The following is a 51,642-nucleotide window of genomic DNA, read 5'->3' as shown; positions in this document are numbered from 1 at the left end:
GTTGCGGGAAACGGCGGGCTGCTTGGAGAACGAGGTGTAAGCCCCGTAGAGCAGCGTGTCATTGCCTGGCAGGTTGAGGCGCGCCGCCTGCACCTGCTTGCCTGCATCGGCGGCCAGAAGCACAGCGTTGAAAGGCTGGGCCGGATCATCTGCGATGGTCAGCACCATGCTCGCCGCGGACTTGTCGGTTGGGATCTGTTTGCCCTGGTCGTTCTCCAGAAACACCACGTCCAAATAGTTCTGATCACCACCCGCAAACGCCAGATCGGTTACCTGCGGGATCTGGACCCAGGTCAGCACCTTTCGCATGGTCCCCGCGCCGTTACCCGCTGGGAAGATCTGGGTGTCGGTGGTATCGATCGATTCCAGGGTGATAGCGGTGGCCGTGGCCACTTTCACGCGCACCACCTTGTTGTCGAGCTTACTCCAGCCAGAACTGAGCAGGACGATATCGCCGGCGGCCAGAGTAGCGCCAACAACTGTGGCTACGGCTTCGGACGCATTGGAAATCGCGGTGAACGCAAGCGCCGCTGCATAGGTCGCAGCATGCTGGAAGGTTCCGCCGTTGGGAATCTTGTAGCCCATGGGTTTTTCCTCTTTTCAGAAATGACAAAACCCGCTCAATGGCGGGTTCAGGGTTGCCCATCGGGCGAATTAGTTGGTGTCGGCGCGGTAAAGGATCGAGACCGGCACCGTGTAAGTGGTGTCGTCCGGAATGCCGGGGCCGGGGTCAACCGGGCTCATGGTGACCACGGTCAGCGCGCCCTTGGTATTCCGCTCGTACAGCGGGAACAGCGCGGCGATCTGGTCGGCCAGCGCGCCGGCCGCACCGCGGTACTCGCCCGAGGGCGTCACGATGCTGACCTGAAATACGCCGGTGTACAGCTTGTGGTCGCCGCCGAGCGTGTTGCTCGCGGTATCGGCCGGCAGCGTGAACGCCTTCAGGTACGTGGCGCCGTCGACTGGCGTGTAGGCCTCGTTCTCGACCACTACTTTGAGCGGCACAGGCAAAGCCTTCGCCCAGTTGATCAGCTTGGCCTCGTAGATCGAGGCGATGATGTTATGGCTCATGATTGGGATCTCGTCACCAGAGCCGGCGACTTGTCCTGCAACCATTGTTGCTGGGTGCAGGAAGCGCACTGATGCAGAAAGCGAGGAGGCATGCTCATTTGCATCGGTGCATCCTCCACTCCAACCAATCGCCCTCCGCAGTCACATAAGCCATATCGGAGGAACGTGTGAACCGGAATTTCTTCGTACTTCATACCTGGTTGTTCCTGATGGCCTTCAGCACGATCTGCTGGAAGCGGGCCACGGTGATGCGGACCATGCCGCCAGGTGCCTGGGTCGAGTGTCCGAACTCGAGCGGAATCGCGTACGGCAAGTTGTTGATGAGGTAGGCAGTTTGGCCGGCAGTGAAATCGCTTACGGCTGAGACCAGAGCCGCGATCGTCTCTTGGCCGCCAGGATCAACCTCGTCGAATGTGACGTTCTCGACGACATCTATTGAGAGGTGCCAGTTGGCCCGGAATCGCCCACCGACATAACCTTCCGGTGCAGCGATATCCATGCCGTCGTTCAACTTACGGCCCGGTTTGAGGCGGCCCGCTTTCGTCAGGTTGGCCGGATCGCTGCGCAGGTCACTGTTGTGATCGTCTACGGCCTTGTTGTACTGACGGGCCACGGTGTTCTGCGCCCAAATTTCTGGATTGCCCACGGGTGACATGCGGATAACGCTGCTGCCGACCTCGATGATGATCTCGCGCAGGCTGACGTCGATGGCTTCAGTGGCCTGAGCCGCGAATTCAGCCAGGCTCAGCGCGAAGCTGCCGGACTGTCCGGCGCCCGCCCGACTCACGATCGCACCTGCAGCTCATACAGGATCGGCGTACCGGCTGGGTTGACCTCTTTCAGCGGAGGAACGATTGACCAGGTTCGGCCTTGGGCTACCACCTTGTCGAGCAGGCCGGGCACCCAGGCCAATCCCTGCGCGGCGATCTTCAGCTTCTTGTCGCCCTGCTTTATGAGGCTGTTGTTCTGGAATTCCTGGCCGGTGAAGTCGAGCAGGATGCCTTGGGCGTTCTGCTCGGTGACGGTGTCTGGTGGTGCGGTGCCTGTTTCCGGATCGTACTCGCCGACAGTGGTCGCGCGGATGGTCACGGGCTGGCCGAACTCTGTGATCATCTCCAGAGCCATCACGGCCATTTCGTCGTAGAAGGTGGCCATGATGGTCTCCAGATTTTTATGCGTTGGGGTCTCTCAGCCTGCGTTGCAAGAGAAGAGCGTCTGCAGCTTCCGCTGCCTTCTTGGCTGCATTATTTGGACTGGCAGTAATCCCTCCAAGCGCTGCTGCCGCATATGAATCCCATGCAAGCAGCTCCTCTTCTGTGAGGGGGCTCAGCTCTTCATTTACCATGAATCAACTCCTGTTTATGAGGATCTGATTCAACACTAAGCACGAACAGCAAACAACCCACGCTTCTGAAGATAGTCAGCAAACTGCGTGGCGCTCGGCCGGTCCGGCGCCGCCGGCAACAGTCGGCCGCTTGTGTTAGGGATGGTCGCGTACTCGCGAGTTACCGCGCCTTCGACACGCTCAAGCGTTACAGCGCCTTTGCGCTTCTCGATCGGATCGACGTCATCGATGTGGATCTCGACGGCCAACGCCATCTGGCCGTACTGGATCCGCGCAGGCAGGTAGTTGTCGGGCTTGATCTCGTAATCCAACTCGACGCTACGGCGCGGCCAGGACAGGGCCTGCTCGCTGTTGGACTTTCGCCCTTTCCACTTCATGCCATCCATCGCCAAAGCGGCCCGGCGCAGCAGCGCTTCTTGCGCCGGCTCTTCCGCCGGGATGGCCACACCGAACTTGCCGGCGTAGAGGACCAGATCCTCTGCAGATGCATAGCTTTCGGCGTCAGGCTTGCCGGTGCCATCCTCAACAATGAGAGCCATGAATCATCTCGCTGTGTGTTTCAAAGATCGGGCGTCGGACAACCCGAAGCCCGAATTATTACGCCTTGGGCAGCTCGGCGACGAGCTTTTCCAGGGATTCTTTCGATGCATTGGCGCGGTAGGTCACGCCGGCCGCATCGAGCTGGGCCTTCAGCTCTTCAACTTCCGGCCCTTGGCCCGCTTTCAGTGCGTCGAGCTCCTCGCGCAACTTCCCGTTGTCCGCTGCGAGTTCATCACGCTTTCCGGCCAACTCGTTCATCTGGATGCGAATGTGATCAAGCGCATCGTACAGTCGGATTGCCAGTTCGCCGGCTTCTGGCTTCTGAATCTCGCCGGTTTCCAAACCATCGACCAATAAACGGATCGTATCGCTTTCAACGCGCAGCTTGCCGATCAACTCTTCCAGTTCAACTTGGCTGTTACCAGCACTAACGACCAGCACCTGGCGAGGCGCCGTCTCCTCCTGCGTCACTTCGACGCCGACATTCTCGTAGGCATCAACCACGTTCGGCCAGTCGCCAACCACCAGAACGCAGGTCACGCCGGCTTCTGGTCGTTCGAAGTGCTCTGGGTTTCGGTAGCGCTTTTGCGGATCGAAATCCGACTTCTGAGCGGAATAGATGAGTTCCATGAATATCTCCAGGGCGACCATTAAAGGCCGCCCGTTGCGAGTAAGCCGATTAAGGTGCAGACAGATCGATCAGGACGCCGGCAGTAACCTTGTCGCTGGTTGCGTATTTGGTCCAGTTTGCACCAGCACCGATTGCAGCCAGGTTCGGGTTCACGCCACCGGTGGAGTCCTTCCAGCTGTAGCCCAACAGGTCCAGGTTAAAGGTGCCCTCAGCTCGGAAGCCCATCGCCAAGTTTTCCTGGTTGTCGATGTTGTACGAACGGAAGCCAGGAGCCTGGGACTCGGTGATTTTGATCGCGCCCGCCTGGAGGCCGAAGATGGTTTCTGCGGGGATGGTGTCCGACACCAGGACAGGCTTGCCCATGGTGCCCGGCTGGCCGCCGTAGATGACCACGCCGGCTTCTTCGTAGACCTTCTCGGTGATGGCCTGATCGACCATGTCGAAGTAGGTCGCCGAGTCCATGGTCCACAGTGCAATGCGGCCGAAGCGGTCACCGAACTTGCGCATACCCTTGGTCAACGCCTTCTTGCCATCGGTGGCAAAGCTGGCGGTTGCAACCATGTTGGCGTTCGCGCCGATGGCGGCTTTCAGAGCAGCCATTGCGTACTGGATATAGCCTTCCAGCACTGCGTCGGCGTAATCCATACCGACCAGCTCGGAAAACTCTTCCGGTGAGCGTGCGCGGCGCTTGAACGCCTCTTCGGTGGTTTCGTAAGGGCCATACTTGAAGGGCACTTTCACACCGACCATTTCGCCGGAACCAATCTTCTGACCGGCAACGGCCGCGACAGAGTTGACATCACGGTGAGCAATGGCGCCGCCGAGCTTGTAGAAAGCACGCTTGCGCAGATCGCCCTCGATCAGCTCGTTGTCCAGAATCAACGCGCCGTTGGAGGATGCGTTGAAAACGTCGATAACGTCCTGGATACGCTCCAGATAGGCGGTTTGGGCAAGGTCGTTGTAAACGATCATGTCCGAGTTGACGGTTGTCGCCATGGGTTACTCCATTATTTGGGCAATTTCAGGTAAGCGTCCTGGCCGTTAGCGGTGATGAACTCACGCTTGGCCACAGACGTCATTTCAGAGCGTTTCAGAGCGGCCCCACCGCCATTTCCAGCACCTCCGGCCCCGCCGCCAGATGCCTTGCTACCCGCGATCAACGGCGCGAAGGCGGTGTTGTTTGCAAATTCTGCTTTCAGCTCGTCCAGTGAAGACGCCGAAAGCTTGCCCTGCTTATCGAGCACGACAACCACAGGCTTCCCGTCACGCTGCTCGACACTCAGACGGCGCTCAATGTGGGGCAGCAGGGCTTCTGCGCTGCCTGGGATTGCCAAGGCGGACGCGATGTCAGTAGCGGTACGGCCAACGGTCAGATCCCGGATCTGTCCGCTCAGCGTTCCACGCTCCTGCTCCAGCATGCCGTTCAGCTCAGCTTCGCGGCGGTTGTATTTTTCAGTCCAGGATCGTTCGAGCTCTTCGACATTGCCGGACTTGCGAGCAGCTTCCTCGCGATCGAGGCGGGCCTGCTCTTCAGCATCCTTGCGCGCCTTGTCGGCGGCTTTCTTCTCGTCCAGAAGTTCCTGGACCTTGGACTTCAGGCCAGAGACATCCTCAGGCTGGGGCAAGCCTTCAATACCGAGGACAAACTTTCCTTCCTTCTCGGTGTAGAGCGATTTAACGGAGTCATCGAGACCATCCAGAGTGTCCAGCTGATATTTCAAACCCATTTGCTTGTCTCCCAGAGACGATTTGCAGGCCCTGCCCGCAGATATGAAAAAGCCCCGTCATTGACGAGGCCTGTGTAAACCGTTGGCATAAAAAACCCCGGCGGCTGCCAGGGCTTGATTCAAAGCTTGTAGACCCGTGCGGATGGACGGGTTTTGGGGGTGTTAAGTATTTCTGTGTCAGTCGTCCTGATCTATCTGATCAAGAAAATCAACGTCATCATCTTCTTCGTCAACAATTGCCTGAGCGTCTTCTTCAACCCATGACTCGTCATCATGGAATTCATGATCGAGCAGGTGGTCGTGTTCGGGCTCGGGAATATCTCGTTCTTCGCTCATGACTTACCGAAACAAAATTGAAAGAACGGACTGTATATGCAGATCCGTTCCCTCCGTCAACGATCACAGAACAACGATGCGTTAACAGGACCGTTTGGCTGTTACCTCACAGTAACGAGGATGCAGGCCCTGCCTGTGGACATACAAAACCCCAGCGGAGGCCGGGGTCTGATAATAGTGACTCTTTTACAATGTTGGACCGTTGGAAGTTGATCCGAACTAAGTGTGAGCGGGAACGATGATTCTAACGTGGTCGCCTCGCTGCTTGAGCCACATCAGCGCTTCACCATTGATTGTCACCGGTCTGCTTTCAACCCAGTCACCAGTGAAGAAATTGCCGCTTCCTGCGACGAGTTTGTACACCTCATCAAACTGCGCGTCGCTCAATTCGTAAACGTTGTGTGTACCTTGGGCATAATTTCTTTCCAGCTGATGGTCTGTTTGCTTGTTAAGACATTCATCCACAGGCTCCTGCGGGAGAGAAAAATCATATGGGGCAGCCATAACCCAGATCCTTTGGTTGCGTCGCTCTAGAAATTGAGCGAAGGACCCGATCCTAACGTCTGGCTACAAAGACAATCCAGCCCGTTCGAACGCCAGCGGCTCAAGAACCTTCATCTGTTTGAGCGTCAAGGGTTTGAAGTTGCGATCAAGCTGCAGTTCGGAGAACCGTTCGATGCTCAGGCCGCCTTCGCGGAAAAGCTTGGCGCGAACCGGGCCAATGGCCTTGTCCTGGAACGCTGCCGGTTGCTGCTGGAGCCAGTCGTAGTACGAAAGTTCCGCCCTCACCTGCTGGGCTCCAGCATCACCGATGGATGCCCGAGTGGCGTCCTTGGCGAACAGGGCGCTGAAGCGGGTCACGGCAACAACGGTCGATCGGCAGTTGATGTGGATCGGTGGCCGCGGCCCTTCGCTCAGTTTGAACCGCCGCTTGTCGAGCGTCCGACATTGGCTGGTGGTTTTGGAATCCAGTGTGCTGACCCACTCCACCGACAGCACAACATCGGAGTTCTCTTTCAGCGTCTCCATGCGTGCCTGGGTGGCGACGTGTTGCACCGCCGTCCGCACGATTGCACCGGCATTCCGGTTGGTTGTGGCCAGGATGCCGTCGTTGTACTGGAGTGCCTTGGTCCCGCGAATGTTCTTGATGATCTGGAAGTTCGTCTGACCTTCGAAGAAGCCCTGCCGGATCGCGCCCGTGAGGCGTTGCCGCTCGGTAGTGGTGAAGCCATCAATGAACGACTTGAGCAGCTTGCCGCCGTCCGCACCGCGCACGCTGAGCGGGTTGGTGAGGATGGCCGCCCTGATCGCGGCAGCACCCGGCACTGCCGCATCAAACGAGACACCCACCGGCGCCGCTCGGGTCAGGCTCGTTGCTTCAAACTCGGCCTCGTAGTTGGCAATGTCGATCAGGTCGAGGTTCAGCTTTTCGCTATACCGGTCGAAGATGCCCAGCAGCAGGCTGTCGACTTCGCTCAGCAGGCGCTCTAGCCGAGCGACGGTGTAATCCGTCAGGTCGGCCCGGGTCAGCCGCTCGCGGATCGACCGATCAATTTCCTTGAGGAAGGGTCCGAACTTCGCCACCTCGCCGGATTTCAGTTGCTCGAGGAAAACCGCGTGCCTGATCGTGGCATCAAGGATCGCTTGGTTTACGGCCATTCGGGATTACCTCGTCGTCATCCAGATCAGGCCCGGGGTTCTCGCTTTCCAGTTCGTCGCGGATCTGGTCGTCAGTCTTCTCGGGATCAATCACGCCTCGATCGCGCAGGTACTGCCAGAAGTCGCCCGCCGGCAGCTTGCCGCCCTGCACTGCGTTGAACAGTGCGGACAGGATCGTTGCGTCCAGGGTGATCTGGCTGAAGTCCTGATTGAGCTTGTAGAGCGTTACACCCGTGGCATTCACGAACTCAGCCATCCAGACCAGACACTGGCTGTAGGCCTCGCTAACGTTGCTCACAACTAAAGACAACACACTGTGTTCGGCGGCGCTGTCGTTGTCGGCCTGGGTCGCGGTCTTCACCGCGCTGCCGCGTTCAATCAGTCGGGCGCCGAGCGACACCATGTCCTCTTTCTTGGCGTCCATGGCCTCTTTGACGAGCGTGTTCGGTTCAGGCTGAGCAAATCCGCACGAACCGTTGGCCGGGAGCGTCAGCGGAGCCCGCGAGCCGACATAAATGCCGTTGGCTTCCAAGTGATCGCGCCAGGCCTCATCAAGACCAGAAATCCAGAACTGTGGCTGACCAGAGAACCACACCGAATCCTCGTAGTCCGCGCTGTTGCAATAATGGCCGATATTGAGCACGGCCATGTCGTAGAGCGGCGAATCGTCGATGCTGGTGTCGTTGTTCTCGCTGCCCAAGAATTGAAACGGGATCAGATTCCACGGTTGACCAAGGCCATTCAGTGGCGTGAAAGGCGGAGTGATCATTGATGTTTCGCTGGCACCTTCTTGCCAGACTTCCTGCGTGTAGATACCTGTATCGTCCAGGCGCAGCACTCGATACTGCACAACCCGTTCACTGCCGAAACCGTCATCGGTATCGATGTCTACCTCTTCGCGCAGAACGACCAGGCTCAGCAGGTGCTGACCGCCGACCTTGCGAGTCTTCCAGTTCCTGATGGACTCGGCCGTATAGCTGGCAACGCTTGCACGGGCGCGACCTGCTTGCTCGTCGGCCTTGCTCACGGTGCCTGCCTTCACGGCCGCGTAGTCCACCAGCAGCCCGTGACGCCCAACTTCGAGCAGATGCCCGATGACTGATTGCGACTGCTGGTAGATGCTCACGCCCTGCCCGTCGATATCCTTCGACACGTAGTCGAGAGCGCCTGGAGCAGTCAGCGTTGGCCAGGTGCGGAACACCGCGCCTACCAGACTGTGTTTCGTCCGTCCGGTGGCGTTGTAGAACACGGCGCGTTGCTTGTACCCCTTGTACCGCTCGACGTTCTCCTGGCTGATATCGTGCGGATTCGGCTTCGGCAGATAGACATCGCCTCGGGATTTGACCGCTTCGGAGCCCTTGCACACGTCGCGCACCAGCCGCCAACGGGACTGTGCCGCGTCGTATTCCGGGCGGGTGTAGGTGACGTCTGCCATTAGCGTGCGAATCCCATTTTGATTGATTTGACCGGCTTCCTTGCGCTCTGGGCGACAGCGAAATACCGGAATGCATCGGCTGGGTGAGACGACCAATCGTGTAGGGGCTTGTCCTTCCAGCACCCACGTTTGTCGTCCCATTCCTTGCGGTAACTCTCCAAGGCGGTGATGCCCTCCTCGCACTTGGCTTCATCGAAAGCGCATTTAGGAAGGATTTCGCGAGCCTGCTCGATGCCCTCGTCGATACCGAGCTTCGGCACCACTTGAAAGGTCATCGAATAACGCTGTCCGTCGATCTCGTAGCCCTCTCGGGCGAGTTCTCGCCGAGTTTTGCCATCGCTGCCGAATTCCCGGTTGTCGATGTCGTGCGGACCCCAGTGCTCGCCGTAGGTGTAATCTCGATCCTTGAGCACCTTCATGTAGTGCCGCAGGCCTTCCCCACTGTTCTGGTAGAAGTCGATGACGTGGTATTCGTCGCCAACGATCCGAACGAACCAGATTGCCGTGGAGTCGCCAACACCGATGTCCCAGAAGGTGTGAACCGGCAAGTGGCTGTTGTCTGGTAGCTTGCCGATGCGCTGGGCCGCATACAACTTGGTGAACTGCTTGGCGTAGTAGGCACCCTCGATCGTCTGCTGGAATGCTTCGGCAGGTATCGATGGGTATTCGCGCTTCATGTCTTCGCCGAGGGTCTTTTCCTTGGCGCTGTACCAGGCGCGCTGGCCTGGGTTTGTGACGATGCCGTGCTTGGCGGCCAGGTCGTCGAAGTACTTGGTCAGCCGGTCCGGGATGACGACGTCGGTCGAGTCCAGCCAGTAGAGCGGGTTCCGCCACCAGCTGAAGAAAAAGAACTTCCAGTCCAGCAGGCCCAGTGGCACGCCGGCCATCTGCTGCTTCTCGGCAGACTGGCTGTAGTCGAAGAAGTATCCGGCCCGACCTTCTGCTGTCGACTCGATGGTGACGAAGCATTCAGCGGCCACGGCCTCGAAGGCACCGGTGACGATCTCCCGCGCCTTGTGCGGGAATTTAGCGCAGATCTTCCCGAACTCGGAAACGTGCAGGTAACGCAGCGTGCCGCCCCGGAATGAGGTCGAGACGTAGAGCGAGCCGCCCTTGCTGAACACCAACTCTCCGGCAGCGTCGTTGCGTGCCGGGTTGGCTGCCCTGATCTCCTTGGGCAAATTGTCGTAGGCGTACTTGACCTTCTCCCGGAACAGCCGCTTGGCGTCGTTCAAGGTGTGAGCGATCAGTGCGCACTTCGCAGCTTCGAACAACGCCGCATCCAGTTGCACGATGCAGACCAGAGTCGTAAAGCCCAGCTGCCGCGCCTTCAGGATAATGTTTCGGGTATGCATCCCCTGGAAGTAATCGACCTGCTCCTGCGTCATGCGGAAGCGGACCTTCTTCCCCTGCTTGTCGGTGATGAAGTAGAGGTTGTTCAGACGCCAGAATCGATCCCGGAGCAGCTTCATGTGCTCGGGCTTCATGTCAGGCATCCTTCGATAGCTCGTCCATCAATTGCGAAAGCTCGTCGGAGTCTTTCGACTGCTCCTTGTCATCAAGGCCGAATGCGGTGCGTTCGAGCACCTGCAGGTTCTTCATGGCCGAGGACAATTGGAAAAGGGTTTTGGCGTTGCTGGGCAGGGCGACAGCTGCGAGCATCGAGCCACGACGGAAGCCGCTCTCATCGTCGGCAGTTTCGTCAGCAATGGCGTCTTCGATTTCCTCGCGTCGCTTGATCGTGGTGAGCAGATCATCCATCAGCAGGTTCGCAAGGTTCGTGGCTTTGCGAATGTCCCGGCGATGACTGCGAACAACTGTCGCGCCCTCTTCCGCTGCCTCTTCGATGATCTCGGCGTCCCGCTCAGGGTTCGCACATTGATCGTCGCGAACCTCGCCGCGAACCAGCTTGTTGCGAACCTCTTTGCGGACTTGCTCGGAAAGATCTCTAGCCCAACCCAGCGCCTTGGCCTTCTTGCGAATCGCGGTGTCGCTGACGCCGTTACGCTCAGCGATGGTTCGGATGGAAAGCGCACCAGCCCGATAGGCTCGTTCGATTGCCTCCCAGTCGGGCTGCTTGGTTGTCATGGAGTTACTCTGATACTTGAAATGGTGGCTGGTTGCCGGTATTGATATGGATCCAATCTTTCGAGCACAAAATGATGAGTGAATTAGGCAAAAACATCGTTGCAGCTGGCAATAACAACACCAATGAAGAGCACTATCGTCGGTACGCTGTCGCGGCAGCGCTTGAGGTGATTTCGGCTTACGTTGCTGGAACTGGTAACGGCGGCCTACTAGAAAGTGAAATGAACAACTTGGCCAAGTATGCCGATCAAATTCAGGCTGCGCTGAAAGCCAAGTGATCCAGCCGTGCCGCACTCACCTGCGGCACACCTACCCTTCCCCACCTTCAAGCAGCACATCAATCAGCTTCTGCTCACCCAGGCGCATGGCGCCGAGGCATTGCAGGTCGTCGCACTTTGGCCCCAACCCGAACACAGTCACCTCGCCTTTGGGCCCCATGAGGGTCAGTGCGCCCACGGTGCATTCCGGATGCACACCGGCATCGAGATCATCCGCAATCCTGCGTAGCGTCTTGGCGGCATCGCGCCAACCCTCACGCTTGAACTCAACGAGCTTTGCGGTCATACAGTCACCTTCTGGAACCACTCTTCGATGATCCGGCGCAGCACCGCCTCGGTTAGGATGGCTGATGGTCTGTCACCGGCGATCACTGAACGCACCAGGTCGCAGGGAATCACGTGGACACCGTCACCAGCCGCAACCGTCAGGTGCGGACGATGGTCAGCGATGTCGTGGATGTCTGCAGTCATTGGCTCACCATGATGTGCGTTTGTCCGTGTGCATGCCCATGCAGAAGTGATACGACCAAGCCCTGAGGCAGGCCCGCAGCCTTGGCAGCGTCAATCGCTTTGGCGATGGCGCTATCCAGTTCAGTGATGGCTGAGTTAATGGCAGGACTCAGTGGCAATGCATGATGCAGGCGGGTGACATTAGTCATGCCTTACTCCGGTGAGTTGTGAGCTCAAACTCGAATGGGCCCACGTACAACCGTTGCACCCAAGGCTGAAGGGAGGGACGAACGTAGTAAAGGTGCCAATTCGTCGGCCTGATCGCAAAGAGGAACAAACTTCTCTCGATCCACCACGAGATGAAGAAGCCGTTGCCGCGATACGGATCTGCGAAACGACCCCGCTTGTTCAGTCTCATGATCATCTCCAATATCGCGACACAATTTGCCGATTCGCGAAACGTGTCGCGGCTTAGCTCTCGTCTGCCTTTCGCTCAGCCCAGCGTTTTCCAAGCTGACGAGCCTGCTCTACGCCGAGCACGCCGATGAAGCCAGCCGTTGCGAATGACCAGGCAATGCTGAAGCCGAACTCTTGCACCGTCAGGCATGAGAGGCCGGCCCTCTTAGCTTTCACCATCATGCACAGTGACCCTAACTCCCGTAGCCACAATCTCGTACTCAGTCTCAGAAATCTTTTTCACGTCACCACCAGATTGCATTTCGAAATGCTTCAGGCCTTCATGTCGGACCATGCCGCTTGAAGAGCGCTCAATGGTCTCGTCTTGATATATGTTAATCACGTAGTTCAAGTTATCCGTGCCAACTCCAACTATTTTTCCAACATATTTATCTGCCATGTCCGAACTCCTGCATGAAATCTCAAAGTAGCTGGTACTGACAGATCAATCCAGAGCATTGGACAGCTCACTGCACCATGATGTTGGTCTGCACCTGAGCGTGCCCGTGCAGGAGTGATACGACCAAGCCCTGACGCAGGCCGGCAGCGGACTACTGACCAGCCCCACGGGTGGGGAATCTAATCTCGGCAATCCGATCTGCAATGTCGGCCAGCTTCTTGACTCCCAGGAAGCCAATGAACACACCGGCGGCTGTCGCAAGGTTTTGAGGTAGCCCGAAGTATTCAAGGACCGGGATCAGCCCAATGGTGATCAGTGTGCAAATCGCCGCTTCGAGCAATGCCTGACGACGAGTCCCCCCGCCGTAGATGATCCTGATGCCGGCCATAAGGGCAGAAAGACCAGCAGCATAAAGAGTCGGCGAATGCTGACTCAGCCATGCAAGCACGATGAGCCAGGTTTCTGGTTTGTCTGGCATGTTTGGCATCCGGATGTCCCTCCCTTTCGGGGAGCGAAGTAGGTCCGGCCCCAGCAGCACTCCCAGCTCGGAGCAATGGGCGTGGTGGAGCCGAAAACGAAAGCCCCGACCAATGTCGAGGCGCTAGATCAAATAAAACAAAAATGTTGTACCAACACAAAAGTGTTGTAGAATGGACTCATCCAAACAACGAGGCGAGGTGATGAAGTTCAGCGAGTTCAGACGATGGTTGAAGGCCCACGGGGTGACCTTCGAAGCCGGCAAAGGAAGCCACTTCAAAGTCACCGCCCCAAACGGCAACAAGACAACCTTCGCGGATCACGGTAGCAAGGAAATGCCAGAACCGACCCGCAAGGCGATCATTAAACAACTGGGGCTCTGAGAGCCCCTTCACCACATCTGAATGCTGGGCGATCACCTCCAAGGAGAGACCATGTACGACTATGCAATCCGCTTTGAGGAAGACACATGTCCAGGCCTGGCGGTGTACTGCCGAGATCTTCCTTTACTGAATAGCTATGGCGATGACCGAGAACACGCCATCAGCGAAGCCGTGGATGCCATCGAAACAACCCTGTCCATCTTCGTCGATCAGCGCCAAGCTATTCCGGCAGCATCTCCACCAGTGGCCGGCGAAGAAGTCATTCACCTACCAGCGGTGACGGTAGCGAAAATCGTCCTGTGGAACGAGATGATGGCGCGCGATATGCGCAAGGCCGATTTGTGCCGCCTTCTCGGACTGGCTCAGACCCAAGGGGATCGCCTGGTCGACTTCCTGCACACATCGAAAATGGAACAGCTCGAAAACGCTTTGGCTGCACTCGGCAAACGCCTAAAGGTGTCTGTCGAGACAGCCTGAATAGGTGCGCGCGTCTCAACGCGCTGTCCGCCAAAGACCTTCCCAGCGTCGACGCCCCATTGCATCGATCTCGCTGATCCAGTCTCGCGCCACCCTGCAAGCATGTGAGGTCAGGGTGCGCGGGCTGCCGGTGTTGATTCCGTACGTCGCACTATCCGGCTATCGACGTCCAGGCCTTCCCGAGGGCGGTCCTGGCTACAGGTAAATTCGAGGCAATAAAAAACCCGGCGCGGTGGCCGGGTTTCGTTTGTCAGTCCTACACACGCAAAGATTACACGATGTGATTAATTTCGCTCAGGCGATCAACTAAGCCAATGAGTCTTTATCTTTCTGTTTGACCCTTTCGTTTTTTCGCTTTTCAGCAAATAGCTCAGACATAGATTCATTTCCAAACTCAGTTCTTAGAGCTTGTCGCGCTAATCCAACGTGCCGGAAATACACGCCAGGCTTATGGGTTTCTTCGTGTCCTTTCGGTGGCCTGCTTACGTAAGATCGCTCTTTTTCCATAGTGCTTTCGTAGTGCTTTTTAAATACTTCACGAGCCCGCACAGAGCCAACAACACCCAGCTTGTCTAAATCATACAAAAGATCTGAGTAATCCTCGAAATTCGCTTTATTTTTCGACGGAAATACTTCATCCAGAATTGCAGCCAAATTATCAACATTCAGAGGCTCATCGCGAGTTACGCCGCTACGAGGTTGAGCCAACATGTCAACTGCATAACTTTCTCTTTCATCTAGAACACGCTGAAGCTCCAAATCAACAGTTTCAAGTAACGCTGAAACTCTGTTAATCGATCTGCGAATCGGCGGTGGAACACCCGCCTCTTGTTTATATTGCAGCTTATGTGATGCCGCCGCCCAAATATGCTGCGCCAGAGTTCTAACCTGTATCTCAATCGTGAATCCCCCTAGCCCTGCCCAAGTGGGGACAGAAAGCCAACTTTCGGGAACCTTTACTGAGTAATGGAGAGACTGATAACCAAATTCAGAATATCCGAGCCTGTCTCCCGTATCCTCAGAGGAAATCAAATCGAAGTCTTTGGATATAATAGATTTTACGCGCTCCAAATCCTTCCGAAACAACAGAACAACTCGAATACCAATAAAATCAGACAGATCAATGACTGATGTTAACTCGATATCTTTACGATCAATTTTCTCAGATATCGAACTCCAAGTTTTAACCCGACTTTCAACAGGAAAGCCTAGGGCTACATCGGCCCGAGCGAAAAGCTCATCAAGCTCAGATACAACGGAAGATCTCAACCTCTCCGCCCTAGGCAAAAACTCTTGGTAGTTTACGTTTAGAGCACTAAGCGATTCCACAAGCGAGTCCTTTTTTGCCTGTCCTTTGCCTCAACTGTATCAGCTTACGCTTTGAATCAGAACATCCCTCGATGTGCTGAATCAACTCATCTTGGGCGAGAGCCTAGGGCCCACGGGCCACAGGTATTGTTTCCGAACATCGTATTTTCCTGCTCTCGACGCCCAGGCCTTTCCGAGGGCCGTCCTGGCTACAGGTAAATTTCAGGCAATAAAAAACCCGCACGGGGCGGGTTCAAAAATAACCCCGCACTAGGCGGGGCTTGGTGAGCCGTTAGGCTCGAATCAGACCGGCAATGATGAGGCTGGAGACGAGACCGGCACCGGTAGCGTGAATCGTGTTCAGAAACGCCAAATCGGTTTTTTTCACCATCTCGTTATCCTCCTTCGTAGTCGAGGCCGCTACGGTCGGCTCTTGCACCTTGAGATACAGCAGGTTTACAGCTACCAACGCTAACAAACCTACGGTGCCCGCTACGACTCCAGCCACAACAAGTGGTGCCGCTGCTCCTGGGAGAAGATTTGCCACTCCTCGATACGCGCAGGAATGACAGGATGGGGTTAATTTCGCTCATCCGTTCACTGATGTCAACACGCAATCACGCGGCCCGCTCAATCAGGAGACCTTCCAGCTCCAGAATGTCCGCGGCGTGCGCCAGAGCCTCGTTGACCAGGTCATCAGCAGCGCGGCCGATATCTTGACGCCACCGCCGGCGAGTCGATTCTGGCGTGCCGTCGTTGTCCCAGGTGTTCATGTCGTAGAAGCTGTCCTTGAGCACAATCATGTCGGCGGATCGGGAAGTGTCGCGCTTAACCTTCGCCTGACCAGCAGCCAGCGCAGCCTTCACCACGGCCTCACGACGCCACTCTGGCGCATCGATTGGGATATCGACGGACACGGAGGTCTTCACCTTCGGCCGCGCGCCCTTCAGTTGCGGGATAGCCCAGGCAGTGGTCGCCTTGAACAGGAACAGCTTAGTCGCCGGGGTGTTGATGAGAGTCTGCAACGCTGAAATAGCCCGCACCTTGCGCCCCTTGTGGGTGCTGTACTTCGTCACCAGCGCGCCCCAGTGTTTTTGCTCAAGTGCACTGTGCAGCCGGGCAGATACCCAGCAGTCCACCTGCGTGCGGTCAATGGTGTCAGCACCACGGGAGCGAACCAGTGTCGCCAGATCGCCGCCCTCCTCCTCGTCGGCAGAGTTGTACAGCTTCTGCCATGCCTGTTTGCTGGTGTTGTCGATGGCCTCAGCCGCGAGGGCGGAGACAACTGCGTTCAGAACGCCTGGATAGATCATGCTACAGCCCTCTTCAGTTCGCGGGTCTTGGCTCGGCATTCGGCCTTGATGGTTTTGATTTCTTCGACTGTGAGTTTCAGGGGCTTATGAGGCCCCTCCAGCCATGCCACGGTTTCGGCGCCGATGCGCAGCACTAGACGGATCCGGTACTCGACCGCGTTGCCGGACAGGTTGCGGTTGCACTTCACGCACTGGCGGTGGATGTTCAGCTGTTCGAAACGCAGCTCCGGACAGGCGCCAACGGATCGGTAGTGGCCGGCGTCCCAGCGGCTGCCAGTGATCAGGTCGTGGTCGTTGGGCATCGAGTCGCAGCTGATGCACGGAAGGTGCGCGTCACGCAGGCGGCCGTACTCGTTCAGGCGCTGCGCAAAATGGCGAACTCATTATGAGCAAGCGCAAGCCCAACAACATGCGCGCCCGGGTCGAGCGATCGTGCCGGGCGCTGCTCAGCACCAACCACGTCGCGGTGGTGAACATCGATCCAAGCGGCCGCCAGGGCATGATCAACTGGAAGAGCTGCAAGAACATCCCGCCCGGCCAGCGCATCGCCGATGCGGTCTGCGACTTCGCCCACCGCTGGACGATCTACCTCAGCGTTCAGTGCCGCGATCAGCGCGGGCACCGCTACACCAAGTCAGTAGAGGTTGCTCCCCAAGGCAACTATCTCGCCGCGCACCTCGAAGACGTAATCGAGGAAACCTACAAAGACCTGGTCGCCGAGAGCAATCCGAATCATCGAGTTGCGTCGGGCTGGATCGCAATTCCCGCCGAGATATCGCTGACTGAAGAGCAGGCCGCCCGCGTCTTCGACGCCGTGGGTGTCTGGAATCAGCAGAGAGCCACATGAGACGAATCAACAACCAGGTGCGCCAGCGCCGACGACAGACATGGCTGGATCTACCGGCCCACGGAATTGAAGAGGCAGGCCATGGCCAAGACCAACGCGGAAAGGTCAGCGAAAGCCGCGGCGAAGAAGAAGAGCCGCGGCGAAGAGGAAATCAGGCTGCACTGCCTGCCCGGTACGCGCCAAGCCCTTGCTGAGCTGATGGCCTGGAGCGGCATCGAGGAACAGGGCGAGGCCATCACCCTGATGATTCATCACCTGCACGGCCTTGGCCCGGGTGGCGCCCTTCCCCTGCTTGAACCGCCGCCGCGACACGAATACGTGATACCGGAAAACGTGTCGCGGAAGCTGAAACTCGCCCACGACCGCGAATCCCTTCGCATCACTCACGACGAATAGCTTGAACGGAGAAATCCATGAGCCACAACTGCGCATACGTCCGGCAGCACTACCAGGTGCCCGCCGAAATCGGCCGCCGTGTCATCGCCTACGGGAAGCACGGCGTCATCTTGGCCGATCGCGGCCACTACATCGGCGTGGTACTGGATGAAGACCCGAAGAAGCGGATCGCCAACTACCACCCGACGCATGAAATGCAGTACGGCGAAATGGCCGAGACGCTACCGCTCAAAGAGTGGCTCGTCCTACCGTTCAAGCATGACTGGGATGATCTCGACTGGAACCGGGAAGCCCGCGAAGATCTGGTCAGGGTGTGGGCAGCCACTCGCAGTCAGGCCAAAGACAAGGCCTACGAGCGACTTCAGGACTACTGCCACAGCATCAAGGCGATGCTCCATTTTAAAGTCCGGCGCGCCTGACCCGCCCTCACCTCTTGCGCTGAACGCTGCGATGACTTAATTACTTGCTCTTACCAAATGCGTATCCAAGAGCCAGGGTAATAACTGGGATAAAAATAGCCCAGACATCTTTCAGTTTATTAAGAAAATCCACTTCCGCATAAAACAAAGCAACGATGAAATACAAGGCACTCAAAACAGAAGCAATTACAAAACTCCATGTAATTGTCATCCAAACTATTGAGTTTTTTGCATGCTCACCAGTTCCAATGTTTTCCGCAATGCGTCCCGCAGTACTGGTTTTGGGAGATATCGTCTTTCTGGTTAATAGACCTTCCGACCCGCGCCCCTTTATTGGCTCAACCATGATTCTCTGGCTCCAATAAAAAAGTGTAGGAAAAAATTCTTAAATTCAACTCCTTATTCAAGGTCTGAACAACAAAAGTCATTTTTATATCACGCCCTGCACTAGCAGCCATAACGACTGGCTCGATCTTTCCTTGAGGCGCTTGGCTATCAAAATTATAAAGAGTTAGCGTTATATCTTTATCTGAAGGCTCAAACTCCCATCGAGTGCCACCTCCGTCTGATTCAAACCTAATGATAACCGGCATGTCATCGAAAACAATTCTTGCAAAAGTTCCAGACACATGAAGAAACCCAGACCCAACTACTTCCCACCCATTAATCGAAGCATTCACTTCAAACATTTTCTGCGCCTTTGAATCTAAATCAGAATTAATATTGAGTCCCGAGTTTTCGGTTTTTTGGTTGTCATGACGTGCTGAGTATAGCCCCACGCCCTATGCCGGCCCGAACACAAATACCCCACTTCAACGAATCACGCCAGCGGCGAGCGCGCCTTATCCTGCATCACCCATGGTGCTTGGCACCCCACGATCAGGCGGCTCGCAACCTGGTTTTCTCAGCGGATATCCATCGTGGTTTTGGAAACAACTCGCTCCGAATCATCAAACCAGACAACGCACCACTTCGTCTGATCCATGAAGTAGAAGCTTTTGTGTCTTTCTGGTTTTCCCATGAGGCCGGGTTTCCCCCATCCGCCCAGTTCATTCTCACCAACTATTTCGGTGACCTCGGCAAGAGTCATACCGATCTTGATCATGGTGTCGCTCAAGTTATAACGCACCGCCGCTCTCCTTGTTTATCCGGCTCCATGCCGGGCCGAACACAAATACCCCACTTCAACGAATCACGCCAGCCGGCGAGGATCCTCTATGTCTGCACAACAGAAATTCCCCCAGATCAATTCCTGCCAGCCGAGCATGGGACTGCCTTTCGAGAAAGAGTTTGTGGTGGATCTGTTCGCTGGCGGTGGCGGCGCCAGCACTGGGATCGCTCGGGCATACCGAGAGCCAGACGTAGCGGTAAACCATAACCCGATCGCTCTGGCCGTCCACCGCGCCAATCACCCGAAGACGGCACACTATGTTGCCGACGTGTACGAGGTCGATCCGCGGGAAGCCACCGGCGGGCAGCCCGTCGCGATCATCTGGGCATCACCTGATTGCCGCCACCACAGCAAGGCCAAAGGCGGCGCGCCGCGTGATCGTGGAGTTCGCGGCCTGGCCTGGGTTGTGATCCGTTGGCTGTTCATCACACGGTCGCGCCTGCTGTTTCTGGAAAACGTCGAAGAGTTCTGCGACTGGGGCCCGATCAACGACGAAGGGAAGCCGATCAAGGCCGAGCGCGGCCGCACCTTCAAGGCATTCATCGCCGCAATCAGCACCGGTCTGCCGGCCGCCCCCCCGGATATGCCGGAGATCATGCAGGCCATTGGGGAGTTCGTCCCGATGGAAGCACTGGTGCGTGGCCTCGGCTACAACGTCGAGTGGCGCGAGCGCATCGCCGCAAACACCGGCACCCCAACTATCCGCAAGCGTCTCTACCTGGTGGCGCGCCGCGACGGCAAGCCGATCGTTTGGCCAGCGCCGAAGCGCCATAAGGCCCCGACCGCAAAGCAACTGCCGTGGCGTACCGCAGCCGAGTGCATCGACTGGAGCAACCTGGGCCGCACGATCTTCCGTGACAAGCCGATGGCGGTGAACACCATGCGGAGAGTGGCCAAGGGTTGCTGGCGACATGTGCTGACCAGCGCGAAGCCGTTCATTGTCCCGATGCGCGGCACGTCCGAAGCACATACCAGCACCCACGGCACCGACGAGGCGCTATCGACCATCAGCGCTGGCGGCACGCACCACGCACTTGTGCAGCCGGTGGCAGCGCCGTTCCTCACCGAGTGCGCTAACGGCTCATCGCAGCGCAACTTCAGTGCGCTGGAGCCGCTGCGCACTCAGGTGGCACAGGTGAAGGGTGGCCACTTCGCGATGGCGGCGGCGAACATGGTTACATTGCGAAAAGGTTCGGTCGGCGCCGACGTTGCCGGCCCGCTCGGCGTGGTGGCCACCAGCACAGGACACCATGCCGTCTCGGCGGCATTCTTCGAACAGGCGAACGGCGGTTTCTACAAAGGCGACGGCCGATCGGCATATGACCCGATCTCGACCATTTGCCAATCGGGCGCCAACCAGCGCCTGGTCAACGCTTACCTGGTGAAGTACTACGGCAACGAGAAGGACGGAATCTCGCTCACCGAGCCGATGCACACCTTGCCGACGAAGGATCGGGTTGCACTGGTCGAGGTGGTGCAGGTGCCGGACACATTGACGCCAGAGCAATTGGAAGGTGCCCGCCGCTGCGCCGCCTTCATGCATGAGCATCTTCCGGAACACTTCAAAGACCCGGCGGACCTGGTCATGGTCGGCGGTTACGTGCTGGTCGACATCACCCTGCGCATGCTCCAGCCGCCTGAGCTGAAGGCCGCCCAAGGCTTCGACAAGGACTACATCATTGATCGCGGGTTGTTCGTCGACCCGGTAACCGGTGCGGAAGAATGGCGCGACATCAACAAGACGGACCAGGTACGACTGATCGGCAATAGCGTTTGCCCGGATGAGGCTGAAGATCTGGTCAGCGCCAACGCCGCGGACATCATTGAGCTTTACCAGCGGTTAGCGGCCTGATCAAAGCCCCCAGAAAACAAAAGCATCTGAGATCACCGGAAGCTGGTCGGGGAACGCTACACGCCTTCGCTCTAACCACCACCGCGTTTGTTCGACATCAAAGTTCCTGCCCCGCTGTACAGCTATAAGACTTCCCGACACTCCGAAGTGCCCGCATTCCGGACATATAAGTTCAGTTCCATCCAGACCGGATTCCAGTTCTATCGCATCGATTCCGCAAACCAAGCAATCCATAAAGCTCTCCATTGGCTGATCGTTGAACTGTAGCTGATCCCTCACCACCCTCCACCGCCCGGGCAAGACCCGGCATAGGACGCCCCATGCACACAGAAAACCAACCGGCAGATCCGTTCGGCCCAAACGGTCGCACTTTCCACATTCACTTGAGCGTGCGCGGTGCACTGCGCGACTTCAGCAAGCGCCAGCTCAAAGGGATGTTTCGCTTTGACGGTGGCCGTGAGTGCACAGCCCACGAGGCGAAGGATCATCTGCTTGAGGCTTTGGCCCAGGGTAAAGAGGTTCTGCCTTTCGGCCCACCGTGCGAAGGCTTCGATTTCGCTGGCAACGGCTGCCCAGGGCACACCACCCCGCCAACGGTTGTGAATGCCCATGATCTGATATCAATTGGAGATTGCAGGATGATCAGTCCTGCTTCTTGTTCCAGTACTCCATTCGTTTGACCGGGTCTGAAACAGCTTCGCCGCATTGATCAGAGTATTTATTTAGGAGAATTGAATAGTTCGCAGCGTCATTATCGATATCTGTCATCATCGACTTGATTGCCATTTCTGTTCTGGCGCGAGTCAGCTTCTCGCTGGTGAGTTCTTTGGAGTAATACAAGGCTCTCTCCCCAGCCGTTTTACTCCGCTCAGCCAACTTCGGTTCCTGAGCCTGAAAATTTTTTTCTGAGATCACATAAAATCCAGCGCACTCCGCTAGTTCATGCGCAAAATTGTTTACTGCGCGCTCGGGCTCATACGCAAACGCCGCACCAATCGGCAGTACCAGTACAACTGGAATATATCTGACCAAAACCGAGTGTCCTTTCGCTGCTTGCGATGTGCAAGCATGTAAGGCACCAGTAAAGCACAGCCGTAACTCCCCCCTTCAAAGTCAGCCGCTATAGCGGCAAGGACGAAGTCATGCCTGAAGAAAAGTTGATTGGCCCCGTAGAAGTCGTGCGTGACGAGAGCGGGTACTGGTACCACCCGGGCATCCCGGAATTTGATGAAGACGCAGAAGCTTGGAAAGCGTGGCTCGAGGCCCATGGCTTGAAGGTGATCGGCTGGCACATGGATTCCGACATGGAAGCCCACCCCTACTGGGACGATGATGAGCCACATTGCCTCGGCTGGGAGCCAGAAACGCCACCGGCGTACGACTGGTTCCTGCTCGGAATTTTCGACACGGATGACGGCCCCTATGTGCAGTGGGCGCGCCGCGAGGTGAAGTCATGACCCAGGTGAAAGAACGGCCGATCCTGTTCTCGGCCCCGATGGTGCGCGCCATCCTGGAAGGCCGGAAGACAGTCACGCGGAGGGCGGTGAATCCACAGCCAGCGATTACCGATGGATCTGGCTTCTCGTGGAAAGGCCACCTGTTCGGAAGAGGTTCCGATGACCGCGAGACCTCGCGCAATTTTTCCAAGCATTGCTGCCCTTACGGAAAGCCCGGCGACAGGCTGTGGGTGCGCGAAACCTGGTACTGCAATCACTCCGAAGTTCAGAAAGACCCATACCTCCAGCCTGCTGATATGGTGGACCTGGACCAGGCTCGGGAGGACGGCGACTTGGTGTATGCAGCTGACGGACTTACCCCCTACGAGCAGGAGCAGCCGACATGGAAGCCCAGTATCCATACGCCCCGCTGGGTAAGCCGCATCTTGCTGGAGATCACCGATGTACGCGTCGAGCGGTTGAAGGACATCAGCGAAGAACAGGCACTTGCTGAAGGTGTACGCCCCTACCCTGACCATGCAGAGTTTGGTGAGTGGTATCACGTCGAAGGCATCGAAACCTACAGCGCTGAGCCGAGCATGTCGTTCGAATTGCGCTGGTCTTCCATCAACGGCAGCGACTCATGGAACGCCAACCCATGGGTCTGGGTCGTCGAGTTCAAGCGGGTGACGCCATGATCTTCGCACCGCTCTACATGCTCTGGCTCATCTACAAAGGGCCGCGTCGGTAAGGGTTCACCCCGCCAGTCACCTCAGGGGAGAAAGCGTGTACGCAACTGGCGAGATGAACAAATAAACCGTAGCTCACCTTCAAAGCGTACCTCTCGCCCTTCATCAGAATTCCACAAACACCCACCCTCTGCCGCCGCGCGCGGCATGGAGCATTTATGTCTGCAGAACTAGCGCAGGCGCCCTCCCGGCCCCGGCGCGAAAGCATCCTCCCCCGCTTCATCCGTGCCGGCGCCGCGCCTATCTACCTGGGTATGTGCCGTGCCGAGTTCGACAAAACCGTCCGCCCCTATGTCAGTGAATTCCCGATCGGCGAGCGCGGTGTCGGCTTCGACCGGCAGGAACTGGATGACTGGGCAACGGCGTACGTCGAGGCCAAAGCAATTGATAAAAAACGCGCCCCGGAGCAACAATTGCCCCGCAGCGAGCGCCAGAAAGGAGACAACTCATGGCGCGAAAATCGATCACAGGCCTCTCCGAGAGGAAAGGCATCTGGCATATCGACAAGAAAATCAACGGAGAACGACTTTACGAAAGCACTGGAACTGGTGACCGGGAAGAAGCGGAACGCTACCTGATCTACCGGCTGGAGCAGATCCGGCAACAGAAGGTGTATGGCGTAAAGAAGGTGAGGATCTGGCGGGAGGCGGCGACTCGCTTCCTGCTGGAGTTCAAAGACCAGCCTTCAATCAAACTTTCAGCGCACCACCTTTCTCAGCTGGATCCGTTCATAGGCGACATGCCGCTGACCCACATTGATGACCAGGCCCTGGTGCCGTTCATCAAAGACAGGTTGGCGACCAAGAAGCTCGAGGACGGCAAGGTAAAGAAAGGCGTCAGCAACAGAACGGTGAATATCTCGATCGAGCGTGTAGTTCGGGTTTTATCGTTGTGTGCCAGGAAGTGGCGAGACGATGAGCGCAGGCCGTGGCTCGATAGCGTGCCGATGCTCACGAAGCTGGAAGAGAAGAAGTCGAGCCGCAAGCCGTACCCGATGTCATGGCAGGAGCAGTCGATTCTATTTGCAGAATTGCCGGCCCACCTGCAAACGATGGCGCTGTTCAAGGTGAACACCGGCACCCGGGAGCAGGAAGTTTGCAAGCTGAGATGGGATTGGGAGATTTCGGTACCGGAGCTCGGCACCAGCGTATTTCTGATTCCGGCTGATTTCGGCGGCAGGCACGAACGGTCGGGAGTGAAAAACGGTGATGAGCGGCTGGTCGTGCTCAACAACGTGGCCAAGTCGATCATCGAACAGCAACGCGGCCTGAGCAAGGAATGGGTCTTCCCTTACAACGGTACCGCGATGCACCGGATGAACGACTCGGCCTGGAAGAAGGCGCGGGTGAGAGCGGCGAAACTCTGGCAGGAGGAAAACCTTCGCCCCGCTCACCCAGGTTATGCATCCATCAGGATCCACGACCTCAAACACACATTTGGCCGTCGGCTACGCGCAGCAGGCGTCACCGAGGAAGATCGCAAGGCACTTCTGGGCCACAAGAACGGCAGCATCACCAGTCACTACTCGGGCGCTGAGCTTGGGCATCTGATTGAAGCTGCGAACATGGTATCAGCAACCGATTCGCGTGGACCGGTCCTGACAATCTTGAAGAGGAAGCAGGCGTGAAAAATCGAGGAGTCACGCAAAAGTCACGCACATGAAAAAGGCCAATGCTGTGAACATTGGCCTAAGTCATTGAAAAATATGGTCGGGACGGAGTGATTCGAACACTCGACCCCTAGCACCCCATGCTAGTGCGCTACCGGACTGCGCTACGCCCCGACTAGGCGTGTTACCCGTTCCTCACCTCGAGGAACGCTCAAGAATATATCGCAAGCTTTTGAAAACTGGAAGTATTTAAAAGCAGGAATTTATTTCTTGAGTACCACCAGAACATCTTCGAGCTCGGCGATCATCTGGCGGATCATTTGCTTGTATTGGGTGGTGTCGTCTTTGGCTTCATCGCCGGACAAGCGCAGGCGCGCTCCGCCGATGGTGAACCCCTGGTCATAAAGAAGCGCGCGGATCTGCCGGATCATCAGCACGTCCTGGCGCTGATAATACCGGCGGTTTCCGCGGCGCTTTACCGGGTTGAGCTGAGGAAACTCCTGTTCCCAGTAGCGCAGCACGTGTGGTTTTACCGCACACAGCTCGCTGACTTCACCAATGGTGAAGTAGCGTTTGCCCGGGATGACGGGGAGCTCGTCGTTATGACTTGGTTCCAGCATAAGCCTCAACTCGGGCCTTCAACTTCTGCCCTGGACGAAAGGTGACCACACGGCGAGCCGTGATCGGGATTTCTTCCCCCGTTTTCGGATTGCGGCCAGGCCGCTGGCGTTTGTCCCGAAGGTCGAAATTGCCGAAACCGGACAATTTGACTTGTTCGTTGTCTTCGAGAGCGTGCCTGATTTCTTCAAAAAACAGTTCGACCAATTCCTTGGCCTCCCGTTTATTCAGGCCCAGCTCTTCATACAGACGTTCCGCCATCTCAGCTTTCGTCAGAGCCCCCATACGTCACTTCCTTAACGTGGCGTTCAACCTTTGTTCGAGCGAGGTGAGGATGTTTTGCGTTGCGGTATTCACCTCATCGTCATTAAGAGTGCGCGATGGATGCTGCCAGGTCAAGCCGACTGCGAGGCTTTTTCTATCAGGATCAATGCCTTTACCCTGATACACGTCAAATAGCCTGAGGTCTGTCAGCCATTCGCCTGCATTTTCACGGATTACGTCCAGTACAGCCGTGGCTGCAACATCTTTGTGCGCAATCAGTGCAAGGTCACGACGCACTTCAGGAAAGCGCGATAACTCGTGGAATTTAGGCATTTTGCCCGACGCGACTTCCGCCAGAACCAATTCGAAGACGAAGACCGGACGGTCGAGACCGAGGGTTTTCGACAATTCGGGGTGGATCGCGCCAATGAAGCCGACCAGACGACCATCGCGTTCGATGCGTGCGGTTTGACCCGGGTGCAATGCCGGGTGCTTGCCTGGCACGAAAGTGAACGCATCCAGGGCACCGGCGAAGCCCAGCACCGCTTCCACGTCAGCCTTGACGTCAAAGAAGTCGACGGTATCGCGACCCTGCGCCCAGCCTTCCGGCAAGCGACTGCCGCAAACCACACCCGCCAGCATCGGCTCTTGCTTCAGGCCTTCGAGCTGACCGACAAAACGCAGGCCGCTTTCGAACAGACGTACGCGATCCTGCTGGCGGTTCAGGTTGTGCTGAAGCGCCTTGACCAGACCCGGCCACAAGGACGAACGCATGGCGGCCATGTCATTGGAGATCGGATTGGCGAGCAGCAACGGCTCAACACCCGGATTAAACAGTTCGAACTGTTTCGGATCGATGAAGCTGTAGGTAATCGCTTCCTGATATCCACGGGCAACCAGCAGGCGGCGCAGTTCAGGCAGATCGCTACGGGCTTCGGCCTTGGCTTGCGGCGCCAGACGCGCTTGCGGATAACGAACCGGCAGACGGTTGTAGCCGTACAGGCGTGCCAGTTCTTCGATCAGGTCGACTTCCAGGCTGATATCGAAGCGATGGCTTGGCACTTCTACACGCCACTGCCCTGCCCCGTCAGCAGTAATGGCCAGGCCCAAGGCATTGAGCAGACGCTCCACTTCAACCGAATCCATTTCCATACCCAGCATCTGGGTAATGCGCTGGGCACGCAGGGTGACCGGAGCAATTTTCGGCAGGTGCTGTTCACTGACGGTCTCGATGATCGGACCCGCTTCACCGCCGGTGATTTCCAGCAGCAGGCCAGTCGCGCGCTCCATGGCCTCGCGGGCCAGTTGCCAGTCCACGCCACGCTCATAGCGATGGGATGCATCGGTGTGCAGGCCATAGGAACGGGCCTTGCCTGCCACGGCGATCTGGTCGAAGAAGGCGCTTTCCAGGAACACATCACGCGTGGTCGCGGACACACCGCTGTGCTCGCCACCCATGACGCCGGCGATTGCCAGTGCGCGGGAGTGGTCGGCAATCACCAGCGTATCGCTACGCAGGCTGACTTCCTGACCGTCGAGCAGCACCAGCTTCTCACCGTCTTCGGCCATGCGTACACGGATGCCGCCGTTGATTTCGGCGAGATCGAAGGCGTGCAGTGGCTGACCCAGTTCCAGCATCACGTAGTTGGTGATGTCGACGGCAGCATCGATGCTGCGCACATCTGCGCGACGCAGACGCTCTACCATCCACAGCGGCGTAGGCCTGGACAGGTCAACGTTACGGATCACACGCCCCAGGTAACGCGGGCACGCGGCTGGCGCCAACACTTCTACCGAACGCACTTCGTCATGCGCGGCAGGAACCGGAGCCACTACCGGACGGCTGACCGGAGCGGCGTACAAAGCACCCACTTCACGAGCCAGGCCGGCCAGGGACAGGCAGTCGCCGCGGTTCGGGGTCAGGTCGACCTCGATGCTGGCGTCTTCCAGATCCAGGTAAACGCGGAAATCCTTGCCCACCGGCGCATCGGCCGGCAGTTCCATCAGACCGTCGTTACCTTCACCGACCTGTAGCTCGGATTGCGAGCACAGCATGCCGTTGGATTCAACGCCACGCAGCTTGGCCTTCTTGATCTTGAAGTCACCTGGCAACTCGGCGCCGATCATGGCGAAAGGAATCTTCAAGCCCGGGCGCACGTTGGGCGCACCGCAAACCACCTGGAAGGTTTCCGAGCCGTTGCTGACCTGGCACACGCGCAGCTTGTCGGCGTCCGGGTGCTGCTCGGTGCTCAGCACCTCGCCAACCACCACGCCACTGAAAACACCGGCGGCCGGCGTAACGCTATCGACCTCAAGACCGGCCATCGACAGACGAGCAACCAGCTCGTCGCGACTTACCTGCGGGCTAACCCAGCCACGCAGCCATTGTTCACTGAATTTCATCCTGCTCTCCTAAGAATTCGTTACGACTAGCGAAATTGCGCGAGGAACCGCAAGTCGTTGTCGAAGAACAGACGCAAGTCGTTCACGCCGTAACGCAGCATGGCCAGACGCTCAACGCCCATGCCGAAGGCAAAGCCCGAGAACTCTTCCGGGTCGATACCGGACATGCGCAGCACGTTCGGGTGAACCATGCCGCAACCCATCACTTCCAGCCAGCCGGTCTGCTTGCAGACGCGGCAGCCTTTACCGCTGCACATCACGCATTCCATGTCGACTTCAGCGGATGGCTCGGTGAACGGGAAGTAAGAAGGACGGAAACGCACCGCCAGCTCTTTTTCGAAGAACACCCGCAGGAATTCTTCGATGGTGCCTTTGAGGTCGGCGAAATTGATGTCGCGATCGATCAGCAGGCCTTCGACCTGGTGGAACATCGGCGAGTGGGTGATATCGGAGTCGCTGCGGTATACGCGGCCTGGGCAGACGATGCGGATCGGCGGCTGTTTCGACTCCATGGTGCGGACCTGTACCGGTGAGGTATGGGTGCGCAACAGCATGTTCGCATTGAAATAGAAGGTGTCATGCATCGACCGGGCCGGGTGATGGCCTGGGATGTTGAGCGCTTCGAAGTTGTGATAGTCGTCTTCGACCTCAGGGCCTTCGGCGATGCCGTAGCCGATACGGGTGAAGAACTGTTCGACGCGTTCCAGAGTGCGGGTAACCGGATGCAGACCACCGGAGGTCTGACCGCGGCCAGGCAGGGTCACGTCAATGGACTCGGCGGAGAGTTTGGCAGCCAGATCGGCTTCTTCAAACAATGCCTTGCGCGCATTAAGGACCTCTGTGACACGCTCCTTGGCAACGTTGATCAGCGCGCCGACCTGCGGACGCTCTTCTGCCGGCAAATTCCCCAGGGTCTTCATCACCTGAGTCAATTCACCCTTCTTGCCAAGGTAGTGAACCCGGATTTGCTCCAGGGCATTGATATCTTCAGCGCTTTGCACAGCCTCTAGTGCTTGAGAGACGAGCGCATCCAGGTTTTCCATGTACAGACTCCAGATACAAAATAGGGGAAGAGCTTGAAGGCTCTTCCCCTATTTATGACGTTTAACACCTGACCCCACAGATGCGAGGCCGGGTGACTGTCGGGGGTACTTAAGCCAAGGTGGCTTTAGCTTTCTCGACAATCGCAGCAAACGCCGCTTTTTCGTTCACTGCCAGATCAGCCAGAACCTTACGGTCGATCTCGATGGACGCTTTTTTCAGGCCGGCGATGAAACGGCTGTAGGACAGACCGTTGATACGAGCACCAGCGTTGATACGAGCGATCCACAGAGCGCGGAACTGACGTTTTTTCTGACGACGGTCACGGTAGGCGTATTGGCCTGCCTTGATTACCGCTTGCTTGGCAACACGGAATACGCGGGAGCGTGCGCCGTAGTAGCCTTTAGCAAGTTTCAGAATTTTTTTGTGACGCTTACGGGCAATGACGCCACGCTTTACACGAGCCATGAGTTACTTCCTCTATTCTTGACTAAAATTAACGAAGGCGCAGCATGCGCTCGACTTTTGCCACGTCAGACGGATGCAGCAAGCTGCTACCGCGCAGTTGACGCTTACGCTTGGTCGACATTTTGGTCAGGATGTGGCTCTTGAAAGCGTGCTTGTGCTTGATACCGTTAGCAGTTTTCAGAAACCGCTTAGCAGCACCACTTTTGGTCTTCATTTTTGGCATGTTCGGATACTCCGCATTCAGTTGATAAACATAATCAGAAGGCCTGCCGTGCCCTGTTGATTACTTCTTCTTTTTCGGGGCGATGACCATGATCAGCTGGCGTCCTTCCATCTTAGGATGCTGTTCGACCGAACCGTACTCGAGCAAGTCACCTTCAACTCGCTTGAGGAGTTCCATCCCCAGCTCCTGGTGGGCCATCTCACGGCCGCGGAATCGCAAGGATACCTTGGCCCTGTCCCCGTCACTCAGGAAACGTACCAGGTTGCGCAGTTTTACCTGGTAATCCCCTTCCTCCGTCCCTGGACGAAACTTGATTTCTTTAACCTGAATCTGCTTCTGGTTTTTCTTGGCCGCAGCAATCTGCTTCTTCTTTTCGAAGATCGATTTGCCGTAGTCCATCAGTTTGCAAACAGGTGGTACTGCATCGGCGGAAATCTCCACCAGATCCAGCTTGGCCTCTTCAGCCTTAAGAAGCGCGTCTTCGATTGACACAATCCCGAGCTGTTCACCTTCAGCCCCAATTAACCGAACCTCGCGTGCCGAGATATTCTCGTTGATCGGGGCTTTCGGTGCAGTTCGTTTATCTTGTCTCATTTCACGCTTAATAATAATTACTCCGAATCTTGGCGACCACGCCGGGAAACCGCTTGGGCGAGGAACTCAGCGAACTGGGCGACGGGCATCGAGCCCAGGTCAGCACCTTCACGAGTACGCACAGCGACAGTCTGCATCTCGACTTCCCGATCTCCGATAACCAAGAGATAAGGAACCTTGAGCAAAGTATGCTCGCGGATTTTAAAGCCGATCTTTTCATTTCTCAAGTCAGACTTGGCACGAAACCCGCTTTCGTTGAGAGTTTTTTCCACTTCGGCGGCAAAATCAGCCTGTTTATCAGTGATATTCATCACCACTGCCTGGGTCGGAGCCAGCCACGCAGGGAACGCACCCTCGTAGTGCTCGATCAGGATTCCGACGAACCGCTCGAAGGACCCCAGGATCGCCCGGTGCAACATCACCGGGTGCTTGCGGCTGTTGTCTTCGGAGACGTATTCGGCTCCCAGACGCACAGGCAGGTTAAAATCGAGCTGCAGGGTACCACATTGCCAGACGCGACCGAGGCAATCTTTCAGCGAGAACTCGATCTTCGGACCGTAGAACGCACCTTCGCCCGGCTGCAAATCGTACGGCAGGCCCGCGCTGTCAAGGGCTGCGGCCAGTGCCGCTTCGGCGCGATCCCAAAGCTCGTCGGAGCCGACGCGTTTTTCCGGACGAGTGGACAGCTTCATCTCGACATCTTTAAAGCCGAAATCGGCGTAGACGTCCATGGTCAGCTTGATGAACGCGGCGGACTCGGCCTGCATCTGCTCTTCGGTGCAGAAGATGTGGGCGTCGTCCTGGGTGAATGCGCGCACACGCATGATGCCGTGCAAGGCACCCGATGGCTCGTTACGGTGGCATGCACCGAACTCGGCCAGGCGCATCGGCAGCTCGCGGTAGCTCTTCAGGCCCTGGTTGAACACCTGCACGTGGCAAGGGCAGTTCATTGGCTTGATCGCGTAGTCGCGGTTTTCCGACTGGGTGGTGAACATGTTGTCGGCGTAGTTGGCCCAGTGCCCGGATTTCTCCCACAGGCTGCGGTCAACCACTTGCGGCGTCTTGATTTCGAGATAGCCGTTGTCGCGCTGAACCTTGCGCATGTATTGCTCGAGCACCTGGTACAGAGTCCAGCCGTTCGGGTGCCAGAACACCATGCCCGGCGACTCTTCCTGGGTGTGGAACAGGCCCAGGCGCTTGCCGATCTTGCGGTGGTCACGCTTTTCGGCTTCTTCGATGCGCTGGATGTAAGCCGCCAGTTGCTTCTTGTCCGCCCATGCGGTGCCGTAGACGCGCTGCAATTGCTCGTTCTTGGCATCGCCACGCCAGTAGGCGCCGGACAGCTTGGTCAGCTTGAAGGATTTCAGGAAGCGGGTGTTCGGCACGTGCGGACCGCGGCACATGTCGACGTATTCTTCGTGATAGTACAGGCCCATGGCCTGTTCGTTCGGCATGTCCTCGACCAGGCGCAACTTGTAGTCTTCGCCACGGGCCTTGAACACTTCGATCACTTCGGCGCGCGGAGTGACTTTCTTGATCACGTCGTAATCTTTCTCGATCAGCTGCTGCATGCGCTGTTCGATGGCCGCCAGGTCGTCCGGAGTGAAAGGACGCTCGAAGGCGATGTCGTAATAGAAACCTTCGTCGATGACCGGACCGATGACCATTTTGGCGGTCGGGTACAACTGTTTGACCGCATGGCCAACCAGGTGGGCGCAAGAGTGGCGAATGATCTCCAGCCCCTCTTCATCCTTTGGCGTGATGATTTGCAGCGACGCGTCGCTGTCGATGATGTCGCTGGCGTCGACCAGCTTGCCATCGACCTTGCCCGCAACGGTGGCCTTGGCCAGGCCTGCACCGATGGATGCGGCGACCTCGGCTACGGAAACCGGGTGATCGAATGAACGTTGACTGCCGTCGGGAAGAGTAATAGTTGGCATGGCGCCTCCTCTCCTAGTGGTGACCCCTACCAAAGGTCACGTGGGTTGGGATGAGCCAGTACAAGATCCGGTCCAGGCCATTCAATGACGAACGCCTGCCTTACAGCGGCAGGAGCCTTGCGGCCAACCGGAAAACCGAACCAGAGTGACTGGGATTCAAATCAGGGTTAATCGCGCATCTGCCGCCACCGGGACTGAAGGTCCGCCGGAGCCTGCAAACGCCCGAGCGGGGCATGCTAGCACAGATGAACGGTGGTAGCTGAGCAGAGGCTTTCCAACGCGGCAAATCAGCTGTTTTTATGCCAGAGTGATGAACTTGAACCGCGCGTTAGCGCTCAGATAACAAGACATCGACCTCAAAGGAGCATCCTGGCATGCGTCTGAATCGTTTATTCACTGTAGTCGCACCAATCGTTCTGCTGCTGCCACTGGCCGCCCACGCCGAATGGCCAAAAGGTGAGCGCGAGAAGTACATGTCTCAGTGCGTGCCTGCGGCCGCGCAAAAAATCGGTGAAGCCGCGGCCAAAGCCCACTGCGCTTGTGGTGCGGATGCAATCAAGTCGTTCCCGGCCAGCGACATCCAGGCATTGATGGATAACAAAGCCAGTGACGCCATGAAACAGAAAGCCTTTGACCAAATTGCAGCCTGCAAGGCTGGGAATAAACCGAAAAAATAAGCACAGATCGGCGTTTTCAACCCTGTTTTACTGGCAAAAAGCCCCCGAAACAGGCCATTCCGTACAATTTATGCAGGTTTTACAGCTTTTTTTATCGCCTTCACTTTCGGCTAGAAGCCTTATAAAACGGGGCTTCCAGCCATTTCAAGGCATAAAGAAACCACGACTGATCGGCAAACAGCTCACCCGGGGGGGTCCCAAACCGAACATTTCGACTATGATACTCGGGTGTGCCCAGTTGGCCTGAGCAGCACAGTACTACTGAAAATATATGTTTCTTGGAGATACACCATGTCTAATCGCCAAACCGGCACCGTTAAATGGTTCAACGATGAAAAAGGCTTCGGCTTCATCACTCCTCAAGGTGGCGGTGACGACCTGTTCGTACACTTCAAAGCTATCGAAAGCGACGGTTTCAAAAGCCTGAAAGAAGGCCAGACTGTTTCCTTCGTGGCTGAGAAAGGCCAAAAGGGTATGCAAGCTGCTCAAGTTCGCCCAGAGTAATTTCCAGGCGCACTAAAAAAACCCCGTCCATGTGACGGGGTTTTTTATGGGTGAAACAAAAGCCTGGGGATCAACCGCAGTTGACCCGGGTGACCACCCTGCTGGCATCGGTGTTCAGGTTCAGGCGATCGGAACGGTACTCCAGCGTGACCATATCGGTTGGCAGCAGGAACCGCGCGCTTTGCGCCCCTGCGCGGGTACGTGCCTGCTCAAGCAGCTGCGGCGATGCCTGTTTGCCGATGGTGAACTCGGCAGCCTTCGCCTCACAGCGGCTGTGACCCGTGTCAGTCGTCGCAACATCCGCGGTTGCCGACTCCGTAGAGGCAGTGCTGCAACCGGCCAGTGTGGCAACGGCCAGCAAAGTACCCAATGACGCGAGCTTCCAAGGCATGAAGCCTCCTTATTCAATGATTAGGCTGAGATCGTGCGACAACCAGACTGGCGTTTGGTTTCACAGGCAGGCAGTGCCAGCACCCTGCCCGCAATCCGGACGAGCCGAGATTCTGCCTGAGCGCCGCCCTCCCCTTAATCACTGAATCGTGTCTGAATATGAACAACGCTCAATAGACGTCGATGTAGTCGTAAGGCGGATTGGGCCAGTTCTCTTTCAAGGCATTGAAGATCTGCATGACCCAGACTTCATCGCTGGCCGCGACCCGTCCGACATATCCGGAGCCCTTGGCCCAGGTTTCGAGCCGGAACAACAACCCGCCGATATCGGTACCGCCCACGACACCCGAGGAGATATAGGCAATCCCTCCCTTGGTGACCCGCAACTGGGTGTGCTCATCGTCACTGGCGCCGGCCAGCAACTGACGCACCGCCTCGAGGGTCAGGCCATCCGGGGAGTTCAAATCGATCTGCACAGCGTGCTCCTTGAAAATTCGACAGAAACCAAGTGTCGCATAGCCCTTCTTTCATGCCTAAGTCGACGTGTCAAAAGCCCCGCAAAATGGTTAACTCGGCACTCAGACTTCCCCCGACTTCACGAGTGCCATCATGACCACCGTAAGTATCGACGCTGACATCAAGGCAAAGTGGCAGGACGGCCACAGCTCCTACAGTCCAAGCAGCACGGAAGAGCTTGCCATTATCGGTATCGACCTGCTGGTCAGGGACCTGGGAACCGAAGCTGCCCAATCGTTCATCGAGCAGATTTTCGAGAAACATCTGTCGGACCAGAAGGCCGACACTGCCAGCGGGCGGGAGTGAACCCCGCAGGCAGGCACCTGCGGGGCATGCAACTTATTTCAGACGGGCCAGACGCTCGGTCAGCAGATCGAAGAAGCCCTGGGCATCGCCGCTTTCAACCCAGAACGCATTCTTCGGCGCTTTCAAGCCGTCATACCAGTCAACGATGGTTTGCCCGAAAGTCGGCCCCTCGCGGCTGTCGACCACCACATTGACCGGGCGGCCGCTGAACAATTGCGGCTTGAGCAGGTAAGCGACCACCGTGGCGTCATGCACCGGGCCACCCGCCATGCCGTAGTGTTCCATGTCGCCTTTGATGTATTCATTAAGAATGTCGCCCACCAAACGGCTGGCATTGTTGTTCAGCGCAGCAATCTGTTTCAGACGCGCTTCGCTGGTAAGGATCTTGTGGGTCACATCCAGCGGCAGATAGGTCAGCTTCACGCCACTCTTGAGCACCACTTCGGCGGCTTGCGGATCGGCGAACAGGTTGAATTCGGCCACCGGCGTGATGTTGCCGCCGTTGAAGTGCGCACCGCCCATGACCACCACTTCCTTGATGCCCTGGACGATACCTGGCTCCTGGATCAGCGCCAGGGCCAGGTTGGTCTGCGGGCCAAGCATGGCGATGGTGATGCTGTGGGGCTCGGCAGACTTCAGGGTATCGATCAGATAAGTGATGGCACTGCCCTTGGCCAGGCCTTGTTTGGGCTCATGCACGGCAATGCCCGAGAGCCCTTCCATGCCATGAATGTTCTCGGCATAGATGGGTGTGCGCATCAGGGGTTTCGGCGCGCCCGCATAGACCGGCACTTCTTCACGCCCCGCCCACTCCCGGGCCAGTCGCGCATTACGCGAGGTCTTGTCGAGGCGAACGTTGCCCGCAACCGTGGTCAGCGCCCGGACATTCAGCTCGTCCGGCGACGCCAGGGCGAACAACAAGGCAACGACATCGTCAGCCCCCGGATCGGTGTCAATGATCAAGTCGATTTTTTGTGCCGCCTGGGCGTTCGTTGCGGTAATCAGGGACAAAAGCAGCAGACTCCGGAGCAGTTGGTGCAGTTTCTGGGCATAGCGATACATGGCGCACTCCTTGTGCATGGGAAATCAAAATGCAGGCAGTCCGTCAAAACGTAACCCCGGCGAACAGCACGATGTTGCAGTACGGCTGACACTCGCCTGTACGAACAATCGCCCTTGCCTGTCGGCTCAGGACCTTGAATTGTTCATGGCTGAGCACCTCACGGCGCCCCAGTGCGCCTTCACCGTTCAGTTCATCCAGGGCAATCAGGGCCGACGGCTTCTTATCGAAAATCTCCTGAGCCAGCACATGGCTTTCGACCTGCATCTCACTGAGCACCACCTTCAAGGTGCTGACAAAATCCGGAATGCCCTGGGTCAAGGCCAGGTCGATCAATTCAACGCCCGGTGGAACCGGCAAACCGGCGTCGCCGATGACGACCATGTCGCCATGCCCCAATGAGGCGATCAGCCGCGACAAGGCGATGTTGAGCAAGGGTGTCTTTTTCATGGAGTTTTAAACGCCTGCACATCGCTCAAGGCGGGAATCGAAGGTTGCGCGCCGGCACGGGTGACCGACAGCGCCGCAGCCACCTGCCCGAAGCGGATCGCCTGCACTTCATCCTGACCCGCAGCCAACGCCGCAGCGAAACCACCGACGAACGTATCGCCCGCCGCCGTGGTGTCGACAGCCTTTACGACGGGCGCGGGGAAATGCTCGAATCGCTGGCCATCGGCAAACAGCGAACCTTGCGCACCGAGGGTGATGATCACCTTGCCAGCACCCAGGGCAATCAGCCGGGTCGCCGCGGCTTGCGCGGTCTCCAGGGAGTCCACCGACAGACCGCTCAAGGCCGACGCTTCGCTCTCGTTGGGAATCAGGTAATCGATAGACCCGTACCAGTGCGATGGCAACGGACGGCTGGCCGGCGCCGGGTTGAGGATGACCGTCTTGCCCAGCTCGCGCCCCCGCTTGAGTGCATGACCAACGGAGGCATCGGGCACTTCCAGCTGGCAGATGAGTACGTCCGCCGCTTGTATCACCGAATCAAAACGGTCAATGGCTTCAGCGGTCAATGCACCGTTGGCACCAGGGACGATCACGATGGTGTTCTGACTGCTGTCGTCGACCACAATCAATGCCACGCCGCTGGAACCGTCAATGGTGCTCACCGCCTGGCAATCGATCTGCTCGGCCAACAGCGCCCCGCGCAACGCCTCACCATAGGCGTCATTGCCCACACAACCGATCATCGACACCTGGGCTCCGAGCCGTGCCGCCGCCACAGCCTGATTGGCGCCCTTGCCGCCGGAGACGGTGGCAAACGAATGACCAATCAGCGTTTCACCGCCCTTGGGCAAACGCGGCGCCCGGGTCACCAGGTCCATGTTCAAACTGCCTATTACCACTACTTTTGCTGGCATACGTTGCTACTCATCGATTCTGTTTCGGCGACGCTGTCGGTTCAGCGGCTTTCTGTTTTCAACGGCTTTCTGTTTCAACGGAAGTGGTCAAACACGCCGGCCAACGGCGCCGTCGATTCACGGATGACAATACTCGGCGTCACGATCCGCTGATCGGTCGCCAGGCCCGGCGTGGCGATTCGCCGTAAAAGCACTTCGGCAGCCATTTCACCGAGCTGCAGGATCGATTGCCCCACCGTAGTCAACGACGGGTAGACATACCGACTCATCTGGATATCGTCGAAGCCGATCACCGACAACTCACTCGGTACGCGAATATTGCGCTCGGCGGCGGCCCGCAGCACACCGATGCCGATCATGTCGTTGGCGGCAAAAATGGCGGTAGGCGGATGGCTTTCCAGCAAAATCGCGGCAGCGCTGTAACCGCCGGTGCTGGTGAAATCGCTTGCCAGCATGCGTTCGGGGGAGACTTCGACGCCCGCCTCCTTCAAGGCCCGGCGATAACCCGCCAGACGCATCTGCGCCACACTGGTATTTACCGGTCCGCTGATCGTGGCGATATCCCGGTGGCCCAACTCCAACAGGTGTCGGGTGGCCAGGTACGCGCCGTATTCATGGTCGATGCGCACCAGGTCGGCATCGACACCGTCCAGTCCGCGGTCGACGATCACCATGGGAGTGCGCACGCCTTTCAGACCTTGTACCAGGCCACTGTCGCCGCCGGCCGAGGCGACGATCAGGCCGTCGATGCGTTTTTCCAGCAACACACGCAGGTAGCTGCGCTGCTTGTCCGGATTGTCGTCGGAGTTGCACAGGATCACGCAGTAACCGTTTCGCTCGCAGTAATCCTCGATCCCCCGGGCCAGCTCGGCGAAGTACGGGTTGAGGCTGTTGGGAACCAACAGGCCGATGGTCGCCGTGGTCTTGGCCTTGAGTGAACGGGCCACGGCGCTGGGGACGTAGTCGAGGGTCTTGATCGCCGCCTCGACCTTGATCCGGACTTCCTCACTGACCGGGCGGGTCTTGTTCACCACATGGGAAACCGTGGTGTAGGAAATGCCGGCAAGGGCTGCTACATCTTTGATAGTCGCCATGACTCAGGTCCGCCGGCTTGCGCGTTGACTGCGATAAGTGTCCAGCACCACCGCCACCACGATCACGGCGCCGGTAATGATGCGTTTGGTCGGCTCGGTTGCCCCGATCTGCGCCAGCCCCGCGGCCAGCACGGAAATGATCAGAACGCCAAAAAACGTGCTGATCACCGAGCCGCGCCCGCCCATCAGGCTGGTCCCGCCAATCACCACGGCGGCGATCACCTGCAACTCAAGACCGGAGCCGGCATTCGGGTCGGCGGCTTCCAGGCGAGAAATCTGGAACAGCGCGGCAATGCCGGCCAGCAACCCCATCAGGCTGAAAACCAGGATTTTGTAGGGCTTCGGATTGATCCCCGCCAGCCGCACGGCCTCTTCGTTGGTGCCGATACCGATCAGGTAGCGACCGAACACCGTGCGGGTCAACACGGCCTGGGCGATGAATATGATCAGCAACGCAATGATGAACGAGGGTGAAATGCCGAAGGCGATCGGATTGGACAACCAGGCGAACGCATCGCCGATGTAGGCCGTACGCGAACCGGTCATCTGGTACGCCACTCCGCGCGCCATTTCCAGCACGCCCAGGGAGACGATGAACGACGGTATCCGCCACGCCACCGTGATCGAACCGGTGATGGTGCCTGCGAACGCCGCGACGGCCATGCCGAGCAACGCTGCGGGCAGCACGCTCCAGCCCCAGCCAAGTATCGCCACGCTGACGGTCGAGGCTGCCAGTGCCAGCACCGACCCCACCGACAGGTCGATGCCTCCGATGATCAACACAAAGGTCATGCCGACTGCCAGCACCATCAGGTCCGGAATCTGGTTGGCCAGGGTGCTGAACGTATCGTAGGACAGGAAGTGACTGCTCAACACCGAGAACAGCACAATCATCGCCAACAAGGCACCCGCCAGGCCCAGATAGGTGCCCAGCCCATAGAAGTTGCCACTGCGTGTGCCGGCGAAAGAAGCGGTTTTCATGGAAGATCCCTAGGCGCGGCGTCGAAGCGCTGCGCATCACGTTTTTGATAGCCGGCAAAAGCAGCGGCGAGCAACTCATCCTGGGTCCAGCTGTCGCGATCGAACGTATCGATCAGGCTTCCTGCCGACAGCACACCGATCCGGTCGCAGATCAGCATCAGCTCGCGCAAGTCGCTGGAAACCACCACCAGCGCCTTGCCCTTGCGGGTCAATTCACCGAGCAGGTTGTAGATATCGAATTTGGCGCCGACGTCAATGCCCCGGGTCGGCTCGTCGAACAGCAGCACCGAGCAATCGCGCTCCAGCCAGCGACCGATGACGACTTTCTGCTGGTTACCGCCGGACAGCTCGGACACCAATTGTGCCGGACCGGAACTGCGAATGTGCATGGCGTCGATCTGTCGCTGGGCCAAGGCGTTTTCGCCATCGTTGTCGACAACGCCGGCACTGGAGATGGCGGGCATGTTGCCCAAGGCGATATTGGCACCGATCGACTGCGTCAACAAAAGACCTTCGCCCTTGCGATCTTCGGTGATCAGCGCGATGCCATGCCCGACCGCATCCACTGGCGAACGCACAGTGATGACCTGCGCCGGCGAGCCCAGGGCTATCGTGCCGCTGTCGGCGATATCGGCACCGAAGATCAGGCGCAACAACTCGGTGCGCCCCGCGCCGATCAAACCGGAAATGCCGAAAATCTCTCCGGCACGCACTTCGAACGACACGTCGCGAACCTTGTCGGATCGGGTCAGGCCCTTGACCGTCAACACCGGGGCGCCGATCTTGCGCGCCCCCATATCGATGTGTTCACCGAGTTCGCGACCGACCATCAGGGTGACCAGTTGTTCGCTGTTGTAGTTGGCCATTGGCGCGACACAGACCAGATTGCCGTCGCGCAGCACGGCAATGCGTTGCGCGACCCGCGCCAGCTCTTCGAGGCGATGAGAGATATAGATGATCGATACGCCGCGAGCCTGCAGGCGGGTGATCTGCTCGAACAGCATTTCGACTTCGCGTGCAGTGAGCATCGCGGTGGGCTCATCGAGAATCAGCACATGACAATCGCCGATCAGGTTGCGGGCGATCTCCACCATTTGCTGGTGACCGATGCCCAGTTCGCCGACCAGGGTATCCGGGTCAATGGCGTCGAGCCCGACCTGAGCCATGGCCTCGATGGCAGCCTTGCGCAATTGTTTGCGACTGATCCAGCCGCCGTTGTTGGGCAGATTGTGAAGAAACAGGTTTTCCGCCACCGACAGGGTCGGCAGCAGATTGAGTTCCTGCATGACCATGCGGATGCCGAGGTCTTCCGCCTGGCTCCGGCTGCCCGGACGATAGGCCTCTCCCTGAAACTGCATCTGGCCGGTGGTCGGCGCGACCAGCCCGCCAATGATTTTCGACAGCGTGCTTTTGCCTGCGCCGTTCTCGCCGGTAAGCGCCAGCACTTCACCGCGCATGAGCGTCAGATCAATGCCGGCCAGAACCGGTTGGGCGTAGGTCTTGCCGATACCGCTGACCGAGAGGACAGCGTTCGTAGCGCAAGCGGACATAAAAACTCTCCACGCGCCCGTCCGGCTGGACGAGCGCCGTTGCGTCGCCAGAAGGTTACTGTGTGACCGACTCTTTGGTGACCAACTCTACCGGCGTTTCGATCACGCCATTGGCGCCGCCGTCGACTTTCTCGCCCTTGAGAATCTTCAATGCCGTCTCGATGCCGAACACCGCCTGCCTGGCTGCAAACTGGTCGGCAGTGGCGAGCACCCGACCATCCTTGAGCATCGGCTGGATGGCATTGATATTGTCGTAGCCGACCACTTGCACCTTGCCGGCCTTGCCCGCGGCGCGCACGGCAGACACCGCGCCGACCGCCATGCTGTCGTTGCCGGCCAACAGGGCCTTGGTTTGCGGGTATTCGCTGAGAATCGAGGCGGCCACCTTGTTGCCTTTGTCGATTTCCCAGTCACCGGATTGCAGCGACACGACCTTGATCTGCGCCGCCTCCATCGCATCCTTGAAACCTGCGGTACGCTGCTGGGCATTGGTGGTGGTGGACACACCTTCGATGATGCCGACTTCGTCACCGGCCTTCAGCTGTTTGGCCAGGTAATCGCCGACCAGGCGTGCACCCTTGCGGTTGTCCGGGCCTACGAACGGAACACTGATGTTTTTGCTTTTGACGACGGCGGGGTCCAGCTGGTTGTCGATGTTGATCACGGTGATACCGGCATCGATGGCTTTCTTGATCACCGGCACCATGGCCTTGGAATCTGCCGGCGCAATCACCAGCGCATTGACCTTGGCCAGGATCATCTGCTCGACGATACGCGTCTGGCCTGCCGTGTCGGTTTCATCCTTGATGCCGTTGGAGATCAGCTCGAATTCGCCGGAGTGATCTTTCTGATAGGCCTTGGCGCCGTCTTCCATGGTCAGGAAAAACTCATTGGCCAGGGATTTCATGACCAGTGCGACTTTCGGTTTATCTGTGGTTTCAGCGAAGGCAGAGCAGACAGGCAGTGCAGCGGATGCGGCAGCCAGCACAGCGACAGCGAGAAGACGTCCAGCAAATGGCAGCTTCATGGGTTCACTCCGATCTTATGATTATTGTGAGCAACGCTTGCGCCGGCGTAAGCTTCACGACCCACTGTGATGGAAAGCCATTACAGCGAGTCGCGCAAACGTTTGCGTGACCCAGACTATGCGAATCCTGCCGGTATTTGTCAACGTCCTGAAAAGTGCTTTCAGAGAGGATTGGCGAAAAACGGCATTCAGCTCATGCCGTGGTGTTGATCACCGATCCCGTGCCGGAACCCTTGCTCATCTCTTTGATCAGACTCGCGCTCACCTGCAGGATGGCGCCGTTGGTTTGGGCGACCTGCCCCTGAATGGCCGCTACCGCGGTGGTCTTGGCTTCCGGGGTCGGATAGGACGCCGCCTGGGCCTGGGCCAATTGCTGCTGTTGCTCACGCAATTGCTGCTGCAACTCCTTCAGGCGCTTGAGCAGGACCTTCACCGCAACACTGGTGTTATCGCTGGTTTCCGATTCAGCCTGTGCGCCGGCACTTTCACCCAGGCCTACCGGACCGATTTTAACCTGGGCGCCGTCGCCTTCCTTTACGCCCAGCGCTTTGGCAGCCGCATCCTCTGTTGCATCGCCCAAGGCACGAATGGTCGCCGCAGACTTCCCCCCGATGGTGATGCCCGCGGCATTCGGTAAGCCAATAGATAACGACATGTGAACTCCTGCAGAAATAGATCCCTTGAAGGAGCATCGACCGACGCGCGCTTTTCTTTAGTCGTTACCGACGATTTGACACCTTTAAATCTTAAACAGGACCGCCATCCGTTTCGGAGAGCCGAACGCAAAAGTTAATCATGTTCGGCAATCCGGACGCCCGGCCCCGGAACCGCCTTCGGACACAAACTGTAATATCGTTACAAATCATTAAGTTACGCGTATTTTTCGATTCAAGGTTTTACTGGTACAGATCCTGCTCTCTTCCTCGCACCTCCGGCGTTCAGATTCGCCCGGGGCGTATCTAGATGAACCTGCATCTGCACCGTCTCACAACTAGAAGAGAAAAATAATGACATCTGCACTCAAGACCTTTGTTCCGGGCGCCTTGGCCCTGCTGCTGCTTCTGCCGACCGCCCTTCAGGCCAAAGAAGCCGAAACCCAACAGAAACTGGCCAACGTGGTGATCCTGGCCACCGGTGGCACCATTGCCGGCGCCGGCGCCAGCGCCGCCAACAGCGCGACCTACCAAGCGGCGAAAGTCGGCATTGAACAATTGATCGCCGGCGTTCCAGAACTGAGCCAGGTGGCCAACGTTCGTGGCGAACAGGTCATGCAAATCGCTTCCGAAAGCATCACCAACGAAAACCTGCTGCAACTGGGCCGCCGCGTAGCCGAACTGGCCGACAGCAAAGACGTCGATGGCATCGTGATCACCCACGGCACCGACACCCTGGAAGAAACCGCGTACTTCCTGAACCTGGTGGAAAAAACCGACAAGCCGATCATCGTCGTGGGCTCCATGCGCCCGGGCACTGCGATGTCCGCCGATGGCATGCTCAACCTGTATAACGCGGTGGCCGTGGCCAGCAGTAAAGATGCGCGAGGCAAAGGCGTGCTGGTGACCATGAACGATGAAATCCAGTCGGGTCGCGACGTCAGCAAAATGATCAACATCAAGACCGAAGCGTTCAAAAGCCCCTGGGGTCCGCTGGGCATGGTGGTAGAAGGCAAATCCTACTGGTTCCGTTTGCCAGCCAAGCGCCACACCATGGATTCCGAATTCGACATCAAGACCATCAAGAGCCTGCCTGACGTCGAGATCGCCTATTCCTACGGCAATGTCAGCGACACCGCCTACAAGGCGCTCGCCCAATCAGGCGCCAAAGCCATCATCCACGCCGGCACTGGCAATGGCTCAGTATCGTCTCGTGTGGTCCCAACCCTGCAAGCCCTGCGCAAGGACGGCGTGCAGATCATTCGCTCCTCCCATGTCAACGCCGGCGGCTTCGTATTGCGCAACGCCGAACAGCCTGACGATAAATACGACTGGGTCGTGGCCCACGACCTGAACCCGCAAAAGGCCCGAATCCTGGCGATGGTCGCGCTGACCAAGACCAATGACAGCAAAGAGCTGCAGCGGATGTTCTGGGAATACTGATTCGCCCTCGCCCGACCGATCCGGTCGGGCACCCTGTGCGCCATTCTCCGGTCCTGGCGATTGGCGCCGTTCGATCTGACAAAAAAACTCCCTGCGCCTTACACCAAATGGAACAAACCGCTGTCAGAGGATTTTCTTGATTTTTAAGCAGTTGCGAAATTGCCTACAGTTAAATACTGTATGTACGTACAGCTTAATAAGGATAATTCCGTGGACACTACCTCTGCCTCTTCTGACACCTACGTACGCATGGGCCTGCGCGTTCAGAAAATCATCAACTCCCCCACCGCACAAAAGGCCAGGGCAGCACTGATCTTCCGCCTGCCTGACGAGCCGGTGGATGAATGGGAACGCTTGCTGGAAGAAATCGACGAGAACGACAACGTCACCCTCGCCTATCGCGACGATGGCGGCGTGCAGATTTTCTGGGTTGTGCCGAAGGAAGATTGAGTCGATGAGTGCCCGCTGGTTTGCTTTGTTTTTTGTGTTTTTTGTCATGGCTGCGCAAGCCGACGCTCCGCGCACCTTCACCGAAGCGAAAAAGGTCGCGTGGAAGCTCTACGCTCCCCAATCCACCGAGTTTTACTGTGGCTGCAAATACACCGGCAACCGGGTGAACCTTGCCGCCTGCGGTTATGTGCCGCGTAAAAATGCCAAGCGCGCATCCCGCATCGAATGGGAGCATATCGTTCCGGCCTGGCAGATCGGTCATCAACGCCAGTGCTGGCAAGAAGGCGGTCGCAAGAACTGCACCCGCTACGATCCGGTTTACCAGAAGGCCGAAGCTGATTTGCACAACCTGGTGCCCAGCATCGGCGAGGTCAATGGCGATCGCAGCAACTTCAGTTTCGGTTGGCTGCCCGAACAGTCGGGACAGTATGGTGCGTGCCTGACCCAAGTCGACTTCAAGGCCAAGAAAGTCATGCCCCGCCCTTCCATTCGCGGCATGATCGCCCGGACCTACTTCTACATGAGCAAGCAGTATGGCTTGCGCCTGTCGAAACAGGATCGACAACTGTACGAAGCCTGGGACAAGACCTATCCCGTACAGGCCTGGGAACGGCAACGCAACCAGAGCGTGGGGTGCGTCATGGGACGCGGCAACGAGTTCGTCGGCCCGGTGGACATGAAGGCCTGCGGCTGAATCCAGGCGACACCTGAAACAAAAAAGGCCTCGAGGCTAAAGCCCCGAGGCCTTTTTTTGTTTGCCCAACATCTTCGCTGCCGACTGTTATTGAGCGGCCGGACGCTCAAGCACCAGCAATTCGATGTTCTGTTTCTTCGAGCGAGTGAGCACAGCACGGACCTCATCCTGTTTGGCTTCGGCCTCGGCTTTCGAATTGAACGGCCCCATCAGGATTCGCGTATTGCCATTTTCCTTGACGACGCTGGACATGAAACTGTGTTCGATCAGCCAGCCACTCAAATCACTGACCGCCTGAGGGGTTTCACCTCGCACTTCAAGATCCCATTGCGGGCCGGACGCTGCCGCGGGTACGGCAGTCACGGCCGGCTTTGGCTTCGGCGCATCCACACTGCTGCCCTCTCCACATCCCGCCAGTGCCAATATCGCGAGTACCAAGACCATTTTGCGCACGGCGTTTCCCTCTAAATGCTTAAAGCGGGGATTTTAACATCCATGAATACTTCACGAGTGCCATAAAATGGGCTCAAAACAACGAGAATCATGGTGGCGGCCTCTGTATAGTTACGCCTTGGGAATTAATGCCACATCTGCGCGTCAGAAAGAGGCACCCAAACTGTGAGACTTCGCACTAATCTATACATACCACCGACCTCTGCACTGTCCGAATCAGGTGCCCCACGAAGCAATCAAGGAGAAGACCATGCTGATACTCACCCGCAAAGTCGGTGAAAGCATTAATATCGGTGATGACATTACGATCACCATCCTGGGCGTAAGCGGCCAGCAAGTCAGGATCGGCATCAACGCCCCGAAGGACGTTGCAGTGCACCGTGAAGAAATTTATCAGCGCATTCAGGCCGGCCTGACCGCCCCGGAAAAGCCGCAATCCTGAATTCTGTTGCAGTCAGTAGCCAGCCCGTTCAGTGCGCAACCACGGCTGGCTAAAGATTCAGCATCGCTTCCGCATGCTTTCGATACTAGCGACAAGCTCAACGTCCTGGCTGTCAGACATTTCTTGTTTATCCTGGGGAAGTACGCGTTCGCTGCGTGGCTAACCGAACATCACCCCGCGGGCCATGCCAGTCGCCACCACCACCATCAACAGCACCAACAGCGCCTCGACATGACTGATCCGTGCAAACAGCTTCGCACGGCCGGTATCGAAGGCGACTTTGCGGCCCAGCGCTATCCGCCATTTGATCAACGTCACCATGGGCGCAATCTCCAGCAGCAAGATCAGCACGAACAGCGTCATCTTCAGATGAAACAGCGGCTGATGCAGATAATAGTCCGTGCCTTTCTCGTACCCGCCAAAGGCTCGCATCCCCCCGCTGGTCAGTAACACGACAGCTGAAATACCCCAGATATTGTCCGCCATCAGGACACTGCGCACTTCTGCAGTCCCATCGGCCAGACGCCGAAAAGCCCTGCCTCGAGTCAGCACCGCCCAGAATCCCAACGCAACCGCCAAAAGATGAACCGCCGCCAGAAACCAATGAGTCAGCATCGAGAAACTCCTGCCAGGTAGAAGCTGTATGAGCCTGACAGTAGTAGCCCATGAAATGGCTGCTTGCACGGCATCCGCGGACCAGGCCCGATACACAATATGACAGACCAACTAGACTCCACTGCGCTGGCATTGAGCGACCGTGGCAGTCCCAGCCCCAACGGCAACTCACTCTCACCGCATTGAACTGAGTAAACAAAATCATGTGTGAATCATGTGATTCAAGCTCTGCTTCAAACACAACAGGCCGTCGTCGTTTTCTTCAATTTGCCGGATTGAGCGCAGGCGCCCTGCTGCTGACCGGCACACTGCCCGGCAGGATCATCCAGGCAGCCGAAACAGCGTCAGCCCCACCCAAACCACAAAACGTGATCAGCCCCGACATGGCGCTGAAAAGACTGATGGAGGGTAATGAACGATATGTAAGCGGTACATCCAAGATTCATGATTTCAAGGCTGAGCGAGAGGCCCTGGTGTCAGGTCAAAATCCGTTCGTGGCCGTGCTGAGCTGCTCTGACTCGCGCATCGCCCCGGAATATGCGTTTGACACTGCGCGCGGCGATCTTTTCTCCATCCGCGTCGCGGGCAATTTTGTCACCCCGGAAGGCCTGGCCAGTCTTGAATACGGGGTCGCCGTACTGGGCGCCCCGCTGATTCTGGTACTCGGCCATGAGAGCTGCGGCGCCATCGAGGCAGGCATCAAGGCCGTCAAGGACCAGACGGTTTTCCCCGGCCATATCCCGAAACTGACTGACGCGCTCAAGTCGGCCATCGAGGCCGTGCTCAAGCAACCCGGGAGCCTGATGGAAAACGCCACCGCGCAGAACGTCAAAAATTCGGTCAACAGCCTGAAACAGGCCTCGCCCTTGCTGACCGATGCGCAAAGCAAAGGCATGCTGAAGATCGTGGGAGGTGTCTATCGCCTGGCGAGCGGCAAGGTAGAGCTCATCGCCTGACCCACAACGCGCACATTGTCAGCATTGGCGCATAGCCCCGCATGCAAAGAGCCCAGCGCTATGGCTGGGCTCTGGTTATTTCCGGTTTTCCATCATTTTGTCGGCCAGGGCTCTGGCCCTCTCGATCAACAGGTTCTGCCTGTCTTCGTGCGTAGCCCCGCCCACAACCGGGGCTGTCAGATTGCTTTCGGCAATCAATGCAGCGCAGAAGTATTGATCCCAAACGGCTTTGTCTACGGGTGCCTGTTTGCTGATTTGATCGACGTTCATGGGCGGCTCCTTTCAATGAGGCAGCCCCACTAGTTTACGCCTGAATGGCCAAGAATCCGGACCAACATCCACCATAACCCGCCATTCGTCGCCTGCGAAAACACCACGATGAGTTCAACCGCATCCGTGGCTTGAGGATTGCACAGATCGCGCGTAGCAGCGCCGGAACGACATAATTCTGACGCAGCAGCCATTCAATCAATGCTTAAGGACTCCAGCGATACGCTTGGTCAGTCACCGGGAGATGTAACGTGTCAACGCTCAACGAAATCGCAATGAACCACGCGAGAATGGCTAAGGAAAAGGCAGCAGAGTCGACCGAACTGAGCGAGCGACACCTCCAGATTGTAGGGAGCTTCGAGGTACCGTCCATTGATGTACAACAGAACGTCCCAATGCACCTGATCGCTGGAGCGCAGGAGGTGCATCTGATTCATGCGACGGGTTTCTCGCTCTGAGCTTTTATGGGGCAAGCGTTATTCAGATCTGGAAGAGTCTGGATCTACTTAAATCCGGTTCCTGTATATCTCGGAAAGATAAGTTCAGCCTGTGGCTTTCTTTGCGTACAGGCAGATAGCCTCTCAGTATTAAATTCCGATGATATTTTTGGCGTCGATCATCCTGTATTACGCTGTCGAAGTACCTTCGAGAAAACTGATGCGGACGGACAGACACGAAAAGGTTGAAATCCGTTAGCGCAAGAGCGACATTATTTCCACCCTGCCATTCCTGCACATTCAGGAGTGGGCCGAACAAGCCTCGCCAGAGAAATCTGCCGGGGCTTTGTCGTCTTCAGCTTAGGAGAAAGACATGTCTAGAGCTCAACGACGACACGATACACGCCGCATAAAGGCTCGCTTTGAAAGAAACCAGAAAACCAAAGACTGGGAAGCCACTGCTCGAGAGGCAGGCGTCTTCGCAAATCATGGCAAGGTCTGCTCTTGCTGGATGTGCTGCAATCCAAGAAGGCTGGGTGAGCTCACCCTACAGGAGCTGCGGGCTGACCGCCCCATACAAGAGTGAAAGCAGGCCCCTCATCTGATTTCACAATCCACCTACCAGCCTGCCGATGAGCGGCGAATAGTCACCGGCACCACTGCGTCTCACAAGGTATCCCGTCGTGGTCTCCATCCATTTCCATTCCTGGGCAATTTTGCAGAAAGTTCTTGGCCTCTGCGCACGAGGTCATCTGCGAGCAATATTTGCGCCCATCACATTTAACTGGAGCCGAGACAGGCTTCGGCGCAGTCACGACCGTAGAGGTTCTTTGGGGACTCGACAGCCGAGCCTCAGCCCAGGACTCTAATTCAGGGGAAAACTTCCAAGCCAACAGACCAACAACAAGCACTATCAAAATCAGTTTCATCTTGATCCATCCATGACGAGAGACCGTTTGCGTTCTCACGCTGCCTGCTTTCCAGCGTAACCCACAAATCCAAATACAGCCCGCCGGTGAACGGCGGGCGAGGAATCGTCATGTCCGATTTTCAAACCGAAACCACGCCCACCGCCCGTAAAACGCAAAACTACGGGAAGCCTGTGCACCTGGAGATTGTCATGGGACAGGCACTACGTGAGGTGGTGCTGGAGTGCATGAGATCGCCTGTCGCCTGCCCGCACCTGATCCACTACTCGCCCAAGGCACGCAAACGCTCCCGGCTCGACGCCAAGCTACACTGGAACGCAGTGACAGCGGATTACCTGACCCAGTCATTTGCCCAGGCTCGGGACGATTCGCCCCCCCCTACGACGACATGCCAGCCGGCGAGCGCCCCAACTTCCACGAGATCCACGAGATCCGCGAACTAGGTGCATGGCTGTACGAGCAACAGGGTTTCGAACAGGAATACATTCAGGGTTTGATGGGGCACGCGGACGTGAAGACGACCGAGCACTACCAGGCAGGGCACGGCGATGACGCGGTGGTTTATATGAAGGTGAAAGCCGACCTGAAGATGTAGCGCGGCGGTCGTTTGCCCAAAACATTCCCAATATTTGCCCAAACACCAGACAACAAAAAAGGGCCCACCTTTCGGTGAGCCCTTCTAGACCGCCCAGCAGAGCGGATTTTGTTTGGTAGGCGCGATTGGACTCGAACCAACGACCCCCACCATGTCAAGGTGGTGCTCTAACCAACTGAGCTACGTGCCTGCTGTGAGGCGGCATTCTACGGAATTCCGGAGGGGTGTCAACACCTTTTTTCGCGCTAACCCTATGAATATGCAAAATATTTAATTTTGCCGCTACAAAGAAGATTTTCCGGGTGGCTGGCGGGTGATTTTCAACTCGGGTAGGATCAACGCACTCGTAAAATATATTAAACAGAGGCTGCCGAATGGCTAACACTCCCTACCCAGAGTCCTACTACGCCGCATCGGCCAATGCGGTTCCGCCGCGCCCGGCGTTGCAGGATGACGTCGAGACCGATGTCTGTGTGATTGGCGCCGGTTACACGGGGCTGTCCTCTGCCCTGTTTCTGCTGGAGAACGGTTTCAAGGTCACGGTGCTTGAGGCTGCCAAGGTGGGTTTCGGGGCGTCCGGGCGTAATGGCGGGCAGATCGTTAACAGCTATAGCCGCGACATCGATGTCATCGAGCGCACGGTCGGCCCCAAGCAGGCTCAGTTGCTGGGGCAAATGGCGTTTGAAGGTGGCCGGATCATTCGTGAGCGGGTCGCCAGGTACAACATCCAGTGCGATCTGAAGGACGGTGGCGTGTTCGCCGCGATGACCGCCAAGCAGATGGGTCATCTGGAGTCGCAGAAGCGCCTGTGGGAGCGATTCGGCCACAGCCAACTCGAGTTGATGGATCAGCGCCGCATCCGCGAAGTGGTGGCCTGTGATCAGTATGTCGGCGGCATGCTGGACATGAGTGGCGGGCACATTCATCCGCTCAACCTGGCGCTGGGTGAAGCGGCGGCGGTCGAATCCCTGGGCGGGACGATCTACGAGCAGTCGCCGGCCGTGCGCATCGAGCGCGGAGCCAACCCGGTGGTGCACACGCCGCAAGGTAAGGTCCGGGCCAAATTCATCATAGTCGCCGGCAACGCCTATCTGGGTAATCTGGTGCCGGAACTGGCCGCCAAGTCGATGCCTTGCGGCACGCAGGTGATTACCACCGAGCCACTGGGCGAAGAACTGGCCAGGACCCTGCTGCCTCAGGACTACTGTGTCGAAGACTGCAATTACTTGCTCGACTACTACCGCCTCAGCGGTGACAAGCGCCTGATTTTCGGCGGCGGCGTGGTTTACGGCGCGCGGGATCCGGCGAACATCGAAGCGATCATTCGACCGAAGATGCTCAAGGCCTTCCCGCAGCTCAAGGACGTGAAGATCGATTACGCGTGGACCGGTAACTTCCTGCTGACCCTGTCGCGCCTGCCTCAGGTCGGACGCCTGGGCGACAACATCTACTACTCCCAGGGCTGCAGCGGCCATGGCGTGACTTACACGCACCTGGCGGGCAAGGTGCTGGCCGAAGCGTTGCGCGGCCAGGCCGAGCGTTTTGACGCGTTTGCCGACCTGCCCCACTACCCGTTCCCCGGCGGACAATTGCTGCGTACGCCGTTCGCGGCATTGGGCGCCTGGTATTACGGATTGCGGGATAAATTTGGTTATTGACCGTTAAAACAAAAGATCGCAGCCTGCGGCAGCTCCTACAGAAAACATGATCCCTGCAGGAGCTGCCGCAGGCTGCGATCTTTTGATCTTAAAGCCGGTCCCGCGCGATACCGCTGCGAATCCGCAGGATATCCGCCAGCACCGCCAGGGCAATCTCCGCCGGCGTCTTGCTGC

The 51,642-nt window shown here is 57.5% G+C and carries 71 protein-coding genes, 2 tRNA genes and 1 pseudogene (2 of these 74 cut by a window edge); 22 read left to right on the top strand and 52 right to left on the bottom strand.

Annotation, left to right across the window (positions count from 1 at the left end):
- From ACXX83_RS06520 to ACXX83_RS06455, 14 genes are all read right to left on the bottom strand, one after another.
- Positions 1-585, bottom strand: partial view of a phage tail protein gene (locus tag ACXX83_RS06520; RefSeq protein WP_458547882.1) — the 5' portion only. Its footprint begins 72 nt before the window's first position; only the first 585 of its 657 coding nucleotides appear in the window; the start codon lies at positions 583-585; its stop codon lies beyond the left edge, outside the window.
- Positions 586-654: 69 nt separating this feature from the next.
- Complete coding sequence (locus ACXX83_RS06515) at positions 655-1,071, bottom strand: phage tail terminator-like protein (protein ID WP_458547880.1); 417 nt, start codon at positions 1,069-1,071, stop codon at positions 655-657.
- Between the two features lie 190 nt (positions 1,072-1,261).
- The gene (locus ACXX83_RS06510) at positions 1,262-1,858 is read right to left on the bottom strand and encodes a hypothetical protein (RefSeq protein ID WP_458547879.1); all 597 of its coding nucleotides are present in this window, start codon (positions 1,856-1,858) and stop codon (positions 1,262-1,264) included.
- Positions 1,855-2,226 (bottom strand): hypothetical protein, encoded by a 372-nt coding sequence (locus ACXX83_RS06505; RefSeq protein WP_458547878.1) that lies wholly within the window; start codon positions 2,224-2,226, stop codon positions 1,855-1,857. The genes ACXX83_RS06510 and ACXX83_RS06505 overlap by 4 nt, the downstream gene beginning before the upstream one ends.
- A gap of 225 nt (positions 2,227-2,451) precedes the next feature.
- Positions 2,452-2,955, bottom strand: coding sequence for a DnaT-like ssDNA-binding protein (locus ACXX83_RS06500; RefSeq protein ID WP_458547877.1), 504 nt, complete (start codon positions 2,953-2,955; stop codon positions 2,452-2,454).
- A 58-nt stretch (positions 2,956-3,013) separates the two neighbouring features.
- Positions 3,014-3,586, bottom strand: a complete 573-nt coding sequence (locus ACXX83_RS06495; RefSeq protein ID WP_458547876.1) for a hypothetical protein — start codon at positions 3,584-3,586, stop codon at positions 3,014-3,016.
- Positions 3,587-3,635: 49 nt separating this feature from the next.
- A complete protein-coding gene (locus ACXX83_RS06490; RefSeq protein WP_458547875.1) occupies positions 3,636-4,583 on the bottom strand; it encodes a major capsid protein in 948 nt (315 codons plus the stop codon).
- An 11-nt stretch (positions 4,584-4,594) separates the two neighbouring features.
- On the bottom strand, positions 4,595-5,314 hold the full coding sequence (locus tag ACXX83_RS06485) for a hypothetical protein (RefSeq protein WP_458547874.1): 720 nt from the start codon (positions 5,312-5,314) through the stop codon (positions 4,595-4,597).
- Positions 5,315-5,491: 177 nt separating this feature from the next.
- Positions 5,492-5,650: a hypothetical protein gene (locus ACXX83_RS06480; protein WP_172435756.1), complete on the bottom strand. Its 159-nt coding sequence runs from the start codon at positions 5,648-5,650 to the stop codon at positions 5,492-5,494.
- 219 nt (positions 5,651-5,869) lie between these two features.
- Complete coding sequence (locus ACXX83_RS06475) at positions 5,870-6,154, bottom strand: hypothetical protein (RefSeq protein ID WP_458547873.1); 285 nt, start codon at positions 6,152-6,154, stop codon at positions 5,870-5,872.
- A gap of 63 nt (positions 6,155-6,217) precedes the next feature.
- Positions 6,218-7,309 carry a minor capsid protein gene (locus ACXX83_RS06470; protein ID WP_458547872.1) on the bottom strand — a complete coding sequence of 364 codons (1,092 nt, stop codon included), beginning with the start codon at positions 7,307-7,309 and terminating at the stop codon, positions 6,218-6,220.
- Positions 7,284-8,744, bottom strand: coding sequence for a DUF4055 domain-containing protein (locus ACXX83_RS06465; protein ID WP_458547871.1), 1,461 nt, complete (start codon positions 8,742-8,744; stop codon positions 7,284-7,286). Before ACXX83_RS06465 ends, ACXX83_RS06470 begins: the two co-directional genes overlap by 26 nt.
- Entirely contained in the window at positions 8,744-10,231 is a 1,488-nt protein-coding gene (locus ACXX83_RS06460) for a terminase (protein ID WP_458547870.1), read from the bottom strand. Before ACXX83_RS06460 ends, ACXX83_RS06465 begins: the two co-directional genes overlap by 1 nt.
- Before the next feature lies 1 nt (position 10,232).
- Positions 10,233-10,832: a hypothetical protein gene (locus ACXX83_RS06455; RefSeq protein ID WP_458547869.1), complete on the bottom strand. Its 600-nt coding sequence runs from the start codon at positions 10,830-10,832 to the stop codon at positions 10,233-10,235.
- Between the two features lie 71 nt (positions 10,833-10,903).
- Here ACXX83_RS06455 and ACXX83_RS06450 point away from each other — a divergent pair, with 71 nt between their 5' ends.
- On the top strand, positions 10,904-11,110 hold the full coding sequence (locus ACXX83_RS06450; protein ID WP_458547868.1) for a hypothetical protein: 207 nt from the start codon (positions 10,904-10,906) through the stop codon (positions 11,108-11,110).
- Positions 11,111-11,141: 31 nt separating this feature from the next.
- Here the strand turns inward: ACXX83_RS06450 and ACXX83_RS06445 are convergent, their stop codons facing one another.
- The 5 genes from ACXX83_RS06445 to ACXX83_RS06425 all read right to left on the bottom strand — a co-directional run bounded on the left by ACXX83_RS06445 (position 11,142) and on the right by ACXX83_RS06425 (position 12,903).
- Entirely contained in the window at positions 11,142-11,396 is a 255-nt protein-coding gene (locus tag ACXX83_RS06445; RefSeq protein WP_458547867.1) for a hypothetical protein, read from the bottom strand.
- On the bottom strand, positions 11,393-11,581 hold the full coding sequence (locus ACXX83_RS06440; RefSeq protein WP_458547866.1) for a hypothetical protein: 189 nt from the start codon (positions 11,579-11,581) through the stop codon (positions 11,393-11,395). Before ACXX83_RS06440 ends, ACXX83_RS06445 begins: the two co-directional genes overlap by 4 nt.
- A complete protein-coding gene (locus ACXX83_RS06435) occupies positions 11,578-11,769 on the bottom strand; it encodes a hypothetical protein (RefSeq protein WP_458547865.1) in 192 nt (63 codons plus the stop codon). Before ACXX83_RS06435 ends, ACXX83_RS06440 begins: the two co-directional genes overlap by 4 nt.
- A gap of 413 nt (positions 11,770-12,182) precedes the next feature.
- The gene (locus ACXX83_RS06430) at positions 12,183-12,416 is read right to left on the bottom strand and encodes a hypothetical protein (RefSeq protein WP_458547863.1); all 234 of its coding nucleotides are present in this window, start codon (positions 12,414-12,416) and stop codon (positions 12,183-12,185) included.
- A gap of 151 nt (positions 12,417-12,567) precedes the next feature.
- Positions 12,568-12,903, bottom strand: coding sequence for a phage holin, lambda family (locus tag ACXX83_RS06425; RefSeq protein WP_458547862.1), 336 nt, complete (start codon positions 12,901-12,903; stop codon positions 12,568-12,570).
- A 193-nt stretch (positions 12,904-13,096) separates the two neighbouring features.
- Between ACXX83_RS06425 and ACXX83_RS06420 the strand changes: the two genes are divergently transcribed.
- The gene (locus tag ACXX83_RS06420; protein WP_076406731.1) at positions 13,097-13,276 is read left to right on the top strand and encodes a type II toxin-antitoxin system HicA family toxin; all 180 of its coding nucleotides are present in this window, start codon (positions 13,097-13,099) and stop codon (positions 13,274-13,276) included.
- Between the two features lie 51 nt (positions 13,277-13,327).
- Positions 13,328-13,753, top strand: a complete 426-nt coding sequence (locus ACXX83_RS06415) for a type II toxin-antitoxin system HicB family antitoxin (RefSeq protein ID WP_458547861.1) — start codon at positions 13,328-13,330, stop codon at positions 13,751-13,753.
- A gap of 306 nt (positions 13,754-14,059) precedes the next feature.
- On the opposite strand, the gene ACXX83_RS06410 is transcribed toward ACXX83_RS06415, so the two are convergent.
- From ACXX83_RS06410 to ACXX83_RS06400, 3 genes and pseudogenes are all read right to left on the bottom strand, one after another.
- Complete coding sequence (locus tag ACXX83_RS06410; RefSeq protein WP_458547860.1) at positions 14,060-15,082, bottom strand: GTP pyrophosphokinase; 1,023 nt, start codon at positions 15,080-15,082, stop codon at positions 14,060-14,062.
- A 596-nt stretch (positions 15,083-15,678) separates the two neighbouring features.
- Positions 15,679-16,374 carry a hypothetical protein gene (locus ACXX83_RS06405; RefSeq protein WP_458547859.1) on the bottom strand — a complete coding sequence of 232 codons (696 nt, stop codon included), beginning with the start codon at positions 16,372-16,374 and terminating at the stop codon, positions 15,679-15,681.
- A pseudogene (locus ACXX83_RS06400) lies at positions 16,371-16,730 on the bottom strand (recombination protein NinG); the annotation flags it as partial. The pseudogene ACXX83_RS06400 and the gene ACXX83_RS06405, both read right to left, overlap by 4 nt.
- A 29-nt stretch (positions 16,731-16,759) precedes the next feature.
- Here ACXX83_RS06400 and ACXX83_RS06395 point away from each other — a divergent pair.
- From ACXX83_RS06395 to ACXX83_RS06385, 3 genes are all read left to right on the top strand, one after another.
- Positions 16,760-17,221 carry a hypothetical protein gene (locus tag ACXX83_RS06395; RefSeq protein WP_458547858.1) on the top strand — a complete coding sequence of 154 codons (462 nt, stop codon included), beginning with the start codon at positions 16,760-16,762 and terminating at the stop codon, positions 17,219-17,221.
- 81 nt (positions 17,222-17,302) lie between these two features.
- Entirely contained in the window at positions 17,303-17,617 is a 315-nt protein-coding gene (locus ACXX83_RS06390) for a hypothetical protein (protein ID WP_458547857.1), read from the top strand.
- 17 nt (positions 17,618-17,634) lie between these two features.
- Positions 17,635-18,036 carry a hypothetical protein gene (locus ACXX83_RS06385; RefSeq protein ID WP_458547856.1) on the top strand — a complete coding sequence of 134 codons (402 nt, stop codon included), beginning with the start codon at positions 17,635-17,637 and terminating at the stop codon, positions 18,034-18,036.
- A 40-nt stretch (positions 18,037-18,076) separates the two neighbouring features.
- Here ACXX83_RS06385 and ACXX83_RS06380 read toward each other — a convergent pair whose 3' ends face one another.
- The 3 genes from ACXX83_RS06380 to ACXX83_RS06370 all read right to left on the bottom strand — a co-directional run bounded on the left by ACXX83_RS06380 (position 18,077) and on the right by ACXX83_RS06370 (position 19,165).
- Positions 18,077-18,382 carry a hypothetical protein gene (locus tag ACXX83_RS06380; protein ID WP_458547855.1) on the bottom strand — a complete coding sequence of 102 codons (306 nt, stop codon included), beginning with the start codon at positions 18,380-18,382 and terminating at the stop codon, positions 18,077-18,079.
- Complete coding sequence (locus tag ACXX83_RS06375; RefSeq protein ID WP_458547854.1) at positions 18,375-18,725, bottom strand: DUF6864 domain-containing function; 351 nt, start codon at positions 18,723-18,725, stop codon at positions 18,375-18,377. The genes ACXX83_RS06380 and ACXX83_RS06375 overlap by 8 nt, the downstream gene beginning before the upstream one ends.
- 215 nt (positions 18,726-18,940) lie before the next feature.
- The gene (locus ACXX83_RS06370) at positions 18,941-19,165 is read right to left on the bottom strand and encodes a hypothetical protein (protein WP_458547853.1); all 225 of its coding nucleotides are present in this window, start codon (positions 19,163-19,165) and stop codon (positions 18,941-18,943) included.
- 88 nt (positions 19,166-19,253) lie between these two features.
- On the opposite strand from ACXX83_RS06370, the gene ACXX83_RS06365 reads away from it, so the two are divergent.
- On the top strand, positions 19,254-21,059 hold the full coding sequence (locus ACXX83_RS06365; protein WP_458547851.1) for a DNA cytosine methyltransferase: 1,806 nt from the start codon (positions 19,254-19,256) through the stop codon (positions 21,057-21,059).
- Between the two features lie 275 nt (positions 21,060-21,334).
- Here ACXX83_RS06365 and ACXX83_RS06360 read toward each other — a convergent pair whose 3' ends face one another.
- Together ACXX83_RS06360 and ACXX83_RS06355 are read right to left on the bottom strand one after the other, a co-directional pair.
- Positions 21,335-21,670, bottom strand: coding sequence for a hypothetical protein (locus ACXX83_RS06360; RefSeq protein WP_458547850.1), 336 nt, complete (start codon positions 21,668-21,670; stop codon positions 21,335-21,337).
- Positions 21,671-21,701: 31 nt separating this feature from the next.
- On the bottom strand, positions 21,702-22,091 hold the full coding sequence (locus ACXX83_RS06355; RefSeq protein WP_458547849.1) for a hypothetical protein: 390 nt from the start codon (positions 22,089-22,091) through the stop codon (positions 21,702-21,704).
- A gap of 110 nt (positions 22,092-22,201) precedes the next feature.
- On the opposite strand from ACXX83_RS06355, the gene ACXX83_RS06350 reads away from it, so the two are divergent.
- The 4 genes from ACXX83_RS06350 (at position 22,202) to ACXX83_RS06335 (ending at position 24,871) form a co-directional block, all read left to right on the top strand.
- A complete protein-coding gene (locus tag ACXX83_RS06350; protein WP_458547848.1) occupies positions 22,202-22,516 on the top strand; it encodes a hypothetical protein in 315 nt (104 codons plus the stop codon).
- A complete protein-coding gene (locus ACXX83_RS06345; RefSeq protein ID WP_458547847.1) occupies positions 22,513-23,193 on the top strand; it encodes a hypothetical protein in 681 nt (226 codons plus the stop codon). The genes ACXX83_RS06350 and ACXX83_RS06345 overlap by 4 nt, the downstream gene beginning before the upstream one ends.
- A gap of 209 nt (positions 23,194-23,402) precedes the next feature.
- Positions 23,403-23,822: a hypothetical protein gene (locus tag ACXX83_RS06340; RefSeq protein ID WP_458547845.1), complete on the top strand. Its 420-nt coding sequence runs from the start codon at positions 23,403-23,405 to the stop codon at positions 23,820-23,822.
- Complete coding sequence (locus ACXX83_RS06335) at positions 23,708-24,871, top strand: tyrosine-type recombinase/integrase (RefSeq protein WP_458550162.1); 1,164 nt, start codon at positions 23,708-23,710, stop codon at positions 24,869-24,871. The genes ACXX83_RS06340 and ACXX83_RS06335 overlap by 115 nt, the downstream gene beginning before the upstream one ends.
- 79 nt (positions 24,872-24,950) lie before the next feature.
- Here ACXX83_RS06335 and ACXX83_RS06330 read toward each other — a convergent pair.
- The 9 genes from ACXX83_RS06330 to thrS all read right to left on the bottom strand — a co-directional run bounded on the left by ACXX83_RS06330 (position 24,951) and on the right by thrS (position 32,404).
- Positions 24,951-25,027 (bottom strand) — tRNA-Pro (locus ACXX83_RS06330).
- An 89-nt stretch (positions 25,028-25,116) separates the two neighbouring features.
- On the bottom strand, positions 25,117-25,473 hold the full coding sequence (locus ACXX83_RS06325) for a MerR family transcriptional regulator (protein ID WP_003179985.1): 357 nt from the start codon (positions 25,471-25,473) through the stop codon (positions 25,117-25,119).
- Positions 25,454-25,756 (bottom strand): integration host factor subunit alpha, encoded by a 303-nt coding sequence (gene ihfA / locus ACXX83_RS06320; protein ID WP_002553164.1) that lies wholly within the window; start codon positions 25,754-25,756, stop codon positions 25,454-25,456. Before ihfA ends, ACXX83_RS06325 begins: the two co-directional genes overlap by 20 nt.
- 3 nt (positions 25,757-25,759) lie before the next feature.
- The gene (gene pheT, locus ACXX83_RS06315) at positions 25,760-28,138 is read right to left on the bottom strand and encodes a phenylalanine--tRNA ligase subunit beta (RefSeq protein ID WP_458547843.1); all 2,379 of its coding nucleotides are present in this window, start codon (positions 28,136-28,138) and stop codon (positions 25,760-25,762) included.
- A gap of 26 nt (positions 28,139-28,164) precedes the next feature.
- The gene (gene pheS, locus ACXX83_RS06310; protein ID WP_007975711.1) at positions 28,165-29,181 is read right to left on the bottom strand and encodes a phenylalanine--tRNA ligase subunit alpha; all 1,017 of its coding nucleotides are present in this window, start codon (positions 29,179-29,181) and stop codon (positions 28,165-28,167) included.
- Between the two features lie 109 nt (positions 29,182-29,290).
- Positions 29,291-29,647 (bottom strand): 50S ribosomal protein L20, encoded by a 357-nt coding sequence (gene rplT / locus ACXX83_RS06305; protein WP_007905879.1) that lies wholly within the window; start codon positions 29,645-29,647, stop codon positions 29,291-29,293.
- A gap of 28 nt (positions 29,648-29,675) precedes the next feature.
- A complete protein-coding gene (gene rpmI, locus ACXX83_RS06300; protein WP_002553160.1) occupies positions 29,676-29,870 on the bottom strand; it encodes a 50S ribosomal protein L35 in 195 nt (64 codons plus the stop codon).
- A 60-nt stretch (positions 29,871-29,930) separates the two neighbouring features.
- Positions 29,931-30,482, bottom strand: a complete 552-nt coding sequence (gene infC, locus ACXX83_RS06295; protein WP_172435703.1) for a translation initiation factor IF-3 — start codon at positions 30,480-30,482, stop codon at positions 29,931-29,933.
- Positions 30,482-32,404, bottom strand: coding sequence for a threonine--tRNA ligase (thrS, locus tag ACXX83_RS06290; protein ID WP_007975710.1), 1,923 nt, complete (start codon positions 32,402-32,404; stop codon positions 30,482-30,484). The genes infC and thrS overlap by 1 nt, the downstream gene beginning before the upstream one ends.
- Before the next feature lie 374 nt (positions 32,405-32,778).
- On the opposite strand from thrS, the gene ACXX83_RS06285 reads away from it, so the two are divergent.
- Together ACXX83_RS06285 and ACXX83_RS06280 are read left to right on the top strand one after the other, a co-directional pair.
- The gene (locus ACXX83_RS06285) at positions 32,779-33,081 is read left to right on the top strand and encodes a hypothetical protein (protein WP_217837777.1); all 303 of its coding nucleotides are present in this window, start codon (positions 32,779-32,781) and stop codon (positions 33,079-33,081) included.
- A 291-nt stretch (positions 33,082-33,372) separates the two neighbouring features.
- The gene (locus tag ACXX83_RS06280; protein WP_003179963.1) at positions 33,373-33,585 is read left to right on the top strand and encodes a cold-shock protein; all 213 of its coding nucleotides are present in this window, start codon (positions 33,373-33,375) and stop codon (positions 33,583-33,585) included.
- Positions 33,586-33,655: 70 nt separating this feature from the next.
- Here the strand turns inward: ACXX83_RS06280 and ACXX83_RS06275 are convergent, their stop codons facing one another.
- Positions 33,656-33,976 carry an I78 family peptidase inhibitor gene (locus ACXX83_RS06275; RefSeq protein ID WP_015095844.1) on the bottom strand — a complete coding sequence of 107 codons (321 nt, stop codon included), beginning with the start codon at positions 33,974-33,976 and terminating at the stop codon, positions 33,656-33,658.
- A gap of 169 nt (positions 33,977-34,145) precedes the next feature.
- A complete protein-coding gene (locus ACXX83_RS06270; protein ID WP_458547842.1) occupies positions 34,146-34,451 on the bottom strand; it encodes a hypothetical protein in 306 nt (101 codons plus the stop codon).
- 133 nt (positions 34,452-34,584) lie between these two features.
- Between ACXX83_RS06270 and ACXX83_RS06265 the strand changes: the two genes are divergently transcribed.
- Positions 34,585-34,797, top strand: coding sequence for a hypothetical protein (locus ACXX83_RS06265; RefSeq protein ID WP_015095845.1), 213 nt, complete (start codon positions 34,585-34,587; stop codon positions 34,795-34,797).
- A 33-nt stretch (positions 34,798-34,830) separates the two neighbouring features.
- Here the strand turns inward: ACXX83_RS06265 and ACXX83_RS06260 are convergent, their stop codons facing one another.
- From ACXX83_RS06260 to ACXX83_RS06225, 8 genes are all read right to left on the bottom strand, one after another.
- A complete protein-coding gene (locus ACXX83_RS06260) occupies positions 34,831-35,859 on the bottom strand; it encodes a nucleoside hydrolase (protein WP_458547841.1) in 1,029 nt (342 codons plus the stop codon).
- 43 nt (positions 35,860-35,902) lie between these two features.
- Positions 35,903-36,307: a D-ribose pyranase gene (gene rbsD, locus ACXX83_RS06255; RefSeq protein ID WP_015095847.1), complete on the bottom strand. Its 405-nt coding sequence runs from the start codon at positions 36,305-36,307 to the stop codon at positions 35,903-35,905.
- On the bottom strand, positions 36,304-37,221 hold the full coding sequence (gene rbsK / locus ACXX83_RS06250) for a ribokinase (protein WP_015095848.1): 918 nt from the start codon (positions 37,219-37,221) through the stop codon (positions 36,304-36,306). The genes rbsD and rbsK overlap by 4 nt, the downstream gene beginning before the upstream one ends.
- Before the next feature lie 74 nt (positions 37,222-37,295).
- Complete coding sequence (locus ACXX83_RS06245) at positions 37,296-38,315, bottom strand: LacI family DNA-binding transcriptional regulator (RefSeq protein ID WP_458547840.1); 1,020 nt, start codon at positions 38,313-38,315, stop codon at positions 37,296-37,298.
- Between the two features lie 3 nt (positions 38,316-38,318).
- Positions 38,319-39,296, bottom strand: coding sequence for an ABC transporter permease (locus tag ACXX83_RS06240; RefSeq protein WP_015095850.1), 978 nt, complete (start codon positions 39,294-39,296; stop codon positions 38,319-38,321).
- Positions 39,293-40,846, bottom strand: a complete 1,554-nt coding sequence (locus ACXX83_RS06235) for a sugar ABC transporter ATP-binding protein (protein ID WP_458547839.1) — start codon at positions 40,844-40,846, stop codon at positions 39,293-39,295. Before ACXX83_RS06235 ends, ACXX83_RS06240 begins: the two co-directional genes overlap by 4 nt.
- Positions 40,847-40,901: 55 nt before the next feature.
- The gene (locus tag ACXX83_RS06230; protein WP_217837770.1) at positions 40,902-41,873 is read right to left on the bottom strand and encodes a sugar ABC transporter substrate-binding protein; all 972 of its coding nucleotides are present in this window, start codon (positions 41,871-41,873) and stop codon (positions 40,902-40,904) included.
- Positions 41,874-42,066: 193 nt separating this feature from the next.
- Complete coding sequence (locus ACXX83_RS06225; RefSeq protein WP_458547838.1) at positions 42,067-42,528, bottom strand: hypothetical protein; 462 nt, start codon at positions 42,526-42,528, stop codon at positions 42,067-42,069.
- A gap of 352 nt (positions 42,529-42,880) precedes the next feature.
- On the opposite strand from ACXX83_RS06225, the gene ACXX83_RS06220 reads away from it, so the two are divergent.
- The 3 genes from ACXX83_RS06220 to ACXX83_RS06210 all read left to right on the top strand — a co-directional run bounded on the left by ACXX83_RS06220 (position 42,881) and on the right by ACXX83_RS06210 (position 45,113).
- On the top strand, positions 42,881-43,969 hold the full coding sequence (locus ACXX83_RS06220; protein WP_102699298.1) for an asparaginase: 1,089 nt from the start codon (positions 42,881-42,883) through the stop codon (positions 43,967-43,969).
- Positions 43,970-44,149: 180 nt separating this feature from the next.
- Positions 44,150-44,419: a DUF1654 domain-containing protein gene (locus tag ACXX83_RS06215; RefSeq protein WP_144443118.1), complete on the top strand. Its 270-nt coding sequence runs from the start codon at positions 44,150-44,152 to the stop codon at positions 44,417-44,419.
- A 4-nt stretch (positions 44,420-44,423) separates the two neighbouring features.
- Positions 44,424-45,113 (top strand): endonuclease, encoded by a 690-nt coding sequence (locus ACXX83_RS06210; RefSeq protein ID WP_217837768.1) that lies wholly within the window; start codon positions 44,424-44,426, stop codon positions 45,111-45,113.
- 87 nt (positions 45,114-45,200) lie between these two features.
- Here the strand turns inward: ACXX83_RS06210 and ACXX83_RS06205 are convergent, their stop codons facing one another.
- Positions 45,201-45,566: an SPOR domain-containing protein gene (locus ACXX83_RS06205; RefSeq protein WP_458547837.1), complete on the bottom strand. Its 366-nt coding sequence runs from the start codon at positions 45,564-45,566 to the stop codon at positions 45,201-45,203.
- A 250-nt stretch (positions 45,567-45,816) separates the two neighbouring features.
- Here ACXX83_RS06205 and csrA point away from each other — a divergent pair, with 250 nt between their 5' ends.
- Positions 45,817-46,008: a carbon storage regulator CsrA gene (gene csrA, locus ACXX83_RS06200; RefSeq protein WP_007975691.1), complete on the top strand. Its 192-nt coding sequence runs from the start codon at positions 45,817-45,819 to the stop codon at positions 46,006-46,008.
- A gap of 159 nt (positions 46,009-46,167) precedes the next feature.
- On the opposite strand, the gene ACXX83_RS06195 is transcribed toward csrA, so the two are convergent.
- Positions 46,168-46,623 carry a DUF2214 family protein gene (locus ACXX83_RS06195; protein ID WP_458547836.1) on the bottom strand — a complete coding sequence of 152 codons (456 nt, stop codon included), beginning with the start codon at positions 46,621-46,623 and terminating at the stop codon, positions 46,168-46,170.
- Between the two features lie 203 nt (positions 46,624-46,826).
- Between ACXX83_RS06195 and ACXX83_RS06190 the strand changes: the two genes are divergently transcribed.
- Positions 46,827-47,579: a carbonic anhydrase gene (locus tag ACXX83_RS06190; protein WP_458547835.1), complete on the top strand. Its 753-nt coding sequence runs from the start codon at positions 46,827-46,829 to the stop codon at positions 47,577-47,579.
- Between the two features lie 75 nt (positions 47,580-47,654).
- On the opposite strand, the gene ACXX83_RS06185 is transcribed toward ACXX83_RS06190, so the two are convergent.
- On the bottom strand, positions 47,655-47,849 hold the full coding sequence (locus ACXX83_RS06185) for a hypothetical protein (RefSeq protein WP_217837765.1): 195 nt from the start codon (positions 47,847-47,849) through the stop codon (positions 47,655-47,657).
- Positions 47,850-48,100: 251 nt separating this feature from the next.
- On the opposite strand from ACXX83_RS06185, the gene ACXX83_RS06180 reads away from it, so the two are divergent.
- Entirely contained in the window at positions 48,101-48,307 is a 207-nt protein-coding gene (locus ACXX83_RS06180; RefSeq protein ID WP_458547834.1) for a hypothetical protein, read from the top strand.
- A 626-nt stretch (positions 48,308-48,933) separates the two neighbouring features.
- Here the strand turns inward: ACXX83_RS06180 and ACXX83_RS06175 are convergent.
- On the bottom strand, positions 48,934-49,215 hold the full coding sequence (locus ACXX83_RS06175) for an excalibur calcium-binding domain-containing protein (RefSeq protein ID WP_458547833.1): 282 nt from the start codon (positions 49,213-49,215) through the stop codon (positions 48,934-48,936).
- A gap of 223 nt (positions 49,216-49,438) precedes the next feature.
- Here ACXX83_RS06175 and ACXX83_RS06170 point away from each other — a divergent pair, with 223 nt between their 5' ends.
- Positions 49,439-49,810 carry a site-specific integrase gene (locus tag ACXX83_RS06170; protein ID WP_458547832.1) on the top strand — a complete coding sequence of 124 codons (372 nt, stop codon included), beginning with the start codon at positions 49,439-49,441 and terminating at the stop codon, positions 49,808-49,810.
- A 113-nt stretch (positions 49,811-49,923) separates the two neighbouring features.
- On the opposite strand, the gene ACXX83_RS06165 is transcribed toward ACXX83_RS06170, so the two are convergent.
- Positions 49,924-50,000: transfer RNA gene (locus tag ACXX83_RS06165), tRNA-Val, on the bottom strand.
- Between the two features lie 184 nt (positions 50,001-50,184).
- Between ACXX83_RS06165 and ACXX83_RS06160 the strand changes: the two genes are divergently transcribed.
- Entirely contained in the window at positions 50,185-51,468 is a 1,284-nt protein-coding gene (locus ACXX83_RS06160; protein WP_217837762.1) for an NAD(P)/FAD-dependent oxidoreductase, read from the top strand.
- Between the two features lie 88 nt (positions 51,469-51,556).
- Here the strand turns inward: ACXX83_RS06160 and ACXX83_RS06155 are convergent, their stop codons facing one another.
- Positions 51,557-51,642, bottom strand: the end of a protein-coding gene (locus ACXX83_RS06155) for an XdhC family protein (protein WP_458547831.1). The gene runs 886 nt beyond the window's last position; only the last 86 of its 972 coding nucleotides appear in the window; its start codon lies off the right edge, out of view; the stop codon is at positions 51,557-51,559.

The sequence above is a fragment of the Pseudomonas sp. GNP012 genome (assembly GCF_054343835.1).
This window is presented reverse-complemented; position numbering and strand designations above follow the sequence as displayed.

Excerpts from the sequence above, each read along its gene's own strand:
- ACXX83_RS06515 (WP_458547880.1), bottom strand. The coding sequence starts at position 1,071 with ATGAGCCATAACATCATCGCCTCGATCTACGAGGCCAAGCTGATCAAC.
- ACXX83_RS06505 (WP_458547878.1), bottom strand. The coding sequence starts at position 2,226 with ATGGCCACCTTCTACGACGAAATGGCCGTGATGGCTCTGGAGATGATC.
- ACXX83_RS06500 (WP_458547877.1), bottom strand. The coding sequence starts at position 2,955 with ATGGCTCTCATTGTTGAGGATGGCACCGGCAAGCCTGACGCCGAAAGC.
- ACXX83_RS06495 (WP_458547876.1), bottom strand. The coding sequence starts at position 3,586 with ATGGAACTCATCTATTCCGCTCAGAAGTCGGATTTCGATCCGCAAAAG.
- ACXX83_RS06490 (WP_458547875.1), bottom strand. The coding sequence starts at position 4,583 with ATGGCGACAACCGTCAACTCGGACATGATCGTTTACAACGACCTTGCC.
- ACXX83_RS06485 (WP_458547874.1), bottom strand. The coding sequence starts at position 5,314 with ATGGGTTTGAAATATCAGCTGGACACTCTGGATGGTCTCGATGACTCC.
- ACXX83_RS06480 (WP_172435756.1), bottom strand. The coding sequence starts at position 5,650 with ATGAGCGAAGAACGAGATATTCCCGAGCCCGAACACGACCACCTGCTC.
- ACXX83_RS06475 (WP_458547873.1), bottom strand. The coding sequence starts at position 6,154 with ATGGCTGCCCCATATGATTTTTCTCTCCCGCAGGAGCCTGTGGATGAA.
- ACXX83_RS06470 (WP_458547872.1), bottom strand. The coding sequence starts at position 7,309 with ATGGCCGTAAACCAAGCGATCCTTGATGCCACGATCAGGCACGCGGTT.
- ACXX83_RS06465 (WP_458547871.1), bottom strand. The coding sequence starts at position 8,744 with ATGGCAGACGTCACCTACACCCGCCCGGAATACGACGCGGCACAGTCC.
- ACXX83_RS06460 (WP_458547870.1), bottom strand. The coding sequence starts at position 10,231 with ATGAAGCCCGAGCACATGAAGCTGCTCCGGGATCGATTCTGGCGTCTG.
- ACXX83_RS06455 (WP_458547869.1), bottom strand. The coding sequence starts at position 10,832 with ATGACAACCAAGCAGCCCGACTGGGAGGCAATCGAACGAGCCTATCGG.
- ACXX83_RS06450 (WP_458547868.1), top strand. The coding sequence starts at position 10,904 with ATGATGAGTGAATTAGGCAAAAACATCGTTGCAGCTGGCAATAACAAC.
- ACXX83_RS06445 (WP_458547867.1), bottom strand. The coding sequence starts at position 11,396 with ATGACCGCAAAGCTCGTTGAGTTCAAGCGTGAGGGTTGGCGCGATGCC.
- ACXX83_RS06440 (WP_458547866.1), bottom strand. The coding sequence starts at position 11,581 with ATGACTGCAGACATCCACGACATCGCTGACCATCGTCCGCACCTGACG.
- ACXX83_RS06435 (WP_458547865.1), bottom strand. The coding sequence starts at position 11,769 with ATGACTAATGTCACCCGCCTGCATCATGCATTGCCACTGAGTCCTGCC.
- ACXX83_RS06430 (WP_458547863.1), bottom strand. The coding sequence starts at position 12,416 with ATGGCAGATAAATATGTTGGAAAAATAGTTGGAGTTGGCACGGATAAC.
- ACXX83_RS06425 (WP_458547862.1), bottom strand. The coding sequence starts at position 12,903 with ATGCCAAACATGCCAGACAAACCAGAAACCTGGCTCATCGTGCTTGCA.
- ACXX83_RS06420 (WP_076406731.1), top strand. The coding sequence starts at position 13,097 with ATGAAGTTCAGCGAGTTCAGACGATGGTTGAAGGCCCACGGGGTGACC.
- ACXX83_RS06415 (WP_458547861.1), top strand. The coding sequence starts at position 13,328 with ATGTACGACTATGCAATCCGCTTTGAGGAAGACACATGTCCAGGCCTG.
- ACXX83_RS06405 (WP_458547859.1), bottom strand. The coding sequence starts at position 16,374 with ATGATCTATCCAGGCGTTCTGAACGCAGTTGTCTCCGCCCTCGCGGCT.
- ACXX83_RS06395 (WP_458547858.1), top strand. The coding sequence starts at position 16,760 with ATGAGCAAGCGCAAGCCCAACAACATGCGCGCCCGGGTCGAGCGATCG.
- ACXX83_RS06390 (WP_458547857.1), top strand. The coding sequence starts at position 17,303 with ATGGCCAAGACCAACGCGGAAAGGTCAGCGAAAGCCGCGGCGAAGAAG.
- ACXX83_RS06385 (WP_458547856.1), top strand. The coding sequence starts at position 17,635 with ATGAGCCACAACTGCGCATACGTCCGGCAGCACTACCAGGTGCCCGCC.
- ACXX83_RS06380 (WP_458547855.1), bottom strand. The coding sequence starts at position 18,382 with ATGGTTGAGCCAATAAAGGGGCGCGGGTCGGAAGGTCTATTAACCAGA.
- ACXX83_RS06375 (WP_458547854.1), bottom strand. The coding sequence starts at position 18,725 with ATGTTTGAAGTGAATGCTTCGATTAATGGGTGGGAAGTAGTTGGGTCT.
- ACXX83_RS06365 (WP_458547851.1), top strand. The coding sequence starts at position 19,254 with ATGTCTGCACAACAGAAATTCCCCCAGATCAATTCCTGCCAGCCGAGC.
- ACXX83_RS06360 (WP_458547850.1), bottom strand. The coding sequence starts at position 21,670 with ATGGGCATTCACAACCGTTGGCGGGGTGGTGTGCCCTGGGCAGCCGTT.
- ACXX83_RS06350 (WP_458547848.1), top strand. The coding sequence starts at position 22,202 with ATGCCTGAAGAAAAGTTGATTGGCCCCGTAGAAGTCGTGCGTGACGAG.
- ACXX83_RS06345 (WP_458547847.1), top strand. The coding sequence starts at position 22,513 with ATGACCCAGGTGAAAGAACGGCCGATCCTGTTCTCGGCCCCGATGGTG.
- ACXX83_RS06340 (WP_458547845.1), top strand. The coding sequence starts at position 23,403 with ATGTCTGCAGAACTAGCGCAGGCGCCCTCCCGGCCCCGGCGCGAAAGC.
- ACXX83_RS06325 (WP_003179985.1), bottom strand. The coding sequence starts at position 25,473 with ATGCTGGAACCAAGTCATAACGACGAGCTCCCCGTCATCCCGGGCAAA.
- ihfA (WP_002553164.1), bottom strand. The coding sequence starts at position 25,756 with ATGGGGGCTCTGACGAAAGCTGAGATGGCGGAACGTCTGTATGAAGAG.
- pheT (WP_458547843.1), bottom strand. The coding sequence starts at position 28,138 with ATGAAATTCAGTGAACAATGGCTGCGTGGCTGGGTTAGCCCGCAGGTA.
- pheS (WP_007975711.1), bottom strand. The coding sequence starts at position 29,181 with ATGGAAAACCTGGATGCGCTCGTCTCTCAAGCACTAGAGGCTGTGCAA.
- rplT (WP_007905879.1), bottom strand. The coding sequence starts at position 29,647 with ATGGCTCGTGTAAAGCGTGGCGTCATTGCCCGTAAGCGTCACAAAAAA.
- rpmI (WP_002553160.1), bottom strand. The coding sequence starts at position 29,870 with ATGCCAAAAATGAAGACCAAAAGTGGTGCTGCTAAGCGGTTTCTGAAA.
- thrS (WP_007975710.1), bottom strand. The coding sequence starts at position 32,404 with ATGCCAACTATTACTCTTCCCGACGGCAGTCAACGTTCATTCGATCAC.
- ACXX83_RS06285 (WP_217837777.1), top strand. The coding sequence starts at position 32,779 with ATGCGTCTGAATCGTTTATTCACTGTAGTCGCACCAATCGTTCTGCTG.
- ACXX83_RS06280 (WP_003179963.1), top strand. The coding sequence starts at position 33,373 with ATGTCTAATCGCCAAACCGGCACCGTTAAATGGTTCAACGATGAAAAA.
- ACXX83_RS06275 (WP_015095844.1), bottom strand. The coding sequence starts at position 33,976 with ATGCCTTGGAAGCTCGCGTCATTGGGTACTTTGCTGGCCGTTGCCACA.
- ACXX83_RS06265 (WP_015095845.1), top strand. The coding sequence starts at position 34,585 with ATGACCACCGTAAGTATCGACGCTGACATCAAGGCAAAGTGGCAGGAC.
- ACXX83_RS06260 (WP_458547841.1), bottom strand. The coding sequence starts at position 35,859 with ATGTATCGCTATGCCCAGAAACTGCACCAACTGCTCCGGAGTCTGCTG.
- rbsD (WP_015095847.1), bottom strand. The coding sequence starts at position 36,307 with ATGAAAAAGACACCCTTGCTCAACATCGCCTTGTCGCGGCTGATCGCC.
- rbsK (WP_015095848.1), bottom strand. The coding sequence starts at position 37,221 with ATGCCAGCAAAAGTAGTGGTAATAGGCAGTTTGAACATGGACCTGGTG.
- ACXX83_RS06245 (WP_458547840.1), bottom strand. The coding sequence starts at position 38,315 with ATGGCGACTATCAAAGATGTAGCAGCCCTTGCCGGCATTTCCTACACC.
- ACXX83_RS06240 (WP_015095850.1), bottom strand. The coding sequence starts at position 39,296 with ATGAAAACCGCTTCTTTCGCCGGCACACGCAGTGGCAACTTCTATGGG.
- ACXX83_RS06235 (WP_458547839.1), bottom strand. The coding sequence starts at position 40,846 with ATGTCCGCTTGCGCTACGAACGCTGTCCTCTCGGTCAGCGGTATCGGC.
- ACXX83_RS06230 (WP_217837770.1), bottom strand. The coding sequence starts at position 41,873 with ATGAAGCTGCCATTTGCTGGACGTCTTCTCGCTGTCGCTGTGCTGGCT.
- ACXX83_RS06225 (WP_458547838.1), bottom strand. The coding sequence starts at position 42,528 with ATGTCGTTATCTATTGGCTTACCGAATGCCGCGGGCATCACCATCGGG.
- ACXX83_RS06220 (WP_102699298.1), top strand. The coding sequence starts at position 42,881 with ATGACATCTGCACTCAAGACCTTTGTTCCGGGCGCCTTGGCCCTGCTG.
- ACXX83_RS06215 (WP_144443118.1), top strand. The coding sequence starts at position 44,150 with ATGTACGTACAGCTTAATAAGGATAATTCCGTGGACACTACCTCTGCC.
- ACXX83_RS06210 (WP_217837768.1), top strand. The coding sequence starts at position 44,424 with ATGAGTGCCCGCTGGTTTGCTTTGTTTTTTGTGTTTTTTGTCATGGCT.
- csrA (WP_007975691.1), top strand. The coding sequence starts at position 45,817 with ATGCTGATACTCACCCGCAAAGTCGGTGAAAGCATTAATATCGGTGAT.
- ACXX83_RS06195 (WP_458547836.1), bottom strand. The coding sequence starts at position 46,623 with ATGCTGACTCATTGGTTTCTGGCGGCGGTTCATCTTTTGGCGGTTGCG.
- ACXX83_RS06190 (WP_458547835.1), top strand. The coding sequence starts at position 46,827 with ATGTGTGAATCATGTGATTCAAGCTCTGCTTCAAACACAACAGGCCGT.
- ACXX83_RS06185 (WP_217837765.1), bottom strand. The coding sequence starts at position 47,849 with ATGAACGTCGATCAAATCAGCAAACAGGCACCCGTAGACAAAGCCGTT.
- ACXX83_RS06175 (WP_458547833.1), bottom strand. The coding sequence starts at position 49,215 with ATGAAACTGATTTTGATAGTGCTTGTTGTTGGTCTGTTGGCTTGGAAG.
- ACXX83_RS06160 (WP_217837762.1), top strand. The coding sequence starts at position 50,185 with ATGGCTAACACTCCCTACCCAGAGTCCTACTACGCCGCATCGGCCAAT.